Below are 56,138 nucleotides of genomic sequence, written 5' to 3'. Positions count from 1 at the left end.
CGAGCACGCCCGTAACGAGGGCGAGGGCCAGCCAGGAGAGAAAGCCGGGGATAGGGCGCGGCGCGTGCATCGTCCGCGGCAGAAGTGCCAACCCCACGGAGAAGACGAGGAGGGCGGCCGGGAACCACAGCGGGCCAAGGATGAAGGTGCCGTCCATGATCTCCGCAACCGTGCGCCCCCAGATTCTAACAAGCGGCTCCTGCGCGATAGCCACGGTCAGGGGCCCAAGCAAGAAGCCAAATAGGAGGACCGGCAGACCGAGACGCACGGCACGGTCCTTCAGGAACGCGGCGGGCCCCTTCCGGTCGAGAGACCGCGGCGCGAGATAGCCCGACACAAGGAAGAACAGCCCCATGAAGAAGGCCTGGTTCACGGCGGCGAGGAAGGTCAGAGGAACGCTTATTTCCTCCGTCGCCCTGAAGAACCAGCTGCCGCTCGCGCCATAGGTGATTGCCGCGTGATGAAAGATCACGAGACAGGTGAGTCCGACCCTCAGCCGGTCGATCCAGGCAGAACGGGACGCGGCAGCGGATGCCTGACGAACGGTATGACGCTGTAGATCGATGGAGACGTTTGCCACGATGCGGGTCCGATAATGAATGTTCTGGACGCACTACCATGCCATCGGGGCATCCGGCAGAGGCAGCCAGCGTCGGCCTGAAAAAGGCGCCCCCAAGTGTTTACTTGGCCGGGTTCAGCGTGTCGAATCGAGAAAACGGCCAAAGTTGTGGTGTAGCAAGGGCATCCTCCCCGTCGGAAAAATCGGAGCAAGTAGGGCTCTTGCGAGCCAAAGCGAAGCGAACCAACACGGTTTGTGGCAGCCCCAATAAATTCGTAGCCGCCCCGCCGCCCCGCCGCCGGATCGCGGCAGGGCATCTTCTGTCCGCGGTTCGATTTCAGTCGCCACTGATCACGTGGCCCTATTGCAACTTTGATACGCGTTATAATTCAACAGCTTAAAAGGTGGAGAACGTTGGATCCCAGTCCCGTCTCCTCCGCCACTGGCCCTTGAGAAAGCGTTCTCCCCGTCGTCCTCAGGCAAGAATTCTTCGTTTAGCTAAAGGGTTATGCGCGCGGGGCTCAACACTTCCTTGGTGCGAAGATGCCAAAGGGCGTTCTCTCCGGACCGATATTCTCTCGACCTGATGACTGCTCCGATTTGGTGTTCAGCTTGTAAGTCACTTATCAAATTTACTATTTCCAAGTTGGGCCGAACACTTCGATGTCAGTGCATCTTCACCTGTGAAGGCCGCGTCATCACCCAGAGCGAACGCAACTTGCAGACCTCTGACCGCCAGGGTCTCATCGACAGGGATACGGCCGGAACAGTCCGAACGGAGCAGCGGCGCTGAGGTGGGCCGGCAAGGGCGGTCGGGCGCTGCGAGAGACGGTGGCTCGGAACGCAGATGAGTTTGCCGCGGGACTGCGTCCGGTGGTCGAGGCCATCCAGGCGCAGGGCACGATGACCCTGCGAGAGATTGCAGGAGAGCTAAATTCCCGCGGGATGCTGGCGCGGCGGGCGGTGGCAGGAACGTGCAGAACCTGTTGGAACGGTTGGCAAGCTGACGAGAGGCCGTCAGAGCCATGGCGGTTTTGTGCCGTCCAATCTCGGCCGAAGGCAAGATACAGCCCGGTCCGTTCTTGAGTTCGGCGTCAAAGACCCAGAGTGGCTCGTAATACTCGCAACGTTCGGTTCAGCAGGCTTAGCAAGACACGCTAGCCTTTACCCTTCCCATCTTTGCCTTTACCGCCGTCGCCACCTTTGCCCTTGCCGTTGCCGCCACCCTTGCCTTTGCTGCCGCCCTTGCCTTTGTTTCCTTTCGAGCCTGAACCTCCAGCGTCCGTCGCAGGCGCTCCCCCTGATGGTTTGCTTATTGAAGGACTACCGATAGGTCCCCTGTCGCCGGAATTCGGGGCGGAGATGTCGCGCCCGCCGCCAATCACCGCACCGAGGAGCGCGCCAAGTCCGCCTCCTTCAGACTGCGTTCTGGTGGTGCGAAGGACCCGGACCTCCCTTTCCTTTGCGGCGACGCTAGCGGGTGCGACGACGTTGCGGGAAACCGAAGAACGTAACGGGGCAACCGGGGCCGCTCCGTCGCCCGCGAGCCAGAGTTCCACCACCCCTTCCGTGGCGGTCCCCGAACGGTCGGAAAAGTCACGGGGGCGTGCGCCCAGCGCCTCGGCCAGCGCCTCGGCCTGATCGCGGTAGGCCCGCTGATAGTAGCGGACCTGGGTTTGCGAGATCGAGTGGGGGACGTCGGACGCGTCGGTCACGACATAGCCGGACCTCACGATGCGATCCTGCACGTCTTGCATCGTGCCGGCCGGCGCGAGGTTCGGGACGAAGACGCGCAGGTCCATCGGTCTCGCGCGCTTGAAAGCTGGTACCGGCTCCTTTGCCTTCGGCGGTTCCGCCGAAAGGGCGGCGCTGATCAAGGTTGCGGGACCGCCCCTAGATGGCACGGTAGACATGCCCGGCAGCGCCAGGGGGGCGATCTGCGGCGCTTCGACCTCTGCTCGTTGGACGGGCGCCGAGAGGGCGGCGATCCGCGACGGCGCGACGGCCACCGTCCGAACGGCTGCCTCCGCCGAAGCGTCTTCCAGACCCGGGGGCGGCAGGCTCGACCACCGCAACTCGGCCGCCGGGAGTCCAGCCTCAGGCAGCGCTTGGCTTGAAAAAGACGCGGCGTCGGATGCCGTTGCGGACAGGCTGACAGACGGCTCCGAGATCGCGACCGGCGGCTCCGCGTGGACCTGTGGCGAGACCGAGGCCGAGAAGACATGCAGCTGCGGCATGACGTTCAGGCGTTCGGCGATAACGGCGAAGGCGGCAAAGACGCCGACGGCGGCGGAGAGACCCCCGATCACCGGACGCGTGCGGACGAGCGCCGACGGCTGCGCCGACTCCTCAACAAAAGTTGCGTCCGGCGCGGGCGTGTCGTCCATCGCCTGCTCGGACTTCAGAGACAATTCAGAGCGAGGGGCTCTTTTCTGGGCAAGAGCGATCTTGCGGCGCGCGCGCGCGTCCTCCAGCCGCTCTTCGAAGTTCATCCTTTCAAGCACTTTCCGCACATCGGCAGGAAGATCTTCGGGCAGCGATCCCTGCTGTAAGGAACTAGAATATCCCATGTGTCCACCGTGAGACTGCAAGGAAACTGTGCCGCTAGGCTCGGTTCGCCGGGCCGGGTCGGGCCGTGTGTGGCGACATTTACGATTTGAGAACACCGGCAAAGGGATAATGTTCCCCACTGGGCGGTTGTTTCGCTGGCGAAGGTGTCCGCGTCGACGCCTTGGTCACGCCCTCACCGACGAACGTCCCTGCAACCGCGAATGAGCAATCGGGAGAGCTGCGCCCTTTCGTGGCCGGACAATCGACCGCAGGACGAAACGATCCCTCTGCTTGAGTTGCATCCCATCAAGGGTCATGATCCGCTCAGGGCGCAGGTTCGGCCTTGCCGCTCCCGCACAACGGACACAGGAGCAGGAACATTCAATCCATCGTGATCGCTTCCGATCTTTCTGAGCGGTCAGATCGCGCTCTCCAAAGGCGTTTTCTTCTGGCCAGAGAGCCGGGTGCCTGCGCGACTCTGGTGTCTATCGTCGACCACAGCGCTCCGGAGAGCGTGGCGGGGGAACTGGTCGAAAAATGCCATGCCCATCTGGAGCCGTCTGCCGCCAACTTGGCCGGCGATGTTGGCGATCCCATCCCGCGCCAGGTCGATATCGTCATTTCTGTGGGATTCCATCGGGCGGTGGTTAGCAGGCACCGCAGCCGAGGGCTTTTCGATGGAGTGCGACAAACGACTTTGGAGAGTGTCGTGTCCCAGTCGAGAATAACGGTGTTGATGGCGGTATCGCCAGTGCATGCGGAGTATACTCGTGTTTTGGCACCGGTGCCCTTTTCATCGGCCTGTCAGCAGACGGATCTGTGTCCGAATGACCGCTGCTCCGCTACAGAACCGATCGTTCACACGCCAGCCAATGAACCGACCCGATGCCAATTTTCCGTGCATTATTGACCTGAAGACACCGCTGTGACCGAGCAGGAAGCAACTGTAGTCGTGAACGACTTATCGCTCATCATCATCGTGCTGCTCCCGTTCATCGGCGCGCTGTTTCCGGGGCCCATGATCCGCGCCGGGCGAAATTCGTGTGCGATCTTCACCGCACTTCCTACGGCACTTTCCTTGATCATGCTGCTGCTGCTCGCCCCCTCGGTGATGGACGGGCAAGTGATCGCTGTGGAGCTTGCCTGGCTGCCGCAACTCGGGCTCTCGGTCGCGTTCTTCCTCGACGGACTTGGCCTTCTGTTCGCGGTGATGATACTCGGCGTCGGGCTGCTGATCACGCTTTATGCGCGGTTTTACCTTTCGGGCGATGATCCGATGGGCCAGTTCTACACGTTCCTTCTGCTGTTCCAGGGGGCGATGCTCGGCATCGTGCTTTCCGACAACATCCTGCTCTTGCTGGTTTTCTGGGAACTCACGAGCCTCTCGTCATTTCTCCTGATCGGTTACTGGAAGCACCTGCCCGAGGGGCGACAAGGCGCGCGGATGGCGCTTGCTGTGACCGGTGGCGGTGGGCTGGCGATGATCGCCGGAATGCTGATCCTCGGCGAGATCGCCGGGAGCTACAAGCTGACCGACATCCTCTTGCAGGGCGAGGCGATCCGGACTTCGGAATGGTACATGCCGGCGCTGATCCTGATCCTGCTGGGCGCATTCACCAAGTCGGCGCAGTTCCCGTTCCACTTCTGGCTGCCGCACGCGATGGCCGCGCCGACGCCGGTCTCGGCCTATCTGCATTCGGCCACCATGGTAAAGGCGGGCGTGTTCCTGATGGCGCGGATGTGGCCGGTGCTGGCAGGTACCGACGCGTGGTTCTACATCGTCGCGACCACAGGGCTGGTCACCATGGTGCTGGGCGCACTGATCGCGCTGTTCAAGGACGATCTGAAGGCGCTCCTGGCCTTCTCGACGGTCAGTCATCTGGGCCTGATGACGATGCTGCTGGGATTCGGGACACCGATGGCGGCGGTTGTGGCTGTCTTTCACATCATCAACCACCTGACGTTCAAGGCCGCGCTCTTCATGACCGCAGGCATCATCGACCATGAAGCGCATACGCGCGACATCAAGCGACTTGGCGGGCTCAGAACACTCATGCCCGTGACCTTCGTCATCGGTGCGCTCGCGGCGCTGTCGATGGCGGGCATTCCGCTGCTGAACGGCTTTCTGTCCAAGGAACTGATGCTTGAGGAGGCCGCGCACACGACGTGGGCGGGCAGCCCCTACGCGCTGCCCGCGCTCGCCACGTTGGGCGCGCTTTTGTCGGTCGCATATTCTTTCCGTTTCATCGGGCATGTCTTCCTTGGTCCGGTGCGCGCGGACTATCCCCACAAACCGCACGACCCGCCATTCGGCCTGTGGGTCGCGCCCGCCCTGCTGGTCGGGCTAGTCGTCCTGATCGGCCTCCTTCCGCACATCGTCGAGCCGCTCGTGCGTGTTGCGGCGGGCGCGGTGACCGGGGGTGTATTGCCCGAGTTCCATCTCAAGATATGGCACGGGGTCACGCCCGCGCTCTTCATGTCGGCCATCGCGGTTCTGGGCGGGGCGGCCCTGCTGGCGATCCATCATCCGCTTGACCGGGCCTGGATCGCCGCGCGCCGGCCCGAGGCCAAGGCGATCTTCGACAGCGTGGTCGGCGGGGCAACCGGTCTGTCGCAGCGCTTCACGCAACTGACCCATGACGGCGCGATGTCCCGTTACCTGGCGATCTTCGTCGCCTCCACCACTGTACTCGGCTACCTCGCCTGGCGCGGTGGCGGATTGCCTGCGGCCACGCGCGACCTCTTGCCGGTCCCGCCGGTAGTTCTGGTGGGCTGGGTCCTTCTGCTGGTGGCGACGGGATCGGTCGTGCTGATGCATCGCGACCGGTTCCGGGCGCTCGTCGTGATCGGCGTCATCGGCCTGACGGTTTCGGTGGGCTTCGTCTACCTTTCGGCCCCGGACCTGGCCCTGACGCAGATATCGGTCGAGACAGTGACCATCATGCTACTACTGCTGGCGCTCCACTACATGCCCAAGGTGTCGCCGGTCGAAAGTTCTGTCGGGCGGAGGATCAGAGACGGCGTGATCGCTGTCGCGGCCGGGGCAGGAGTGGGTGCCCTTGCCTACATGTTCCTGCTGCGCGATACGCCGTCAATCTCCGAATATCATCTCGCGAATTCCTACGAGGGCGGCGGCGGAACCAACGTCGTGAACGTCATTCTCGTCGATTTCCGCGGTTACGATACCTATGGCGAGATTATCGTCCTGGGGATCGCGGGGCTCATCATCTATGCGGTGATGGAGGCGCTCCTGAACGGTCCGGCCGCGCGCAAATTGCGCAATACCGACTATTCGAGTGACCGCTCCCGGGATCGACATCCTCTGATGATGGTCATCGCGACCCGCGTGATGATGCCGATGGCCATCCTTGTGGGGATCTATATCTTTCTGCGCGGGCACAACCAGCCGGGCGGAGGTTTCGTCGCCGGTCTAGTCGTGTCGATCGCGCTGCTCATGCAATACATGGCGTCGGGCTTCGCCTGGACCCAGAGCCGCCAGCGGATCGAATATCACACGATGATTGGTTGGGGCGTGGTGATCGCCGGCCTGACCGGCGCCGGCGCATGGCTGGGCGGAAAGCCGTTCCTGACCAGCGGCTATGACTATTTCCACTTTCCGCCGATCGAGGAATTCGAACTCGCCACTGCAATGCTGTTCGATCTCGGTGTGTTCCTGGCGGTTCTGGGGGCGGTGATGCTGATGCTCTACAGCCTGTCGCGGATCGCGCACTACGCGGGCGAAACGGTCAATCCGGAACCCATGGACTACGACCCGTCGACGCGGTCACGTATCGTCAAAGAGGAGAAATAGCGTGGAATTCGTCGTGGCCAGTTCCGTCGGAGCACTGACCGCCGCAGGTATCTACCTGATCCTCCGCCTCAGAGCGTTTTCGACAATTCTCGGGCTCGCGCTCCTCTCCTACGCCGTGAACGTCTTTCTGTTCGCATCGGGGCGGCTTGCCATCGACCTGCCGCCGATCCTGTCACCCTATGGCGAGGCTAGCTACACCGACCCGCTGCCCCAGGCGCTTGTCTTGACGGCCATCGTCATCTCCTTCGGCATGACCGCCGTGCTGGTGATGGTCGCGCTCGCGTCATATCTGGAATCCGATGACGACCGAATCGACCTGCCGCAAGCCGAGAAAGACGAGGAAACCGGCCGAGGCGCGACGCAATGAACCACTGGATCATCGCGCCTGTGATCCTGCCGGCGCTGCTGGCACCGGTCCTCGGCTTCGTCATGCGCCATGACATGCCGCTGGCGCGCACAGCTTCGATTGCCGGAACCATCGCGCTGATGGCCATCGCCCTCGGGCTCTTTGTGACGGCTGCGGGCGATCCACAGGTCTATTATCTTGGCGACTGGCCAGCGCCGTTCGGCATCGTCCTCGTGCTCGATCGGCTTTCGGCCCTGATGGTGCTTGTGACCACCATACTGGCGTTGCTGGTCCTCATCCATGCCGTCACGACGGGGTGGGATGCACGGGGCCGGCATTTCCACGCGCTTTTTCAGTTCCAGTTGATGGGAATCACCGGCGCGTTCCTGACCGGCGACATCTTCAATCTTTTCGTGTTCTTCGAGATCCTGCTCATCGCCTCCTACGGGCTGATGGTCCATTCCGGCGGGCGCGACCGGATGCGCGCCGGGCTGCAATACGTGGTCATCAACCTGGCAGGATCGACGCTGTTCCTGTTTGCCCTCGGCGTGCTCTATTCGACCACCGGCACATTGAACATGGCCGATCTCGCGCTGCGCCTGCAGGACATACCCGTGGAGGAGGGCGCGTTGATCCGCGTGGCCGCCATGCTTTTGATGATCGTCTTCGCGTTGAAGGCCGCGCTGTTTCCCGTGCAGTTCTGGCTGCCGGCCACCTATGCCAACGCCCCGGCGCCCGTCGCTGCGCTTTTCGCGATCATGACCAAGGTGGGGGCCTATGCGATTTTGCGCATCCACACGCTCATATTCGGTCCCGGAATCGCGGCAACCGACGGAATGGCCGGAACATGGCTCTTTCCGGCCGCCATTGTCACGATCGCGGTCGGCGCGATTGGCGTGCTCGGTGCGCGGCATCTGATGGCGCTGATTGCCTTCTCGGTCCTGGGATCCATGGGCACACTGATGGTGGCCATCTCGGCCTTCTCGCCCGCCGCGACAACCGCCGCACTGTACTACCTCGTCCATTCCACATTCGCCGCAGCTGCCCTGTTTCTCCTGGCCGATCTGGTGACGGCGCGCCGCGCGGGCGATCGACTTGTCGCCGTGCCGGCAACCTCGCAGAACGGGCTGTTCGCGGCGCTCTTTTTCGCGGCGGCGATCGGCATGGCCGGGATGCCGCCGTTGAGCGGTTTCATCGGAAAGCTGATGGTTCTGGACGCGCTGCGCGAGCCGGGAACCATGGCCTGGGCCTGGAGCGCGGTGTTGATCGGCTCGCTCGTGACCATCGTCGGGTTCGCCCGGGCCGGGAGCACGTTGTTCTGGAAATCCACCGCGCTACTGCCCGCTGCGTCAGGAGGTCCCGTTGTGCAGGCGGAGCCAACCGCCGCCGCCCGACCTGCCGGTGTGGCGGGACTTGCCTCGGTCATGACGACCATTGCGCTGTTGGCCCTGCTGACCATTTTTGCCGGGCCGCTCGTCGGGTATCTCGACGGAACGACCGCGCAGATCTTCGACAGGGATGGGTACGTGACCTCGGTCCTTGGAACGGAGGGGGAGACCTGACATGATTGGCCGCCTCATCCCGCATCCGCTTCTGAGCGTCACCCTGGTCGTCGTCTGGCTGGGCCTAGTCAACACCGTGACACTGGGGAACCTGTTGCTCGGTGCTTTCCTCGGCCTCGTGGTGCCGATGATCACGGCGCCCTACTGGCCCAATCGTCCGAGGCTCCGCCGTCCCCTCGTGGCTGTCAGATACGTCTTGGTCGTGCTCTGGGACATCATCGTGGCCAATGTACAGGTTGCATGGATCATCCTGTTCAAGCGGAACGCGGACTTCCGGTCTCACTGGATTAACATCCCGCTCGACCTCCGATCGCCCGAGGCGATCACGGTGCTCGCCGGCACGATCACGATGACGCCCGGTACCGTTTCCGCCATGCTGGCCGCGGACGGACGTTCCATTCTCGTTCACTGCCTGCATACCGAAGATCCGGACCACGAACGGGATAGGATCAAGCAGCGCTATGAACGGCCGCTTATGGAGGTATTCGAATGATCGCCATTGCCCTGATGATCGCCTACGCCTGTTTCGGACTCGGGCTCCTGTTCTGTCTCTGGCGGATCGCTTTCGGGCCGACACTCTCCGACCGGATCCTCGCGCTCGACACTATGGTGATCAACCTGATCGCTCTGCTGGTCCTCTACGGGATCTGGAAAGGCACGGCGGTCTATTTCGAAGCCTCGATGCTGATCGCCATGGTGGGCTTCGTCTCAACCGTCGCCTATTGCCGCTTCGTTCTGCGCGGCGACATCATCGAATAAGGAGCGACATGTCCGGTATCGTGGAAATCCTGATCTCGGTCTTCATCGTCCTCGGCGGCGTGTTCGGCCTAGTCGGCTCATTCGGGCTGGTAAAGCTGGGCAACACGATACAGCGGCTGCATGGGCCGACCAAGGCGACGACGCTGGGGATCGGATGCGCGCTTATCGCCTCGATGCTCTATTTCTTCTCAAGCAAGGGGTCCGTGTCTTTCCACGAACTCCTGATCACCCTGTTTCTCTTCCTGACTGCACCGATCAGCGCGAATTTTATCGCCAAAGCCTACATCGTCCGCAACATCGAAAGGCATGAGCTTCCAGCATCGGGTGGCGAATACGGATGGTCGGTCTATGACGATCCGCCTGCACTGAACCAGGAGAAAGAGAACGAAGGAGCGCGTCCAGGATCCATTACCTGATGTCCCTAGTACTGCGGGCTTGGTCCTTCCCGGTTGCGTCAGCACCATGCGGGAAATGCGGGAACAGCCCCAGCGCCATTGAATATCGCGACCGGGAGTAGGTTCCAGTCTGGCCGCTAAGCCTCTCCTGCTGCGCGCAAGCTTCATGGCCCGAAGGCTGCCCGCTCGGCGAGATCGTGCCCATCTGACGCGGTCTCCGAAACCGTGCCGTCTGCTCCAGTGCCCGTCGAATAGGCCTGGAGAAGGCATCAGCCAGAAACCGAGCCGCTCGGTTCTAAGTCTGCCGGGGAACACCTCCGGCAGAATCTTAAACGGCCCGATTACGACTATCTCAGCGTTGCATCGAACTCGATGAGGCCCCGACCGTCACTTGTCGAGGGAGCGACGATGATCTTGGCGTTTGCAATTCCGGGCCCAGAGAATTCGATCGACCGCATTAGAAGGTCATCAGCGCCCTGTGTGACAGAATACCCGCTGCTGCCAAGGTTCTCCTCCCAAACCGCGAGCAGTTCGTCGACATCAGCTCGCGTTGAAATGGAGAACATGCGGACTGTCGATCCAATCGCACGATCTGTGACGACCTCCGCATCCTCGGGGAGTGTAAGTTCTTCCGGCATCCAGTCCTGCCCAAGCTCGTCGGCATAAACAACCGCCGTGGCGGCCAGCACGAGCCAGGCTGCGATGAGCACATCCCTGATCTGGAACAGCCGGAAGCCGGCACGCAGTCGTCCCGGGAGGGCCGTTGCAAGAGAAGGATGCGGTGCTTCACACGTCAGGACTGTCATGGCCTTCAAGCTATGGGTCATCGCGATGTGGTCAAGGTCATAGGGCTCTGCGATGGTTCAGACGCTCAGGCTTAGACGGATACCCCTCGTGCCGCCATATCCAGTTCCGTGACGACTTTTCCCCGATTTCATCGAGAGTCGCAGCGGGTTCACCGCGCTCGATCTTCGCTATTGCTTTCGCAGTGGCCCAATTTGGGGGGGCTTTGATCCGGCGGGTCTGCCCAAACTATGGGCTCAAGTCGTCACGATCCCAAGCCCCCAACGCAGAGGATGCTGTCATGGCGTCCATTCGGCCGAGGCGGCCGACACTTTGCTGATCAAGCTCGACCGGTCTGCGGTCGGCTGCCGTCTGCGCCGAGGCGGTCCGCAACTCCTGCAACTCCGCTCGAAGGCGGGGCAGAAACGCAGCCTTAAGCTCTTCCGCTATGGGGTCAGCCGTGCCGATCACCGCAAGAGCAGGACCGGAACCTTGCAGGATCGCATCATCTCGGTCGTCGTCGAACCGATGACGAGGCTGCGGATACGGCTGTGGCCGTAGGCGCCCATGACAAGCATTCCGAAGCCTTCCCCGTCGACCATCTTGCCGAGTTCAGCGTCCGGTTGGCCCGGCACGATACGTGTGTCCGCTTCTATTCCTGCCGCCTTCAACAACGCTTTAGCGTCCGTGAGGTTCTTTCTGGTCTCGGCCGTTTCCGTGCCCACGGTCACGAGGGTGACGGACAGACCGGCAAAGAAAGAGCTGCGCGAGATGTGGTCCACCGCCTTCATTGCGGATCGGCCGCCGTCATAGGCCACGAGCACCGTCTCGATGGGTTTGAAGGCGCGCGCGGCGACGAAGACCGGACGGTGCGCGGCGCGCACGATGCGCTCGAGGTTGGATCCGAGATGCCCTTTGGCGAAATCTGCCGCCTCACCCCGCTTGCCGATGACGATGACGCGGGCATTGTCCTCGACCTCGCCGATGGCCTCGACGATGTCGCCATGCCGCAGGCGCGTGGTGATCTCGGTCACGCCGTCCTGATCCACGATGGCGCGGGCATCCTCGAGGATCGCGCGTCCGCGATGACTGACCAGTTTCGCGCGCTGCGCATCGAGCGCCGCCAGTTCCTCCATCAGCGTCGTCCGCGCCCCGAGCCGGATCGCTCCTGACAGGTCCGTCTTGTCCGGAGCTTCGCGCCGGCCCAGCACATGAATCAGCTCGACGGGCGCTTGCGTCCGCTGCGCGATGCAGGAGGCGAGGTGGCAGACGCTTTCGGAATAGATGGAGCCATCCACCAGGGCGATGATCTTGTCGGTCATGCTGTCTCCTCCTTCAGTGCGCCATCAGCTTGTCCATGGCACCGGGCTTGTCGTGGATGGCCAGCCGGTCGACCAAAGTTTCGGTCGCGTCGTTCATGCCCACCACCTCGACCTCGGCGCCGTCGCGGCGGAACTTGAGGATTGCCATGTCGAGCGCCTGCACCGAACTGATGTCCCAGATGTGTGCCGCGCTCACGTCAATCACCACGCGCTCCGGCGCTTCGCGGAAGTCGAAGGCATCCATGAAGTCCTCGACCGAGCCATAGAAGAGCTGTCCCGCGATGTGGTAGGTCCGCACCCGGCCGTCGTCGCTGATCTCGGAGGTAACGTGGAATAGCTGCGCAATCTTGCCCGCGAAGAAGATGCCCGACAAGAGGACGCCCACCAGCACGCCGATGGCGAGGTTGTGTGTGTAGACCACGGTCACGACCGTCGCGATCATCACGATGGACGACGAGCGCGGGTGGACCGTCAGGTTCTTGATCGACGACCACGAGAAGGTGCCGATCGAGACCATGATCATGATCGCCACGAGGGCGGGCATGGGGATGATGCTGACCAGATCGCCGAGGCCGACGACAAGGATCAGCAGCACGACACCGGCCGTGAAGGATGACAGGCGCCCGCGGCCGCCGGACTTCACATTGATGATCGACTGGCCGATCATGGCACAGCCCGCCATGCCCCCGATGAAGCCGGTCGCTGTGTTGGCAAGACCTTGACCGATGCACTCCTGGTTTCGGTTCGACTTCGTATCGGTCAGGTCGTCGATGATGTTCTGGGTCATGAGGCTTTCGAGAAGCCCCACGACGGCCACGGCGACCGCGTAGGGGACTATGATCACCAGCGTCTCGAGAGTCAGCGGGATATCGGGGAGCAGGAAGATCGGCAATGTATCGGGCAGCGCCCCCATGTCACCCACGTTGCGCACGTCCAGCCCCAGTGCAACCGTCAGGGCCGTCAGAACGACGATGGTCACGAGCGGCGAAGGCACGGCTGTCGTCAGGAAAGGGAACAGGTAGATGATGGCGAGCCCCGCCGCGACCAGCGCATAGGTCAGCCAGGTCACCGCGCGCGGGTCGAGTTCCGGGAGTTGAGCCATGAAGATCAGGATCGCAAGCGCGTTGACGAACCCAGTCATCACCGACTTCGAGACATAGCGCATGACGAAACCGAGCTGCAAAAGCCCTGCGCCGATCTGCAGAAGCCCTGCCAGCACGGTCGCGGCCAGCAGATATTGCAGGCCGTGATCCCGCACCAGCGTGACCATCAGGACGGCGGTTGCGGCCGTGGCGGCCGAGATCATGCCGGGCCGCCCGCCCGTGATCGCAGTGATGACCGCGATGGAAAAGCTCGCGTAGAGGCCAACCTTGGGATCGACCCCGGCGATGATGGAAAAGGCTATGGCTTCGGGGATAAGTGCCAGGGCCACGACAAGCCCGGCCAGCAGGTCGCCGCGAATGTTGCCAAGCCACTGGGCGCGGTAGGCGTCGAGTGAGATCATTGGAATGGTTTCCGATACCGGTCCGGCGCAGGTTGCGCCAGGTCAGTGTGCAAAGGCACCGTGTCCTTGGTTGTCCGGCGGATCGGCGGCCGGAAGAGCCACCCGGAATTGCATCCAGGTCCAGGTTTGTTGCTGTGCGGCCTAAGGACTGTAACCAAGAATGGCAACACGAAAGACCACTCCAGTAGTTCAACTCATGATCTGTGGCTGGATCCTTACCATCGGACGGTCCCGCTGCCTTTGTAAAATTCGGGCTGGGCTCGGGCTCGCCGCGTCGAGAGATTGTAAGTTGCGAACGTGAAGAATCTATTGGCGCGGATTAGTTGCCAGGGCCTACCTGCGCTGCCCGAACCAGGGTTCTTGTCAGCCGAAACAGCTCGGTGAAGGAGACAGACGATTACGAACCGCAAGGACGACAAGGACGACAACAAGTCGGGTTCTGGAACGAAGGACTCCGGCAAGAAGTGGGCAAACTCGCACGGCGGCCGGATCGGCGGCGGGTCATCTTTCGTCCGTGGTCCGATTTCAGTTGCCCTTGAACCAAATGGTCCGATGCATCATTGCCATTGCCTTACAAATCAATAGCTTACCAAGCGGGGAACGTTGGATCTCGATCCCGTCTCCCCCGCCACTGGCCCTCGCGAAATCGATCTCTCGATCCGGCTGCGGCCGAATTTTTTCGTTGGCTTCGAGGGTTATGCGGGTTGGGCTGAGCACTGGCTCCAGCGCCAGGTGGCGCTGAAGCGGTCACTCTGGGCCGATATTCTCCGGACCTCATGACTGCGCGGATTTAGTGAAGAGGCTGCAAGGTACTCGAAAGACGAGAATAGAGGAGGGTCGCCGCCATGCACTTCGATGTCAGGGGCGTTCACCAAGAGCTCCTGAGATGGCTCTGTCAGAGCAATTTAGCAAATCAAGTTCCTCTGAAAAGGCCCATCGAAGAGCTCTCGATGACACATTGACGTGACGCCCCGCATGAAAATAGGGTCCCGTTAATTCCGTTCTAGCCGAAACGTCGATAGTAATTCTCAATCCAGGGGACAGGTCCTAGGTGGAGGTGGGGGAAGGTGCCCCAAAGTGTCATTTCTCTTGTGTCTGAAGGACGCGGCCTGCCGTGAAATGCGACAATTGATGCGCTTGGCAGTGGCAAGGCGGGTTTGGCAAACAGCCCCATCCCGTTTCTGTGACACAGATGGCGTTTGAAACTGACAACCATTCCCTCAGGCCAATAAGATGCATGCGAAACATGAGCGCCAACGAACTCTTGCTCATTGTTCCAAGAATTCATGTTGGCTTCCTTTCTAGCCAAGAACGCATCTAGAACCGAACTCTCACCACTCGTATCGAAGGAAAATATACACGTTCCGGTGATCTTTTCATCACTTCGTGGTTCGGGGCGCCAACTCTCACCCATATTCTGAAAGACAGCGCCCTCAGAGACCTCAAAGAAACGAGAGAGATCGCCGACAACAAGCATGTCCAGGTCGAGGAATAGAACCCGACCAAGATCAGCAATGTCCGGAGAGAACAGGCTCAGCTTGCGCCAGACACCGGGCCGTTTAGCCTCTTCAGGCGTCAAGGCGATGTCGGGTATCGGACGTGCGTCGATCCGCGGGTCCAAACCGCTCGCGTCGTCCGTCAAGCACACAAATTTCAAGTCATTGGGCGTATGAGCAAGACAAGCTCGGAAGAGCATGTTCACATCGAACGCGCCGAAGGCCGTTCCCCATTTGATCGAAAGAACTGTATTTGGCACTCCCATGTCCCCCAGGTATTCTGACGCGAGAAAGCTGTGAATATCAGAACTCTCATGAACTAAGGAGACCCTCTTTGATGGATCTTGTCAAAACATATCGACTTCAGGCGGGCAGGGCGGTTTCACGTAGTCCGCGGGTCTTGGCCCTAGACTTGAGCAGGATTTCGTTGTGCCATGGCTCAGGTCTTCACCAGGCCACACGCGGGCTACTAATCACTCAACGCTGAATGAAAAGTCGGTTGATCAAAGTCGAAGTCAAGTGTCGACGAGGTCGCGCAATTGTCTTGACAGATAGGAATGCGATTCCGCAAATAGAAAGATACAGAGGCTTGATGTCCATTGCAACTCTCCAGGCCAACCTGTATTCGTGCGCCTCGATGGCTCGACGGAGGAACCGCGAAAGCAAGAACCAGCGAGCCTTGTGCATCGGTGGGAAGGTTGCATGGTTTTTCGATAGTGTCCGGAGATAATTTCTTGCGACCACATCCTTAGGTGTAGTCTTAGTCAGCTGGCCTCCCTTATTCGCTGTTAAATGAGAATACTGTCGTACGCCAGGGTCGGGATCATACCACAGCCCGATGTTCTCCGAGCACATCCTGATAGTGAAGTCGGTATCCTCATCGGTGGTAAGAAGTGGATCGAGACAGCCAAGTTCCTGAAATACGTCTTTTCGTATCCAAAAACCCATCTGAAGTCCTGCAATCTTCTTCCGCATCGAGGCGCTATCGGGAATTAGACCACGATCAAGGCCTCTCCTAGAGATGGTCTGGGTCGATCCATCCAACTCAACATGCTCTATTGCACAATAGCCGGCCAAGGACCCATGAAAGCCAGATTTCATGACTCTCAGGCAATAGTTGGGAAGCATTTCATCATCGTCGTCCAGAAAAAAGATGGCATCACCGAAAGCTGAAAAGACACCAAAATTTCTCGCTCCAGATGCGCCCTTTTCATAGCCGTTAGTTATGACTCTAAGGCGAGTATCCGAAATATCTTTCAGCACAGAAATTGCAGGTATGACGGAATGATCGTCCACAACAACGACTTGACCATCCTCCGGACAGGCTAGCAAGGCTGACCGGACCGCTCGCGGAAGCAGCTTTGGTCGGTTGAAAGTGGGGACAACGATACTTACGGACGCCATTGATACAGGTGCGGATAAGGTTTCAGGGGAGTGCCAGTAAGAAGACGCCAAAAATTGGACACCCTTAAGTGCGACGGACGAGACGGAGACACGAAGTCCAACGGCTCCCTATCTCCTATCTCATCAAGAAACCTCGATCGCCACTCTTCTGAAACGGAATCTCGCTGTACTTGAAGAGCTGATGAGGTACCTTGATATTCTGATACTTCAGCGTGGTTCGCCAGTGCCTGAACAAAATCATTTCCGTCAGGTAAAAGATCCTCATAGATGAATGTCTTGGTTGGCATTCCATTCAATGCGGTATAGCTCCTCCAAAAGGAATAGGATCTTTCGATTAAGAAATAAAACCGGCAAATACTTTCAAAACTGTACTCCAAGGGACCTCGCCTGCCTTCACTTGAAGTCCACGCCTTTGCCTGAGAGGCCTTCGTATACGAGATGGCTTGAGCCAAACGATCTCGACGTTCCAATCGGATAAACTGAACGTCATTATATGATGCAATGCGCCGTAGCGGATCCACTTTGTAGAATTGAAAGAAGTCAAGTAGTTGATAAGGGAACACTTTTAGAAGGAAAATATCATTGGGTGTGGACGCCATAGAGATTATTTTGGATATCAAGGTATCCACGTTTGTATTCTGATAGTCCATGTTATTGACTACAGGCGCCAGCCATTCATCGCAATTTCCTAGCGCATTTGTGCTATTTGCCAGATCTCCAAGCCAGTTTGTTCCTGAGCGACCCTCGCTTAGAACAATTGTGCCTCGCATAGGTGCATTCCTTTTCGTTTGCGTTGCGAAAGCAAGTGGATGGAATAGTTGTCCAGGACAAAGCTGCGCGCAGCGTGGCCGAATTACTTCTTGTTGGCTTCTCACCTGATAGGGTTCATGGTCGCTTCTAAAGACATATGGCGAGAATTGCCACCTTTGCGTCCCGGTGCGACGTTCAATTCTTGTTTCCGCCGGTTGTGTGGAGGCCCCTCCAGCATCCGTGCCAACGTCACGTCCGGCCCCTGTGTCCCGTCCAGGATCGCCTCGACAATGTCGGGTGCGAGCAGGGTCAGGCGCAGAGCGCGGGTCATGCAGGATGACGCGATCCCCTCGGCCGCTTCGCGAGCGAGGATGGTGCCGGATCCCACCTCGATGAAGCGCCGGAAGATCCGGAGCGCCTGCCTGACGTGTTCGCCATCTACGATGAGCTTGCGCCTCTCGACCCGCTAGCCGAAGGGCGGGACGCCTCCCATCCAGATGCCCTTGCGGCGGCTGGCGCCCTACTGCGCGTACCAGGCCTGCACGGGCGGATGACTTGCAACGCCACGCGCCACTCCGCCAATACGAGCAAAGGGGTCGAGAACCGTGGTCGGAATGTCGTCGAAAGCGCCGCCTCGCAGAGCCTTGTCCATCATGTAGATCTTCACGTCGGCAACCGCCGGTTGCGTTCCTCCGACGAAAGGGTTCTCGCCAATCAAGTCTTCGATGCCCCTCGCCCAGTGGGGAATGAAGCCGTCTGCAAGGTTCTTGCGTGCGACCTGCCGTTCCGTTGCCTCGGTGATCCGGGAGGTCGCCGAGATGCGGTGTCGCAAATCCTCGCATGCCTCCAGCACAGCGTCGTGCCGTGCCGCATCCCACGGATCGTCGGGATGAAGATGGTGCAACCGCCCAATCAACCTTAGAATAGCGTTGGTTTGGGAAAAAATTCCACGTTCGGGAAATTCCAGCACAGGCAAGGATCCAAACGGCAGATCAGCCTTAATGCGGGCCAAGTCGTCACGAGTTAGACGCTCATCGTCAAACGGCACCCCCGCAATCACCAGCGCAAGCCTCACTTCCTCGCCGCGGCTCCCGGCAAAATCGAAATAGCGGACGATCGGATCGGGCATAGTGTTACTCTCTCGTTGGCGCTCGCGACGGTTGGCGTCGTCGCGTAGATGCGATGCGGATCGCGATGACCTATACTGGTCATGCGACTTCGTCGATGACTCTCGATGTGCAGAGAGCGGCAGCTCGTCCGCAGAGCGGAGTTAGAGGGCATCCGGCGCGTGTCGACCGCCCGGCAAGGCCAGTCGGGGCTTGGGCTTGAAACGCAACGGAAGGCCATCGGCGGGCGGTGGCAGGTGTCGCATGTGCGCGACCTCATGGCCCGACTGGCAAGTTGACGACCTGCTGCCAGAACAGCCCTTCATGCCTGTCGCAGCGCCAGCAGGGGGAATGTAGGCAAATCCGGAGCCAGGTGCCCGGCCGTCGGCGTTATGGGGCTCGTGCCGCTACGAGCTGTTGAATGTTCGCGAGTTCTCTATTATGGCGGACGCGCGCGCTAGGCGGCCCCAATCCTATCTGACGGAAGACATCATGAGAAAGCCCAAGGACGACGATCTTACCGACCGCCGTGGCGCCGCTGCCGATGCCAAAGCTGCTCTCCTTGACGCCCACCGTGCAGCAAAGGCAGCCGCAGAACCGACACGACTTGCTCGGGAAGAAGAGCGTTTGAAGGTGGCCGCAGCCCGAGACGAACGGCGTGCCGAGCGCCATCAGGCCAAGCTCGATGAACAGGCGCGTGTTGAAGCCGATGCAGCGAGGGACCAGGCGGCCGCCGATGCTGCAGCCGAAGCCGAGGTCGCAGCTAGGGAAAAGGCTCTGGATGACCGCGTCTCTCGCGTCGTCAAGGATGAAGCCGCCCGAAAGGCTGAACGCGACCGGCGCTACGCCGATCGAAAAGCGAGACAGAAGTGACAATCAGGTCGCGGTAGTTCGCTGTCGCCCGGCAAGTGCGAGAAGCGATTGCCTGGCGCACGAAGGAGGCGCTGCGGTCGCCAAGACGCGAGGCGTGAAGCTCGGCAATCCGAACGGTGCGGCGCTGCTCAGGGGGTCTGGCACGGGAGGTTACGCGCTCCGGGAGGCTGTCAGCGCAAATGCCAATGCCTTCGCCCAGGCGCTGGCTCCTGTGCTGGCGGTCCTGCAAGCGGACCGCGACATGACACTGCGCGAGGTCGCGGCCGATCTGAACGGTCGGGCTATCCGAACGCGGCGCAACGGCAGGTGGCACGTGTCGAAGGTCCGAAAGCTGCTGGCGCGGCTCCGCGGAGGTGGGCGATTTAATCGTGCAGGAAAGAAGTGACTGCCCGCGAGCTGTTACATCAACCTTGCTTCGCTCCCGCCAAAAGCCACTTGGAACGCCGGTCGCGCCGCGCAGCGCCCGAGGTAGGCCGCCAACGCCGGGTGATCGGCCAACGGTCTCGCCTGAGACGCAACCCAAACGGAATACCCGACCTGGCAATCAGCGCCAGAGAACTTGCTCAGCAACCATTCGGAATCCCCGATCCATGAGCCCAGAAGTTGGAGAGCATCCGTCAAACGCGCCGGTGCTCCCGCTTCCTCTCTTCGCGCCACGTGCTGGACCATGGTCTCTGCGAAATGCAGCCAATCGAGCCAACCCGCGCGACCCGGAGCGCCCGGCTCCCGCCAGAGATGGGTAGCGCGGGTTTCGCAGAGCCACTCGGCCATCGCGCCTGTCTCGTGCATCATTACTTCGCCATCGGACAGCGCCGGCGGACTTCCCGGAAGCAGCGCCGTGTCCAGGGTGCGCGACGACGGCAGCGTCTCCAGACGATAGGCACAGCCGATCTCCTCAAGCAGCCAGAGAATTCGGGTCGAGCGGGACAAGGGCGCGTGCCAGAGTGTGAGGTCGGTCATCGCTCCAGCTATACGGCCTCGGCGGCCGCACGCCAGCATGTTCGATGTCGATCCCGATGCGTCCGACGGCGTCGGCCTGTCGGGGGATAGCGTGCAGCAGCTCGCTGTGAATGCCAATACCCTCGGGGCGTCCCGCGACCGGTCTTCTGCTTATAGGCGGTCTTGCAGGCCCGGGATGGACTAAGCACCGGCAGGCGGCCTGATCGACCACCGCGTCGGCCTCGTCAGGGTTCCTACCATGTGCTGAGGCCAGCCTCTCCAGGCGCCGACGGAATTCAACGGTTCGCGAGGCGGGCCACCTGCTCGCTGATTTCCTTGAACTGTGTCCCTAGTAATGCGGCAGTCTCGGGATCGTCTGAGGAGGACCAGTCGGTCATCGCGTCGTCGTAGATGTCCATGACGGCCTTCTCGCCACGCAGAACTGCGTCCAGGGAACTTTCGTCCAGGCCCGTGATCCAGTCGCGGAGCGTCACCACGGCGGCGTTCATTGTTCCCTGCAGCGATCCGTCGTCTTCCCCGGATTCGCCCAAAGCGGCGAGCCGCTGCTCCAGCGCGTTCGCGTGACGACGATGCATCGTCGTGAGTTCGGCGATCACACCTGCGATCTCCGCGTCGGCGCGCGGCAGCATGGTGTCATATCCCTGTAAGACGTCGTTCGTCGCGGTTAGGGTCTGGTGCAGGCCAGATTTGGGTGTGTTGGTCATGTTGAAGAGCTCCATTGCGACGATGAGGGGCCGTTACCGGTTCGCTTCGTATGAAACCTGAGACCCGTCACGCGGTTCCATGCGACAGAAGCAACGTATGGCTGCTATTCCAGCGCGATTGTTCCGGCCCCTGCCAAAGGCCTGCACGGAAGTTGAGATGATGCGATGAGTCTACAGATCGAAGGGAGAAGCTCATGTCCCGATCACTGAGAACGCTCGTCGAACGGCAGATCAGCAAGGCCATCGCAGAGGGGCAGTTCATAGGCTTGACGGGCGAAGGCAAGCCTCTGCCAGATCATTCCGGTGAGGCCTTCACCGACATGGCAACCCAGGTTGCGGTTCGGATAATGGCCGAGGCAGGGGCCTTGCCCGAGGAGTTCAGGATCAAGAAACTGCTGGAACCAGCCAGACAGGCATTTCGAGAAGCCAAGAGCGAAGAAGAGAGGCGTCTGGCGATGGCTCTCATCGCGGAGCTCGAACAGCGGTACAATACTGCTGTCGAGGCGCGCCGGAGGTTCATGTCTCGCTGAGGGGAGTGAGCCGCAGCTGCGTTGACAGGCTGATCACGAAGTCGCCTCGTGCCGCGTCACAGTTCCGCGGAACCGCAGATTGGCCTGTCCGTTGATCTTTCACCAAAAGGGAGATCAATCATGCCTACCTCTGGTACATCCAACATGGTTTCGTCTGCGGACGTTAACGGCACTGAAGTCTACGGGCGCGACGGCGTACACATCGGGTCAATCGATCATCTGATGATCGACAAGCAGTCGGGCAACGTCGCCTATGCCGTCATGGGCTTTGGCGGATTCCTGGGTCTTGGTGAAGAACACTATCCGATTCCCTGGAACAAGCTCCATTACGACACTGCAAAACAGGGTTTCGTTACGGACATCACTGCTGACCAAGTCGAAGGAGCGCCGGCGAGAACCGACGATTGGCACAGGGACCGCGACTGGGAACGCCGCACCTATGACTATTACGGAGTGGCGCCTTACTGGATCTGAACGGCAAGTGGGGCGGCCCGTCATCGCCGCGTCAGGTAACACTGTGCATTGTTCGGTTCTTCGCGAGTTGCAACTGGAAGACCGCCTGGCGCCCATGTCGGAACGCCATTTCCGCTGCGGCTAGGTAGAACTGCCAGATCCGGAAGAAGCGCTCGACATAGATGTCCAGCACCCGAGGCACGCTTCTGCACCCGGGATGCTCCTAGGTAACGTTAGCTTTTCGAGGAGTGTCGGATTTCGGCAGCACGAGCCAAGGAAAGAGCACGGTCGCCATTACGGCAAATGCGAGCGTCCACAGGACCACGGCAAGTGTTGCCCCATCTACGCCGTGCGCAGAGATACTGGGGTCGGCAACTCTTGCAGCTCCAGCACCAACGACGAGCAGGAAGGCCGACGTCAACATCGGCCCGGCATTTAGCTGGCGACCGGTGTGACCCATGGTTGCACGCATCATGACAGCGCACGTCATTCCGCCAATCGCGCTAATGCCCCACAGGTGGGGGCCGACGGCCGGATGTGCGACGCCGCACGTCGCCAAAGCGGTGCCGAAGAAGCCAAGAGGTATGAAAAGATACGCCAGATGAAGCATCAGCAGGAGCGGAGACTTCGCGGTTGCGGTACCTTGCCATCTCCCCAATCGGACAAGATGCAAACCGGCAGCGAGAAATGCCAGCGCGGCGTACGTCCACGTATCGGCTGCCACGACCCAGGCGACGAGTGCCACTGCACCTGTTGCCAGGCACAACACATCGAAGCTGTTGAACGGAACGGGCAACCGCTCATGACCTCTGGCCGCAAGCCAGTTCCGTGTGAAGCTTGGCAGGATTCGACCCCCGATCAGCATGATCATAAAGATCAGCACCCCCATTCCTGCTCTTCGTCCGAAGTCCGCCGTGCCGGACGCGATCGCCTCGGCGTGGAAGAGGACATTCAGAAGCCAAAGCAGCGCGACCGGCATGAGAACCTTCAGATTGCGCCAATTCCGGCCTGCCACGATCTCGCGTGCAATCATGAGGGTGACGGCCAGGAGAAAGGACTGGTCCACGGCGGCGGTAACGGACGCAGGCAGAGCGATCAGGCCGGCGACACTGATCCGGCCGGCAAACCAGAGGGACAAGAGGGACATTAGAGGCCAGCCCCTCGTCGGCAGCCGGCCGGTCCAGTTGGGCACCGCAGTGAACAGAAACCCCGCCAGCACCGCTGCACCGTAGCCGTAGACCATTTCATGGACGTGCCAGTCCGCTGGCGTGAACGGACCGGCAAGTGACGTCCGGCCTGTCCAGACAAACCACCAGACCGGAATGACGATTGCTGCGAAGAGGATGGAAACCAGAAAAAAGGGACGGAAGCCAGACGACAAGAGCGCTGGTCCGTCATACCTGCCTCGCTTGGACATTCCTCTGCTCCGACAAGGGACAGTAGGGGCGGCAGCCAGTTCCGCCGCACCTACAGACAGATGATCAAGGACGATGCGTCATTGGACCTGTGCGATCAGGTCGGCCATCCGGGTCTTGGCCTTCCCTTTCTGCTTGACGGCTTGGGCTTCGTCGAGGTTCACGGCCTCTCCCACCTGCACGAGAGCAACCATGCCCATCGCGTAGTGCGGTGTGCACTTGATGCCATAGAGGCCCTCTGCATTGACCGTCAACTCGAACTCTTCGTTGATACCCGACTTGAACTCCGCGACGCCCTCGGGAAGCATCCCCTCGATGTTCTCGGCGTTGTGGCCCTTGTCGGTGGGGATGAACTTCACGATGTCTCCCGGCGCGGCCTTCACGTAGCCGGGTTCGAAGACCATCGCGCCGGCCTCTCCCTTGTTCAGCATCCTGACCTCGTGTGTCTCGGCGGCGGCGGTGCCGGCTATGGTTGCGAGGGCGGCGGTCATCATCAGAGCTTTCAGCATCGGACAGTCCTTTCAGGCGTTCATGTCGTTTCTCTTGCCGCTGTTTTGACCTATCACAGGGTCGCAGACGTTGTTCTTGGACAAACTCTGGAGTGGTCGTGCCTAAACTCGACGAGAGCCTTTTGAAGGGTCTTCCTCCCTTCTCGCTGCTGGAACGGCCGCAGATCAGGGAAATCCTCGATCAGGCCGTCTCGCGCCGCTACGAGGAAGGTACGGACATCTTCCGCGAAGGCCATGACGCAGACCGGTTCTATCTGCTGCTCGACGGCTATCTCCGCGTGGTGCGCAGCACGCCGGGTGGCGACCAGATCATCGTCCTGCACATCTCGCCCGGCCAGCTCTTCGGGATTGCGCCCGCCCTGCACCGCGACACCTATCCTGCCACCTCCATCGCCGCGGCCGAATCCATCGCCCTGTCCTGGCCCGTGAGCCTGTGGTCTGAGTTCATGTCGAAGTATCAAGGGTTTGCGACCCAGACCTATACGACCCTCGGTCAGCGGATCGGCCAGATCCAGGAAACGCTGACCGAGATGGCGACGCAGGCCGTCGAGAAGCGCGTGGCCTGCGCCCTGTTGCGGATGGTGAACCAAAGCGGACGAAAGACGACGGAAGGAATAGAAATCGCCTTTCCGGTCACCCGCCAGAACATCTCCGAGATGACCGGCACGACGCTCCACACGGTAAGCCGTCTTTTGTCGGCGTGGGAGAAGGACGGCCTCGTCCGCTCGACACGCAAGCACATCGTCGTCACGGCGCCCCACCGCCTCGTGGTCCTTAGCGGCATTCAGGAGTGACGCGTCTCGAGAGGTCGGCCTGAGCCTTCCGAGACGACGACGCGGCGCAGTTCGGCACGAAATTCGCTCTCGTCCAGCCCGTATTCGAGGCAGGCGTCGACAACGGTATGGAACGGTGCAATCGGGCAACCCGGGCACAGCATGCGGCGGTCGAGGAACACCGTCGCGACCTCCGGGCATTCGGCGAAGAGCACCGAAAGCGGCAGATCGGGGTCGTCGAAGTCCGGGCGAGCCATGCGAGTCCTTTCGAGGGCATTCTGAGCCTGGCTTCCCCCAGCCTCTTTGCGCTTCCGCAACAAGCGGCGCGGCGGTCCGACATGGACATCGCTCATGAGCAAAATCGGCGGTCGGCAGGCGCCACGTCTCGCCAGTTCGTTCGGACAGCCAAGCCGCATGGGTCGTCGCGTCGTCTCTAGGCCGGCAAGGCCCGCCAAAGCGGCGAGTGTCTTCATGTTCAGGCTCCTCGAAGAAATCGGGGCGGCCGGACTGTTCCGGCCGCCCCTGTGACGACTGCGCTTCGAGACGGTCCCGGCCTAAGGCAGCGCGGTCTTGCCCTCGTAGTTGGCGTTGTACTCGGCGGGCGCCTGCACCTGTTCCATCAGGTCGTTGTTCCAGTCGCCGTCGACCACCACGTGCGCCGTAGCACCGAGGTTCACGGCCTCGATCAGGTTGTGGTTGACGTAGGCATAGACACCCGGCTGGAGGAACTCGTAGAGCGCCGCGCCGGCGGAACCGCCCGCGATGAACCAGGTTTCGAGGTCGCGCTGCGGCGGGTTGTTGAACTTGCCGCGCTCCCACACGAGGTCGCCGTGACCGCCGATCAGGTGAGGACGCGTGTCTCGGTTGGCCTGGCTGTGGACGAACAGCACCTTCTCGCCTTGCGAGGCGTGAAGCGCGTTGTCGCCGGTCAGCGATCCGACCTTGCCGTTGAAGACGACGTGGCTGGGGATGAGGCCGTTCATCACCTCGAGCGTGTCGGGATAGCTTTCGCCGACATCTTCGAAGCGCTTGTAGTCTCCGTTCTCGTCCTTCGGGATATAGAAGTCGTTCTCGCCGATGTAGAAGACGCGGTCATAGCGCACAGAGTTGCCCTCGTGGTCCTTCAGGCCGTCTCTCGGCAGGACCATGATGGCGCCGGACATGCCGCTCACGACGTGCCAGGGGATCATCGGACCTCCGGGCGCACAGTGATAAACGAAGGTGCCGGGACGTGTCGCCTTGAAGCGGAGGACCGTCTTCTCTCCGGGGTTCACCAGCGTCAGCGACCCGCCTCCGAGAGCACCTGTCGCGGCGTGGAAGTCGATGTTGTGCTGCAACATGTTCTCAGGCGAATTGTAGAGCGTCAGTTCGACGTAGTCACCTTCGTGCACCACCATGAGGGGGCCGGGAATCGACCCGTGGAACGTCATCGCCTGGAGGTAGACGCCGTCGTCGACCTCGATCTCCTTTTCTACGATCTGCATCTCGAACTCGACGATACGGGGCTCGCCCGGCGCGACCTCGTCGTGCGCGTGAACCATCGGCGGTCGCACCAGCTTGTGCTTGATGCGCTGGAGGTTCGACACGTCGGCGGGCGGCGCCATCGACGTGTCCATGATTTCCTCGGCGCTTGCGGCCTTAGCGAGGAAGGGAAGTGAGGTAATGCCTGCGGCTCCCAACAGTGCGGCTCTTCGGGTCAACATCTCGTGCGTCCTTTCAGATCGAAGTAAGTTGACCTTCAATTAGAGGTGATGGAGCGGGAGAACGTTGTCCAAACGCAAGCTTGGCGTGTCCAGTCATGGAGAACCCCGCCCGAGATGACGACTACATCGTGATTTTGGGTTGCCCCGTAAGGAGATGGTTTATCTGTCGGACAGGCCTTAGCATTCGGCACCTGGCGTCGATCGAGCGGCCACCGGCGGACCCATGACTCGACAGAAGTCCATTGACCGGCTTTTCCGAATAGTCTTCTTACTTCTTTTCGAGCGTCTGACACACGATAGGCGGCTTTTCGGCTGACGAGACCGGACCAGACTTCAACAGTGAGGCGAACTGCGTGGCGAAGCTCAGACGTGGGGGACTGGACGGCGCGTTCACGGTCTACTTGCTGTTGGGGCTTGCGCTGCTGCTTCCTGCACTGGCCGTCGCTTTCGTGCTGCTCTATTATCGGCTGAGCGATGAGGCTGACTACGCGCGTCAGCGCGCCGTGACCGCTGCTGACATGCTCACTCTCCTGTCTGACGCACGTGTCGCCAGCGACCTCGTCACGCTGCGCATCCTTGCTCAGGCAAGTCCATTCAGGAGTGGTGACCTGGATGCAGGGGCACGTCGCGCGCAGGAAGCCGTGGGACTTATGCCGGGGTGGCAGGCGCTTCTTCTCACAGATAGCTCGAGTGGCGAGAGCCTCTTCTCAGTGACCCAGGATTCTATCGATTACGCGCCTGAATTGTCCTGGGTCGCGGACATCAACGCGGACGGCTGGGACATTGGAGGCGTTGAACGTGATGGCCTCTATTGTCCATGCGTCACCGTTACTACCGAAATCCCTGGGAACAATCGCCACATTCTTACAGCATTCACCTATCCGCAAACCTACCAGGAAATGCTGATGCAACGGGTGCCGAGGACTCAGTTGCGGCACTCGTAGATCGGGAGGGCGAGTTCATCGCTCGCTCCATCGACTACGCAGTGCGCGTTGGAACGCCCGGGACCTCCTACGTCCTTGATGCAGTCGCGAAGGGTGGCAATGGCATTTATGCGGGAACCACCTACGAGGCGCTCACCAACTACACCGCTTACGCAACCTCTGAGCTGACCGGATGGTCGAGCCATGTGGCGATCAGCAGCGCGGTGCTGGACCGTCCGCTGCAGAGGGCCGCTGCGGTCATCACCTTTGGCCTGTTGGCAGCAATCCTGGCAGGCCTTGGGCTTTTCGTCCTGGCCGCACGCGAAGTTGTCAGAAGGCGGAAGAACGAAGAGCATCTTCTGAACCTCCAGCGTTCGCAGGCAGTCGCCCAGTTCACAGCGACCATCGTCCACGACTTCCGCAACGTGATTTCCTCGCTTCAGTCGGGACTGAACCTCATCAAGCGCAAGACGAGGAACGACGAAATCAAGTCGTATGTCGCGCTGATCGAGGACTCGGTGTCGAAGGGAACGCGTCTTGCCAATCAGCTTCTGAGCCTGTCTCACGGAAAGGACACGGAACTTGAAACGGTCGACGTCAGCGAAATGCTCAATGGTCTTCGGTACCTTCTCGAGCAGGCTGCTGGTGACGGCGTCGCCCTGTCGATCGACGAGATGGAAAGTCATCTGGCTGTGGTCGCGAACAGGGATCAGCTTGAACTTGCCCTTCTCAACCTCGTGGTTAACGCTCGTGATGCGTTGGAAGGTCAGGGGCGCATTACCATAGAAGTTTCGTCGGTCGGCGAACGTGCCGAGATTGTCGTGTGCGACAACGGTCCTGGCGTCTCGGCAAAGCTGCAGCGAACTCTTTTCCAGCCCTTCATTACGGACAAGCCGCAAGGCACGGGTTTGGGATTGGCGCAGGTGGCGGGCATGGCGCGCAATGCCGGCGGCGAGGTTGCCCTGGAGAACGTCTCCGAGGGTGGGGCTCGCTTCGTGATAAGACTCAATCAGGCAAGGACCGTCGAGCAAGCACGTGGCTCTGATGTCCCGGCGGAATAGTCGACGAAACCAAAAGCGAACCTATCTTCTTCTCTGCGGACGACATCGTCTCTGCTGCAGAGGTGTCACGGTCATGCTGGCGAAGGCTTCTCTTCTCGCGTTCGCGGCTGCGCTGTCCGCCGCGCCTGCAGCTGCAATCGAGCACTGCGAACCGCGTCGAAATGTGACCTGCGTCGTCGACGGAGCCACCGTCTGGCTCCAGGGTGAGCTTTTCCGGTTCCAGGGCTACGACGTTCCCCGTTTGAAAGGTGACCTCTGTGGCGGTGACGAAGAAGCGGCGCTTGGGAAGAAGGCTGCCGACCGATTGCTGAAGATACTGAAGAGCGGCGACCTCTTCATGACGAGACTCGGTGAGGATTCCAATGGAAAGAAGTTTGCGAGGCTGTTCGTGAGCGGCAGGGACGTTGGCGAGATCCTCGTTGCGGAGGGGCTAGCTCGCAAGGCGCCGGACGGTCGGAAGTTCTGGTGCGACTGACTGACAACCAAGCCGCCATCTCGCTTTCGATGATCTGGTGACCAACGCTCTTCCTGGGCCCTGCAGGAATGCAAGCAACTCAGACAGCTGAGGCCCAACGAACCCGGTTTCGGTGAAGAACTCCAGTTCATCTTGCAGCGCGTCAAGAGAGGCGTCGGACAGCTTCCCCACAGCGAAGGCGAGTGTGGCGCAAGTGGTCGCATCACCGAACTGAGCCAGCCGCCATGCAGCAGCCGAACGAAAGTAGTCAGGTTCAGGAAACATACTTCACCAACTTCTCGACCTAACTGAGCGGGCCAGAGGTGACGCCCCCGGCTCCGCCAGTCTCACTCGTTACACACACATCGGACTCGGTCCAATGAGGCCAAGATGAAGGACCCGGAGGTTCCGGGCAACTCGACAAGTTTTTGTCCTTACGGTGTTAAGGTTAATGGGGCGTTGCGTGATGTTTCATACATCGTTGCTCACACGTCTGGGGACTACATGTTCTCCGCGGGCAGCTCCGTCTGACACCTTGATGGGTCCTGTGTCAGTTCTAGTGTCTTGATCGGCCTTCACGGGCCTTGGACGACGAACTTCGGCATCGGGAGTGGGTGAGGCAAACTGCTGACGCCATTTGATCGCTTTAGCAGGATCTCACGGGCTATGAGCCTGTCCCGAGCGAATTACCGCACTGGACCTCAGGAGGTGGGATGACCATGTCATCAACGCGCCACGCAGAGCCAGCCTTTTCGGCGAAGGCCGACAATGTGGCCGTTCCGAGGGAGCGAGATGCGCCCATACCGAGTGAGGACATCCCGACCATCTTGGACACGCGTCGCGACTGTATCGTGATCGGCGGCGGACCCGCAGGCATGACAGCGGCAATCTACCTTGCGCGATTCCGGCGCAGCGTGGGCCTTCTGGACGCAGGCGACAGCCGCGCGAAATGGATTCCCCGAAGTCACAACCATCCGGCCTTCCCAGACGGGATCGCGGGCACGGAACTCCTTGACCGGATGCGGGCACAGATGGCGCAGTTCGGAGTGGAGACCGTGAACGCGAGCGCAACGCGGCTCGAACGGGCAGGCGACGCCTTTTGGGTAGACGCGGAGCGGGGACGTTGGGTTGCACCAGCGGTCATCTTGGCAACGGGGGCGCTGGACATTCTCCCTGCCATGGAGGGCGCTTGGGAACACGTGCGCCGGGGCACCATCCGTCAGTGCCCGATCTGCGACGCATACGAGGCGACTGACGGGCGGATAGCGGTTCTGGGCTCTGGACGACATGCAGTCGAGGAGGCGTTGTTTCTCAGTCGGTACTCGAACGACGTCACACTTGCCGCACTCGGAGGCGACCCCGCGCCGGATCCCCAAGAGCGGGCGGCACTAGCGGAGGCGGGCGTCGCAGTGCTTGACCGCGCTGTGCGCGAGGTCCGCTGCGAGAACGGCCAAGTCCGACTTCTCCTCGCACAAGGTGGCTTCCGGCAGTTTGACGTGGCCTATTCAGGCATGGGTATCGAACCCCAGACAGAGCTCGTGAAGGCTTTGCGGCCGCGCCTTGCGGCGGACGGCAGGATCGAGACTGACGCGCACCAGGCGACGTCGGTGCCGGGCCTCTACGCGGCGGGCGATGTGGTCACCGGGCTCAACCAGATCGCGGTCGCCATGGCGCAGGGCGAGATCGCGGCGACTGCTGTCCACAATGCGGCACGTAGGGCGGAGGGGAGGTCGCTGCGCGGGACGAGCGGCGATTGACGGAGCGACGCTGCCATCGCCGATCCGGACGCTGGTTCTGTCGAATAACAGGGCGGGGTAGGGGAGGCGGGTGCCTTCTACCCGCCCAGAACCTAGTCCAGCGCTTCCAAGCCAAGGTTGAGTGCTTTGCGGACCGTCTCTGCCACGATCTCTCTCGGCTGGCCGCTGAAGTGACACTCCGTCACTTGCGGCGTGCCGGAACGGTGGAGGGTCGCGATATAGACCAGGCCGACCGGCTTGCCCTCGTCTGGCTCCGGTCCCGCGACTCCGGTGATCGCGATGGCCAGCCCCGCACCCTTTGCACGCTGAAGCGCTCCCTCCGCCATCGCGCGGGCAACCTCGGGATCATAGACCGTCCGCTCCTGAATGAGCGCGTCCGGTACCCCCAGGGCGTCGATCTTCATCGAGGGAGAGTAGGCAACGAAGCTCCCCTCGAGAACCGACGAGCTTCGGGGCGTGGCGGCGATGCAGGCGCCGAGCAGGCCGGCGGTGCAGGACTCCGCCGTGACGACGCGGATTTTCTTGTCAGCGAGTTCGTTTGCCAGCCGCTGGCCAAGTGCGACGATCTCCCCGGAAAACGAGGTGAGCGCACGATCGTCGCGGAGCACTGCCGGGCGGAACAACCGGTCGTCGATCATGTCGAGCATACTCAAGCGATCCGACTTCGGATGGTCGAGCGCGATAGGATTCATGCGTTTGAACCAGGTCGTGCGCAGGCGACGCAGAACGGCGGCGATGGCCCGGACCGCAACGGGATCGTCACCCGCACAGAGCACGTCCGGTATCTGTTCCGCACTCAGCGACGGGTTTCGCCGCAGCACGTCCAGTACAGCGAAGACCGTGACGTCCCACTCGAGATAGGTCGCGCCGATCTGGGCTTCATCCCCTTCACCGATCCCCAAACCGTCAGTCGGCTTTGCGCGCCATGTGCTCTCGGGTACGCCGTAGGCGTGCGCCATCCACGGGACCTCCCACGACTTCAACAACGACTGCACAGGCGTGAGGTCACCGACGTCGCCATGCAGCGTCCAGAAACCTGCCCCCAGTTCCGAGAAATTGTCGGTGCTTGCCACGAGGCCGCCCCAACGATGCGCCTGATCGTAGAGGGTGATCATGCGCAGGCGCGCGCGCATGTTGCCACGCCGCGTCCGGAGCGCGTCGGTGTCGCCGCTCCGCAACTTCTCGTCCAAGCTTCCCAACCCTGCCACCATGCAGTGGTACTGCTCGGACAGATCAAGTTGGAGATGTTCGATTCCCAGAGCGTGACAGGCCTCGACACCGCGCTCGGTTTCGACCGGATCCTGCTCGATGGGCAGCGTGTAGCCGACGACACGCCACCCCGCTTCCTTGAGCAACGCCGCCGTCACCGCGCTGTCGACCCCGCCGGACATCCCGAGTACCGCCGTCGATACGCCCGCCTGCTCGCGGTATTCTGCCAGTTGCTGAACCAGCCTCTTACCCACGGCCTGCAGCTCTGACGGTGGCAGAAACAGACCCGCGCCAACTTGCTCACGCAATCGGGTCTCGAACCAGGGCGATAATGGTCCGCGGGGTCTCTGGCGAGAAAGTTCGAGAACTTCGTCCAGGTGCTGCATCGGGTTGCCTCTCAGATCCGCCGCTCCTTCAACCATCGTCGAAAGCTCAGGGTTCCTTCCCACAGCCGCGCCATCCGCCCACGACCTCACTGCTCGGCAAAGTCGTGCGGGGAGCGGCTTCTGCGGCAAGCGTCTGGAATACTGACGCAATCGGGCTCGCGTGCGGAATGGCGGAGGTCCGGCTCGCCGCAGCAACGGCTGCGATCACGCTCTTCTTGATGTAGTCGGGGGACCCATGAGCAAGAGATGGCAGCGGCTTATTTCACCGCGTCTGAAGGACTCATGAAGCCGACGTCGCCGAGCGGCGTGTTCAAGCCCCAGTCGCGGTGTATGAGCACGCCGTTCACGATGTACAGCTTCCGCACGGGATATTCGGTCGCGCCACCCGAGCCGTCTCCGATCACAACGACGGCGCTCTTCTGTCGCTGAGTCCCGTCGTCGACGCGGAAGTAAGCCGGATCGGCGGAATCCGCGATCGCCTGCATCACCTGCAGAACGTCGCCATAGTCGCTGATCCGTTCGTCGCGGAAATAGCAGAGTCCCTCCATCGCACCAAGGCCGACCGCAGCGACGGCCGCTCCGGATGCAGACACTGCGCCCGCGGCGGTGCTGCCAACAGCTCCGCCAATCTCTCCAAGAGTGCTGGCGGTCGACCCCAACATTGAAGCACCCGTGGCCGCGTTGGTGAGCGTGAATGCACCTGCGGCCCGGTTGGCAAAGGCACCGGCTGCGTCCCGCGCACTGCTCACGCCGCTTCTCAGAAGCTCGCTCGGGCGATAGTCGCAGACGCGTGCTTCGGCGGAGGAGACGGTGACGCCCGCCAAGGCCGGAAGTGCCAGAATGAAGACGACTGCACGATTCATGACTGCCTCTCTACGGGGGAATTGGTGTGTGCTTGTAGCGTAGGCACACCTGCCCGGGCGCGGATGCCCGTCTCCAAGGCACAGTGCCCAACCCTCGGCCGACGTCAAGCGGCGGCCGCGGACTTCTGCTCATTCGCGGCAGTAGAGCACGGTTGTCGGCCGTCTGGCCTCTGACTATTGGTCGATTCCTTACTTCGACGACAGAACAACACAGGAAGCGTCGGCGCCTGCGTGCGCCTGTCGCTCGTCCCGAACAGGTCTATGTGGCGGTCTGAGCAAATAGGCTGTTTCTGTCCCAGGTGCAGACCGGCGCAACGGAGCCTGATGCAGGCAGCGGAACTGCGAGTCGCAGTTCGAACCGAGAAGGAGTCCGAACGTGATCCGATGCTTTCGAAACGAGGGGGGCCGACTAACGGGGCCACATGAGGAGATGTCGGGAGCCTTGTGGCTCGATCTCGTGAGTCCCACGCGAGAAGAGGAGGTCGCGGTGGAGCGGGTGCTCGGGCTCGATATCCCGACTCGCGAGGAAATGAACGAGATCGAGATATCGTCGCGGCTATATCTGGAAGGCGGCGGGACGTTCATGACGGCGATCCTCCCGGCCCATACCGATGGCGATGATCCGGAAATGGCGCCCGTGACTTTCGTTCTCACTGCGGATCATCTCGTGACCGTTCGCTACCACGAACCCCGAGCGTTTACCTCCTTTCCTCCCCGTGCCGAACGCACGGGTCTTGATGTCCCAAACCCCGAAAGCATCCTCGTGGCACTCCTCGAAGCGGTCGTGGACCGGCTCGCCGATATTCTGGAGCGAGCCGCTCGAGACATCGACGCGGTTTCTCGTCAGATATTCCGGCCCGCCAAGGATGCCGCGCCGGACAACCAGAAGACCCTGGAGGAGATCGGACGAAAGGGCGATCTCACCTCGAATATCCGCGACAGCCTTCTCACGCTGGAACGGCTGGCAGGGTTTTTAGGCCACGCGACCGTTCAGCGGGAAAGCCCGAAAGAGATCCGCGAGCGCACGAAGACCCTCTCCCGCGACATCCGATCCCTGCTGGACCATGCGGGATTCCTGTCGCAGAAAATGACCTTCCTGCTCGACGCTACCCTCGGAATGATCAACATCGAGCAGAACGCCATCATCAAGATCTTCTCCGTGGCAGCCGTGATCTTCCTGCCGCCCACGCTGATAGCGTCGATCTACGGAATGAACTTTCAGCACATGCCGGAACTCGACTGGCTGTTGGGGTATCCATTTGCTATCGCTTTGATGGTCGTCTCGGCGATATTGCCCTACGCATATTTCAAGCAAAGGGGCTGGCTGTGAGACGATGTTGCTGTGTAGAGCAGAAAGCAAGGCAGCACTGAACACTTCGACGCCCGTGGCACTCTGTGGGATGGGCCTGATATCGGACGTTTGCCCGCAGACTCGTTCCCTCTCGGCAATTGACATGAGCGTGGTGTGGGTCACTCCCCCTATGCTGGATGTACCTCACGCGTCGGCTCAACTTGTACGCGAAGACATTGCGGCGCCGCGGGCAGAGGCGATTGCTTGCAGCGCAAAGCGTGGGGATTGGCATGTGCATAAGCCACCAATTCCGCTTACGGGACGTTGGCAGAATCCATTGGCTCAATGGTGACATGCCAAGTCGTTCGGCAAGGGGGTAAAGCATCTATAAGCCGATTGGCGCCTCCGAGATCGGCGTGAAAAGCACGCATTCGGTGAGCCGGCCTTCTTTCTGCTAGGTAGTAAAGAGCGCCGAGCTTCCCACCGCCTCGAACGACGAACAGCCTAGTTGACCGAGCGAGCGAACCAATTCGAGCTTTAGAATCTTCATTGCGCATTCAGCCCCGTCGCTGGCGCCCGCTCCGACCCCGTATGCCAACGCGCGCCCCGCCAGCGCAAAGTCGGCACCATGTGCTTTGGCACGCAACAGGTCCGCGCCGCGCCGAATGCCGCTGTCGATAATTATTTCCAGCCGTCCTCGCACGGCTTCGGCAATCGGTGGCAAGGCTTGGATCGTCGGCGGCCCGAACGCGACCTGACGGCCGCCATGATTGGAAACCACGATGCCGTCGCAACCGATCTCGGCACATTTCAGCGCGTCCTGTGGATGCAGGATGCCCTTGACCAGAAGCTTGCCCTTCCAACGGTCACGCAGCCTTCGAAGGCTGTCCCAGGTGAACCCGGGCGTGATCAGGGTCTTCTGGACGTCGGCGTAGGATGTCGCCGCCTGCAATAGGTCCGCGTAGTTCGCGATATTGGGCTTGCCGTGACGAAAAGTCTCGACCGACCAGCGCGGATGGGTGGCAATCTGAAACAGCACGTCCGGCGTCAACCGGAACGGAACCGAAAGCTGGTTGCGTATGTCGCGGTCGCGTTTCCCTGCGGCGGGAACGTCGGCGGTTACCATCATCACCGGATAGCCAGCCGCCTCGGCCCGCGCGATCAGGCCTTCGGTTACCGCGGCGTCGCTGGAGACGTAGAGTTGGAACCAGCCGACGCCATCGGCCGCCTCGGCCAGCCTTTCCATTGTGGTCGAGGCTGCTGAACTTGCCACGTAGGGAATGTTTGTCTGCCTGCAGAGGCGCGCGAGCGTAAGATCTGCCTCCGGCCAGAAGGCGTTGAGCATCCCGATGGGCGCCATTCCGAACGGCAGGTCGAAGGTCTGGCCGAGTATGGTGGCGCGCGTGTCGATGTTCGAGACGTCCATCATGTAGCGCGGCGTAAGCTCCACCTCTTCGAAAGCTTCGACATTGCGACGCAGGTTGCGCTCGTTCTCCGCGCCGCCATCGACGAGATCGAAGGCGAACCGGGGGATGCGACGCTTCGCCATCGTCCTCAGGTCGTCGATCGAAGCCGCCCGAGAGAGCCGCATCAGATCGACCACCCGCCATCGACGGCGAACGACTGGCCAGTGGTGAAGGCCGAGAGATCGCCGGCGAGGTAGCAAACCATCGCGGCGATCTCCTCGGGCCGGCCAAGGCGTCCCATCGGCTGGCGCGCCTTGAACGCTTCGAGCGCCGCGTCGAAATCTCCTGTCGAGGCAAGCCGGTCGTTCAGCGACGGGCTTTGGACCGTCCCAGGGCAGATCGCGTTGCAGCGGATGCCGTCCTTCACGAAGTCGGCGGCGATGGACTTGGTCATGCCGATGATCGCTGCCTTGGACGCCCCATAGGCGAAGCGGCGCGGGGCACCTCTTTCGCTGGACACGATGGACGCGATGTTGATGATGGATCCTCCCCCCTGCCGCAGCATCCCGGGAAGAACGGCACGCGTCAGGCGGTACGTGGCCTTGGCATTCAACGCGAAGGACCGGTCCCAGGCGTCTTCCTCGCAATCGAGGATCGTGCCGTCATGCACCCAGCCGGCGCAGTTCACGAGGATGTCGATTTTCGGATGCGACTCCACCAGTGCCGCGATGGCTTCGGCGTCCAGGACGTCCAGGCGCCGCGGGGTGACGCCCGAGGTGTCGTCGGCCAAGCTTTCGACCGCCGCGGCGTCGATGTCGGTCGCGATGACGCTCGCATCCAACCTAGCCAAAGCCTCGACCGAGGCGCGCCCGATCCCGTTTCCGGCAGCGGTCACGAGCGCCGTCTTTCCGTTCAGTGTCTCTGTCATCGGGTCACTCTCAACGGGCCAGCCACCCGCCATCCACGGTCACGACGCTGCCGTGGCAATAGGCGGCGGCGTCGGAGGCCAGGAATACGGCTGCACCGGCGATTTCGTGCGGTTCGGCGAACCTGCCCGCGGGAATGCGCTCCAGCAACACGCGGGATCTTTTGGGATCATCGCGCAGCGCCTGCGTGTTGTCCGTGGCGGTGTAGCCGGGCGCGACGGCGTTCACGTTCACTCCTTGCCCTGCCCATTCGTTGCAGAGTGCACGTGTCAGGCCAATCACGGCGTGCTTGCTGGAGGCATATGCCGGCACGCGCAGCCCGCCTTGCGACCCCAGCACGGATGACACGATCACGATCTTGCCCGACCCTTGGGCCAGCATCCGCCTGCCCGCCGCCTGCGACAGCAACCAGACGCTGTCGAGGTTGACCGACAGGACGCGTCGCCAGTCGTCGAAGGGCATCTCGACCGAGTCCTGACGGTGAATGATGCCAGCGTTGTTCACGAGGATATCGAGACCGCCCAAAGCGTCGGCGGCGAAGCCGATCACCTCTTCGGCGGCGGCCTGATCCATTCCGGTGAAATCGGCCTTCACCGCCACTGCCCGTCGCCCAAGCGCCTTGATCTTTGCGATGACCGCCTCTGGCGCATGGCTGCGATAGGTCAACGCCACATCGGCCCCGGCATCGGCGAGGGCCAAGGCAATGCCCTCGCCGATGCCGGTCGCGCCGCCGGTGACAAGCGCCTTGCGGCCGGTCAGGTCGAACGGATTGCCCATGCCTCAGTACCGGTTCGCGATGGGCAGGTCCTCGGCCGGGAAAAGGCTGATGACCTCGCACCCCTTCTCGGTCACGACGACCTCTTCCTCGATCCGGGCAGCCGAGTATCCGTCGGCGGCCGGGCAGTAGGTTTCCAGCGCGAAGACCATGCCGGTCTGGATCTCCATCGGGTGATCCAGCGACACGGCTCGGGAAATGATGGGGCGTTCGTGCAGTGCAAGCCCGAGACCGTGGCCGAACTGGAGGCCGAAGGCCGAATCCTCGTCCGGGAAGCCGAACTCCTCGGCCTTGGGCCAGAGCTTGGCGACGGTGTCGGTCGTCACGCCGGGCTTGATCGCCTCGATCGAGGCGTCGATCCACTCGCGCGCCTTCACGTAGGCGTCGTTCTGCGCCGGCGTTGCCCGCCCGATGTTGAAGGTCCGGTAGTAGCAGGTGCGATAGCCCTGGTAGGACTGGAGAATGTCGAAGAACGCCTGATCGCCGGGCCGGAAGTAGCGGTCGGTGAAGTTGTGCGGATGCGGGTTGCAGCGTTCGCCAGAAATAGCGTTGATCGCCTCGACGTCGTCCGAGCCCATCTCGTAGAGCATCTTGTTCGAGAGCGCGACGATATCGTTCTCGCGCACGCCCGGTTTCAGCTCCTCGTAGATCATGTGGTAGACGCCATCGACCATGCTGGCCGCCTGCGTCAGAAGCTGGATCTCGTCCCAATTCTTGATCTCGCGCGCCGCCAGCATGATCTGCTGGCCGTCGACGATGTTCAGGCCTTCTTCCTTCAGGGCATGGAACATCGCGGTTTCGGCATAGTCGACGCCGACAGGCATGTCCGCCATGCCGGCGTCCCGGATCAGGCCCGCGATCTGCTTGGCGTATTTCTTCATCAGGCCGAATTCGGGCGGGATCGTCCCCCGCATCCCGACGACACCGGCAAGGCAGTGCTCGGGCTCCAGCCAGTCGGAATAACGCTTGTGATGCATCGCCGCCGAGCCGAAGTCCCAGACATAGGGGCTGTCGTCGCCCGTCAGCAGGCAGAACCGGCACATCTTGTCCCGTTCCCATTCGCCGATCTTGGTCGCGCTGACGTAGCGGATGTTGTTGACGTCGAAGAGCAGAAGCGTGCCCGCGTCCGACGCCTGCAACGCCTGCCGCGTCCGCGCGAGGCGATAACGCCGCAAGCGGTCGTGGTCGATCCGGCGCTCAAAATCGACGGAGGTGTGCCCCCAGGCGGGCAGGCGGTCGCGCCATTCCCAGTTGGGTTCCAGGTCCTGCGGGGTAAGCATGTTCGGCATCAGGGCGCGTGACATGAAGATCTCCTCCGGGCTGCGCTGGCGCTGCCCTTGCTTGTGAAAGTGGCTGAAAACTCAGGGCGCTACTGGATGCACCAGCCGCCGTCGATATGGACCATCTGGCCGGTCATGTAGTCGCTGTCGTCCGAGGCGAGGAATGACGCGGTGCCGACGATGTCCTTCGGGTAGGAGACGCGCTTGATCTGCAGCGCATCGCGAACGATGTCCTCGTAGGCCTGGCCTTCCTTTTCCTTGAAGCCGATATCGACGAGATCCTTGTCGAGCTGCTTCCAGAGCGGTGTCACGACGACACCGGGCGCATAGCCGTTGACGGTGATGTTGTGCTCGGCCAGCCCGACGGCGCCGCAATGGGTCAACGCAAGGCAGCCGTACTTCGAGGTGCAGTAGACCGTCACGTCGACCAGCGGCTTACGGGACGCGATGGAGCCGACGTTGATCAGCTTGTAGGGATGATCCTCCATCGGTCCCTGGGCGATCATCTGGCGCGCGGTTTCCTGCATCCCGAGCCACATCGCCTTGGTGTTGACGTTCATGATCAGGTCCCAGTTGTCTTCGTCGATATCCATGAAGAAGCGGGGCTTGTTCAGGCCGGCGTTGAAGACGCCCACGTTGATCGAACCGAACGCATCGACCGTGGCGGCGACGGCCCCCGCATTGTCCTCGCGCTTGGTCACGTCCATTCTGACGGCGATAGCCTTGCCGTTGCCGGCGGCGTTGATGCTGTCGGCCATCTTCTGTGCTTCGGCCAGTTCCAGGTCCCCAAGGCACACGTTGGCACCCTGCGCCGCAAAGGCCTCGGCATTGGCCGCGCCCATTCCGCGGGCGGCGCCGGTAATGAGGATGTTTTTCCCTTTCAGGCGATTGGGGTCCATGGTGTCTCCTCCTCGTGTCACGGTGACCCGTCGGGTCGTATCAGGGCATCCGCCCGGGTCTGGGCAGTGCGCAGGGCAACGCGGGGCGATTTGATCCCGCGCAGCATGTCGTGGAATTCCTCGCCGCAGATCTTGATGATGCCACCGATCTCGGGGACAGGCGGACGCGGCCAGAATTGCAGTTCGTCGCGCCAGGACATCGCGTCGATGGCTTCGAAGATGGGCGAAGTGCGGCGTACTTCCGGGTCCGAACCGACCGAGTAGCGCGGGTTGGTCCGGCTGCCGTTCTGGACGTAGAGTTTCTGGGCTTCGGGCGAGGTGAACACGGTCAGCGCCTCGACCGCCGCCGGCACGCGTTCGGGCGCGAGGTTGGCCGGAATGCCCATGACATAGCCCCCGACGGGCGCGACGGGTCTTGCGCCCGGTCCGGCCGGATGCGGCAGGTATCCGGTCTGGCCGTAGGCGGGCGACGTTTCGTCCAGCTCGAAGTAGGGGGCGAGCAGGGTGTAGCCATAGGCCATCGCGATGCTGCCCGCGGCGTAGGGGCGGACACGTTCGTACCACGACATCGACAGGATGTCGGGCGGCGAGTACTTCAGAAGCTCCAACAGGTACTCGGCGGCCAACAGCCCCGCGTCCGTGTCGATGGTCGCCTGGTAGCCGCCCGAGGCGAGGTGGTCGGTTCCGAAGCCGCCCGCAATCGCCGGCAGATCGAGGATGGGCTGGCCGAAATCGGCGATCGTCATCAGAACGGTATGGCCGAGCGCCGTCCCACGCGCGGCATTCCACGCAATGCCGTACCGACCGTGGCGGGGGTCATGCAGCTTGCGCGCGGCCTTCAGCACGGCGTCGGTGGTCGCGGGCGGCTCAAGCCCCGCATCGGCGAAGAGGTCGCGACGATAGAACAGGAGTTCCGGCGTGGTCTGCGCCGGCACACCATAGGCGCGTCCGCCCCAATGGGCGGCCTTCCAGCCCGCGGTATGGAAATCCGCCGGGTCGAGGCGCGCCAGATCCATGACCTGGTCCAGTGGCATCAGGACGCCTTTCTCGGCGAACTCCCCGATCCACGGCAGGTCGACCGCGATGATGTCATACCGGCTGGTCGGTCTGGCGGCGTTGCGCAGCCCTTCTTCGCGGAGCCGGTCGATGGAAAAGGCGCGCTGGCTGATCTCTATGCCGATGACCTGCTCGAATTGACGTTTCAGATTGTCCATCACCATGAAGGTTGGATCGCCATGAACCAGGACGCGAATGCCGCCCGGCACCTTCAAGGGTTCGGTGCGCACGCTGAGTGGCGGGACGGATTGCGCCGCCGTGTAGCTGGCACTGAAGTAATAGTCCTCGGTGTCCCGCGCCTTGCGCTGGCCACCGAAGTGCCCATCGGCAAGCCGGCGAAGCCGACCCGAAAGCTGCACCCACTGGGCCAGGAGCTTCTCGCTGGGATGCATGGAGAAGCTCTTGCCCGACTTCGTGCGGGGCCGCTGCTCGATAAGCCCGTCCTCGATCATTTCCTTCATGCGCCGGTTCGCGGTGGCATAGGGCACCCGGCTGGCGCTTACGAGCGAGGTGGGGGTGATCGTGCGCGCGTTGTAATGGCCCTGAAGGAGATGCAGCGCCATGCGCAAATGCGCGTTCGGCGTGATGATGTCCAAGGCGTCTTCCAACTCGTCGCTGAAATCCTCGAGGAAGGCCAGGAGCTCAAGCGGCTCGGATTTCGCCTGGGGCGAGACAGGGTTGCTTTGGCGATGCCCTCCCAGAGCGTTCATTGCGCGGCTTTGCCTCTTTTCGGACTTGCGTTTACGTGGGTGTTTTCCGCTATCCGCTTCGGATGATCCGGAGTCGCTCACGACGATTGCTCCCATAGATGTCCAGTGTGATGTCCAACACGTATCGTTAAAATATTCATTGTGGATAAAAAATTATCCGTTTTGGATACTTTTGATGAACTTAGGAGGTTTGAAGCCCGGCACTCTATCGGGCAATCGTTCGGCATGCCGAGTGATGGACCTGGTGCCCGGTAAGGGCACCTCGGAGTTCGAGAAGACCGTTATCATCCGGGAGGAAACCAAAATGAAACTTCGCACCACTCTTGTCGCTTCGACAGCGATGCTGGCCGTGGCTGGCGTCGCATCGGCCGATACGATGAAGATCGGCATCACCCAGAACAACGTCGGGGTCGACAGCTATCAGACCACGTACGAAAAGGCGTTCATCGCGGCCGCCGAAGAGAACGCGGATGTCGAAACGGTCGTACTCGACGCGGGCGGCGACGTGGCGCGCCAGATCGCGCAGATGGAGGACCTGATCCAGCAGGAGGTGGATGCCATCATAATCTGGCCGACGAATGGCGAAGCCGTGATCCCCGCCGTCCGCAAGGCGCACCAGGCGGGCATCCCCGTGATCGTCACCAACTCGAACATTGCGGAGGCCGGCTTCGATTTCGTCAAGTCGTTCTCGGGCCCGGACAACATTACCCAGGGCGCGCGGTCGGCCGAGATCATGTGCGACAAGTTCAAGGAGATGGGCATCGAGGACGAGGCCAGCGTCGTGCACATCACGGGCCAGCCGGGCTACACCACCGCCATCGAACGCGCCAAGGGCTTCGAGGACCGTCTGCCCGAAGTCTGCCCGAACGTGAGCGTGTTGGACACCCAGCCGGGCGACTGGAACCGCGAGAAGTCGCAACAGGTCATGGAAGCCTTCCTCGTCAAGTACGACGACATCGACGGGGTCTACGCGGGCGACGACAACATGGGCGTGGGCGCGCTCAACGCTGCCAAGGCCGCAGGCCGCGACGGCATCGTCTTCGTCGGCGCGACCAACTTCGCCGTCGGCTACGACGCGATGGGCGCAGGCGACTACTGGGGATCGATCTATCAGTCGCCGGTCGATGACGCCGAAGCCGCACTCCAGACCGCAATCGACGTGCTCGGAGGGAAGGACGTGCCGTTCCTGAACTACTTCGACACGCCGAAGATCACTCAGGACAACATGGGCGACTTCACCAAGCCGGTGTTCTGAGCCCAATCGTTTCGCGGGGCGCGGCGAGACCGCGCCCCGGCAACAGCTTCTCGCACAGGTTTTGGGGGGACGCGGCATGGGACGTGTTTCGGATCGCGTCTGCATCGTGACAGGCGCTGCCCAGGGCATAGGTCGCGCCATCGGAGAGGCGCTTCTGGACGAGGGCGCCATGGTCTGTTTCGCGGACCTGAACGGCGGCAAGGCGGCGGAGGTGGCCGACGCGAACCGCAGCCGCATCAACGGACGGTCGGGCGCCGTCACATCGGCGCAGGTCGACGTGACCGAGCGCGAGCAGGTCCGGGCGATGATCGCGCATACCGTCGAGGTCTTCGGCCGGCTCGACGTGAAGTTCAACAATGCTGGCGTCAACAAGCCGATGAACTTCATGGACGTTACGGAAGACAACTGGAATTTCATCATGGGCGTCAATGGGCTCGGCTGCATGATCGGCATGCAGGAGGCCGCGCGCCAGATGATCGCGCAGGGACACGGGGGCAAGATCGTCAACACCGCCTCGATCGCCAGCCGGCAGGGGTTCGACAACGTCGCGCCCTATTGCGCGTCGAAATTCGCCGTGGTGGCCCTGACGCAGTCGGGTGCGCGGGATCTGGCGAAGCACGATATTACTGTGACCGGCTTCGCTCCCGGTGTGGTGGCGACCGAGATGTGGGAGCAGGTCGACCAGGATCTGCTGGCCATCGGCGCGTCCGAGCGGCCGGGGCAGGCGATGGAAGAGTTCTCGGCCGACATCCTGAGGGGCCGCGTGGCGACCCCGCAGGATATCACCGGTACAACGACCTTTCTGGCGTCGCGAGACAGCGACTACATGACCGGTCAGATCGTCATGATCGACGGAGGCATGACACTGGTCTGACCGCACGGCATTGGGAGGAATGAATGTCAGTGACACAAGAGAATGCCGGCGACCTTCGGGAGGGGATCATGGCGACACCGACCAAGCAGCAGATCGGCACAGTTCTGGCCAGGCAGGGCATCCTGATTGCCTTCGCGGTGTTCATGATCGCGTTCACGCTCGCAAACCCGAAGTTCTTGTCCGTGGACAACGTGTTCAGCGTCGTCCGGTCGTCGGCGATCCTGGGGGTGATGGCGCTGGGGGTGACCTTCGTGGTCATCAGCGGCAACCTCGATCTGTCGGTGGGCTCGATGATGTCGTTCTCGACCATCGTCGTGCTGGACCTGCACGACAAGATAGGACCCGCGCTGGCCATTCCCGCGATGTTCGCGATGACGCTCTGCCTCGGGGCCTTTATCGGCTTTCTCGTGGGATACCTGAGGCTAAATTCGTTGATCGTCACGCTTGGCATGCTGTCCGCGATCCACGGGCTGACGCTGACCTATTCGGGCGGACAGAACATGGATATCGCCGACAAGGAAGGGACGTGGTTCAGCGTGTTCGGTCAGGGAACAGCGCTGGGAATCCCGGTGCCGATCCTGATTTTTGCCGTACTCGCTGCCCTCCTCGGCGTCGTGCTGGCCAAGACCGCCTTCGGGCGAAAGGTATACGCGGTCGGTGGCAACGGCACCGCCGCGACCTTCTCCGGCATCCGACGCGCGCGGACCGTGTTCAATTGCTACATGATCTCGGCCGCTTGCGTCGCGACGGCTGGCCTCATCCAGGCCAGTCGTTCACTTGGCTCTCAGAACACCGTGGGGCAGGGGCTGGAACTCGAGGTCCTGGCCGCCGTCATCCTCGGCGGCGCCTCGCTTCTCGGCGGGTCGGGGACCATCTTCAAGACCGTCATCGGCGTGCTGATCCTGGGCTTTATCCAGAACGGTCTCCTGCTTTTGGGTCTGCAATTCTACGTCCAGTTCGTGGTGACGTGGGTCATCATCATCCTTGCCGTCTGGCTCGATATCGCGGCCAAGCGCGGCAAGCTCTGGTCGCCGATCGCGTGAGGGAGGGCTAGCCATGCAACCGGGTGCACTGTCAAAGGCGCTGAAAAGCGGCGCGATCTGGGGGTTCATCGTTCTCGAGCTGATCTTTTTCAGCGTGGCGGGCGAGTTCCTGTCGCTGTCGGACAAGGCCTTCATGGATTTCGAGAATATGCTGCTGCTTCTCAAGCAGTCGGCGCCCATCGGGATCATCGCGATGGGCATGACTCTCGTGATGGTGAACGGGAACATCGACCTCTCCGTCGGCGCGACCTTCGCCATCGCCGCGATCATTCTCCTGGACAGCATGACATGGCCGATCTTCGCAGGGCTTGGCGACTGGGTCATCCCCGTGGCCTGGTTGCTGGCGCTGATGGCGGGCACATTGCTAGGCGCACTCAACGGACTGATCGTCTGGAAGACCGGCGTGGATGCCTTCATCGTCACGCTGGGCTCGATGCTGGGCTTCCGCGGCATCGTCTTCATGTTCAATGGCGAGAATCCGACGAGCCATCTCAACTGGACGCTGGTCGATTTCGCCGAGGCCGAATTCCTGGGCCTCGCCACGGCGTCGTGGTTCCTGTTGGCGGTTACGCTGGCGGTCTGGTTCCTGATGGCCAGGACCGTGCACGGGCGGAACGCCTATGCCATCGGCGACAATCGCGAGGCTGCGGTCAACGCCGGTATCCGGGTAGGGCCGCACATGATGATCAACTTCGCGATCATTGGCTTTCTGGCCGCGCTGTCGGCGGTGATCTTCTACTCCGAGAGCGGCTCGGTGAACCCCAACGACGGTCAGCTCTACGAGCTTTGGGTCATCACGGCAGTGGTGCTTGGCGGGACCAAGATAACCGGAGGCGCAGGCAACGTGATCGGGACGTTTGGCGGTGTTATCGCGATCCAGCTTCTGCGCAAGGGGCTGGGCCACATCGGCGCAGATACTTCGACCGTGAACCTCGTCATCGGCCTGATCCTGATCGCAGTTCTGTTCCTCGATCGGCAGCTGAACGTCAAAGGCAAAGAGGAGTTGAAGGTATGACCGATCCGGTTCTCCGCCTCCAGGACATCGTCAAGACCTTTCCCGGCGTTCGGGCGCTGGACGGCGTGTCCTTCTCGGTCATGCCGGGTGAAGTCCACGCGCTGATGGGCGAAAACGGTGCGGGAAAGTCGACCCTGATGAAGGTTCTGGGCGGCATCTACCAGCCCGACGGCGGCGACATCTACATGGGCGACTGGAAGGTGGTGATGTCAGGTCCGCTGGAAGCCAAGGCCAAGGGTATCGTCTTCATCCATCAGGAACTCAGCCTCGCCGAGGAACTGTCGGTGGCCGAGAACATCTACCTCGGCGAACTGCCCCGCAAGAGCTTCGGCCGGGTCGACTGGGGCAAGCTCGCGGACAAGACGAACGCGATCCTCGAGAAACTGAATGTGGGCTTCGATGCGCGGACGCGCGTGGGCGACCTTTCCATCGCCAACCAGCAGATGGTCGAAATCGCCCGAGCGCTCACCGTCGACGCGAAGGCGGTGATCTTCGACGAACCGACGGCGTCGCTCACGGATGCCGAGAAATCGGTCCTGTTCGACGTCATCGCGGACCTGAAGAAGGACGGGGTCGGGATCGTCTACATCTCCCACCGGATGGAGGAGATCTTCAAGATCACCGACCGCATCTCGATCCTGCGTGACGGACAGTACCAGGGCACCCTCGCCACCGTGGAGACGAACGAGGAGGCGGTCACCCAGCTGATGATCGGGCGCAAGCTCGACCTCAGCCGCAACGCCTCGCACCACAAGTTGGGCGATGTAGCCCTGGAAGTCCGCGGCCTGAGTTGCGGAAAGCTCTATCGCGACGTGAGCTTCGAAGTCCGCCGGGGCGAGGTCGTCGGTTTCTACGGGCTGGTGGGCGCCGGCCGGACCGAGATCGCGGAGACGCTGTTCGGCCTGCGCGGTCCGTCTGCCGGGCAGATACTGCTCGATGGCGAGGAGGTGAGCATCGCCTCCCCCGCCGAGGCGATCGCGCGCGGTATCTCGCTGGTGCCCGAGGATCGAAAGGGGCAGGGCCTGATCCTCGGCATGAACTGTCGCGACAACATGACCCTGCCGCAGGTCGACGATCTGAAGGCCGGGCCGTTCGTGGCGGAAGGCGCCGAGGTGGCCATCTTCGACAAGTACCGCGACCAGCTGGATATCCGTACACCGAACTGGAAAAGCCGGGTCGGCAATCTTTCAGGCGGCAACCAGCAGAAGATCGTCATCGGAAAGTGGCTGTCCATGCACCCCAAGGTGCTGATCGTCGACGAACCGACGCGTGGCATCGACGTGGGCTCGAAATCCGAGATCCACAAGCTTCTGCGGGAATTGGCGTCCCAAGGCTACGCGGTCATGGTCATCTCCTCGGAAATGCCTGAAGTGCTGCACGTCTCGGACCGGATCGTCGCCATGTATTCGGGTTGCATCATGCGCACCTTCACTTCCGAAGAGGTGACAGAAGACAATCTCATCCAGGCGATCTCGGGGCTTGGTGGCGATCGAGCCGCCTAGAAAGCGGCGCCATTTAGACCAGTCGGGAGCAACCGATGGAACTATTTCGCTAAATCCCGCCGGATGACGAGAAACGAGGAATGCTCGGCCGAGCCGGAAGTCGTCCTGCGGTGTGCCCTCCACCAGCGACAAGGACCTCAGGTACGTGTTCCCACCTCATGCGAAAGCGGCAGCGCCAATGCGATGACGCGACGCGCTTCAGAGGAGAGTGGCGCACGGAACGCCGTGGTCTTGCCCGGCGCAGCGGCGGATCATGTCTGACAGCCTGCCCGCAGGCAGTCTTGGGGTCGGTTTCGGCCCCCTTCCTTGAAGGGAAAATCCCGGAACACATGATCGCGGGTCCCGGGAACACTCTGCGGCAACGGCTGTTTGAGGTCTCATCGAAAACACCCCGTTCTCGGCACAATGATCCCCACCAGGAGAGACAGCATGTTCCATCATTCCTCGAAGCTTCAGTACGAAGTGCGCGTCGAGCGGCCGGACCCGGCTTTCGCGAAGCATCTGCAACAGGCGATCGGCGGCATCGAAGGAGAAATCCGCGTTGCGATGCAGTATTTCTTCCAGGCCATGGGAGCGCGGGGGGACTCGAAGTACCGCGACATGCTCATGATGACGGCGACCGAGGAGCTGAGCCATATCGAGTTTCTCGGCCATGCCGTCGCCCTGAATCTCGAGGGCGCGCCGGTGGATGTCCAGGACGAGGCGGCCAAAGACCCTGTGGTCCACGCGATCCTCGGCGGAATGAACCCGAGGCACATCCTGTCCTCCGGTCTCTCTGCGATGCCCGTCAACTCGAACGGGGTTCCCTTCGACATGAGCCACGTCTACGCGACGGGAAACATCGGGGCCGACATGCTGGCGAATGCCACGGCCGAGGCCGGCGGGCGCGTTCTCGCGAGCCGGCTTTACAACATGACGGACGATCCCGGCATGAAGGACATGCTTTCGTTCCTCATCGCGCGGGATACGATGCACCAGCAGCAATGGCTCGCCGTTCTGGAGGAGTTGGGCGGCTGGGAGAAGCAGCTCCCGATCCCGAACGCGACGCCTCAGGATCACGAGGCGACCGAGCACAGCTACTATTTCCTGAACACTTCGCTCGACGAGCCGACGCCTGAAGGACGTTGGACGTCCGGACCGTCTCTCGATGGCCGGTCCGAATTTTCTGTGATGAAGGAGCCGAAGCCGCTTGGCCAGAAGCCGAGCCTTGGCAAGGCCAAGCCGAAATCGGGCGCACAGAGCGAGCAGACATGACGCAGAGAGGTGCGAAGGCGGCACGGGTCCGGCAAGCAGAGAGCGCTCTGCTGCCGGATCGACGGACCTGCGATCCGGCGTCCTGACCCTCGCACCGGCAACTGAAAGGGCCGGAGGATTGGAACAGCGTGGCGAGCGAGACGAGTATGGCCGGATGCCAGGGACGGGCGGGTGCATGACGCTCGCCCCGTCGCGGTCGTCGGGGCTGGAAGGCGGGTGTCTTTGCGGACGCTGCCGGTTTACCATCTACCGGATCGACGAGATCGTGGAATGTCATTGCCTCAGGTGCCGTCGACTGAGTGGCGGCGCACCCGTCACCTGGGTCTGTATGTCTCGGGACGGCATCTCGTGGACGCGCGCGCCCAGCATATGGTTGTCATCGACAATTGCTGACCGGGGGTTTTGCCCTACCTGTGGATGCATGCTGTGGATGGCGTACCGGTTTAATTCCGAGGTTGCGGTTCCTCTCGGCTCCCTCGACGAACGTGGGGACCTCGCATCCGAACGACGGATCCATGCACAAGAGGCAGAATAATGATGAAACGGGAAGATCGGACGGACGAGCGGCGGGTGGACCTGGACGTCAAGGCGGCCCTGGAAGCCATACGTCAGGAAGACGTCCCCGAGAGGCTAAGGAAGCTGGCAATACGGCTTCAGGAGAAGCTGGACGGCGAGCGCTGACATGAGCGCAGCGGGCGGACCAGCTATGGCAATGACGGAAAGGAAAGAAAGTTCATGACCGACGCCTTGAGAGTTCTCGTCGCCGAGGATGACTTCATCCTCGCGACGGAGCTTCAGTACCAGCTCGCCAGGCTGAACGCCGAGGTCGTCGGACCCTTTTCCGAGGCGCATGACGCTGTCGATCATCTCGAGAATGTCGATGCGGCCATCCTCGACATCCGGCTGCGGGACGATACGTCGTTTCCGCTGGCCGACTGCCTGTTGACGCGGGAAACGCCTTTTGTGTTCTACACCGCCTACACGCTCAAATTGCCGGAGCGGTATCACGGCGTCCCCGTCATCAGCAAACCGACCCCGACCGAAGCCCTGGTCGAGCTGTTGCGGTCGCATGGTGCGCGCCGCAAGCCGCCTGCGATCAATGCCGTTGCCGCCTTGCCCCTCATGATCCTTCACGCCCGCGACCTGATGCCGGACTCGAGCTCGGCCGACAGGCTGGTGGAGCTCACCCTGAAATCGGTCATCGCCGTGGGAACGACGACCTGGTCCAGCCAGGCCGATTTCGAGCAGTACATGATCTCGCAGATGCGGGACCTTCATGTGCAACGCGGCAAACGGCTTCTGAGCTAGCCGAACACGATCCTGCCTATGCTGACAGGCCGCGGGAACATTGCCCGGCGGCACCTGTTCTTCTGCCCATCTGAGCAGCATTTGCAGGAATTTGACGATGAACCGATTGACACCAAACCGTCGCCAGCTCGCCCGCGGCATCGCCGACAACAGGACGTACCTTCTCGTCTCCCTGGCAGCGCTTACAGGGGCGGGAGCGCTGGCGCTCGCCCTCAATCAGTCACGGCAGGCCAACGACCAGCATCCACCTGATGACGCACCGGGACGCACCGGCCGGCGGTCGCGCTTCGGGCGCTTCGCCGTGTCGGGTCGGACGGTGACGATCAATCGTCCGCGCCAGGACGTGTACGACGCCTGGCGAGACATGTCGCGACTGCCGCATTTCATGGAAAACGTGGAAAGCGTGACAGTCCAAGGCGATCTGACCCGTTGGACCATACGCGGACCCGCGGACTTCGACGTGGAGCTGGAAACGCGCATCGTGTCGGATCGGCCGGGAGAGGAGATCGCCTGGCGATCGACGGAAAACTCCGCTGTCGAGACCTCGGGAAAGGTCATGTTCCGCGACGCGCCCGCCGGGCGGGGGACCGAGGTGGAGGCTGTCATCGCCTATGTGCCGCCGGCAGGACGGATCGGCCAGATGATTGCCAAGCTCTTCCAGGCGGAGCCGTCCATCCAAGGTCGTCGCGACCTGAAGCGGCTCAAGATGCTGCTCGAAACCGGCGAGATCGCCACGTCCCGAAACCGCAAGACGACCGCCTGAGGAGATTTCAAATGCGCGCACTTACCTGGCACGGCAAGCATGACGTTCGCGTCGATACGGTCCCGGATCCCGAGATCGTCAACCCGAGGGACGCGATCATCGAGATCACCTCGACAGCGATCTGCGGTTCGGACCTGCACCTCTATGACGGCGTCATACCGGGGCTCATGGGCGGCGACATCCTGGGTCACGAGTTCATGGGCAGGGTGGTCGAGACCGGACCCGACAGCAGCCTCGAGAAAGGGCAGCGCGTCGTCGTCCCCTTCACCATTTCCTGCGGGTCCTGCTTCTTCTGCAAGAACCACCAGTTTTCCGCCTGCGACAACTCCAATCCTGTCGAGAAGCAGGACATTACCGAAAACCTCTACGGCCATGCGATGAGCGGTCTCTTCGGCTATTCGCATCTGACCGGCGGATATCCCGGAGGCCAGGCCGAATACGTGCGGGTTCCCTTCTCGGACGTCGGGCCCATCGTGGTGCCGGAGGGAATGGAAGACGACGACGTGCTCTTCCTGTCGGACATCCTGCCCACGGGCTGGATGGCGGCCGAGAACTGCGACATCAAGGAAGGCGACATCGTCGCCGTCTGGGGCTGCGGTCCGGTCGGTCTGTTCGCGATCCAGTCGGCTCTCCTCCAGGGCGCGGGCCGCGTCATCGCCATCGATCATTACCCCCACCGGCTCGAGCTTGCCCGCAACCTCGGCGCCGACGTCATCGACTTCACCCGGACCCACGTCCTCGAAGCGCTGATGGAAATGTCGGGAGGCCACGGCCCCGACGCCGTCATCGATGCCGTGGGGATGGAGGCGCATGGCTTCGCGCCCGACCGCTGGCTCGACGTCGCCAAGCAGACGGTTGGCGTCGGAGCCGATGGAGGCCACGCGCTGCGCCAGGCTCTGATGGCCGTCAGGAAGGGCGGGCGGGTCTCGATCCCCGGCGTCTATGGCGGGTTCCTCGACAAGTTCCCGCTCGGGGCCCTCATGGAAAAGGGCGTGCAGGTGCGGTCCGGGCAGACCCATGTCCAGCACTACATCAACGATCTGCTGAAGCGGATCGAGGAGGGTGAGATCGATACCACCTTCCTGATCTCGCACCGCTTGTCGCTGGAGGACGCCCCGCTCGGCTATCGCAATTTCCACGACAACCAGAACGATTGGACCAAGGTGGTCCTGAAGCCGGGCCTGACAGCCCCGCAACCTTCGGAGGTCGAGGCATGACGGCGCGACCCTTCGCCGTCATAACCGGCGCCTCGTCCGGCATCGGCCGCGAACTTGCGCGTTGTGCGGTCGAGGACGGATGCGATGTCCTGATCGCTGCCGACGAGGCGTCGATAGAGAGCGCGGCGGAGGAGTTGCGCGGTAGCGGAACGAAAGTCGAATTCGTCGTCGCGGACTTGGGCACGTCGGAGGGTGTCGCCACGCTGTGGCAGGCCGTGGGAGACCGCAAGATCGACTACATGATGGCGAACGCGGGCAGGGGGCTGGGACATGCCTTCCTGGAGCAGGACTGGACCGAGATCGAGTCCGTCCTGCGCGTGAACGTCGCGGGGACGACCGAGCTTCTCCATCGAACGGCGCAGCATATGGCGTCGCGCCGGTCCGGCCGTATCCTCATCACCGGGTCGGTGGCGGGCTACATGCCGGGGTCGTTTCAGGCCGTCTACAACGCCACGAAGGCCTACCTCGACTCGCTGAGCTGGGCGATCCGGAACGAGCTGTCCGACTGCGACGTCAGCGTAACCTGCCTGATGCCCGGCCCGACGGATACGAAGTTCTTCGAGCGGGCGCACATGGAGGATACGCCGGTCGGCGAATCCGACAAAGCAGACGCCGCCAGCGTCGCCCAGGCGGGGTATGGCGCGATGAAGGACGGCAAGGCCGGGATCACGCCCGGCATGATGAACAAGGTGCAGTCCTCGCTGGCCAGGGCGATGCCTCCTGGGGCGACGGCCTGGCTGCATCGGCAAATGGCGCAGCCGGAGGAAAAGACATGAACGCGAGAACCCATGCCGTCGTCACCGGCGCATCCTCTGGATTGGGGTTCGAGCTGGCGCGTCTCGCGGCCCAGGACGGGCACGACCTGACGATCTGCGCGGACGAGGAAGAGATCGAGCAGGCCGCCGAGACGCTTCGTCGGCTTGGCGTGACCGTGGACGTCGTTCGCGCCGACCTGACCACGAGGGCCGGGGCCGAAACCCTGTGGACGGCCATCGATGCCAAGCCGGTCGACCTGTTCTTCGCCAACGTGGGCCGTGCGCTGGGCCACGCGTTTCACGAACAGGACTGGAGCCAAATCCGGAGGCGGATCGAACTCAACGTCTTCCAGACGACATTTCTGCTGCACCGGGTCGGAGCGAAGATGCGCGACAGGGGCCGCGGTCGGATCCTTGTCACGGGGTCATTGGGAGGCTTCGTGCCTGGTCCCTACGACGCGGTCTACAACAGCACCAAGGCCTATCTGAACAGCCTCTGTTATGCGCTTCAGGACGAGTGGAAAGACACCCCGGTCAGCCTCACCTGCCTTACGCCCGGCCCGGTCGAAACGCCGATCTTCACGCGCAGACGCAACGACCTGTCCGACGCGCCGATCACGGGACAGAGCAAGGCCGATGCCGGGCAGGTGGCGCGCGCAGGATATGACGGCATGATGGCGGGGAAGCGGAACGTCTATCCCAAGCTGACGACGCGTCTCACGGCCATTCTCTCCGGCATCGTTCCGCTGTCGCTCATGTCGAAGATACATCGACGTGGAGCCGAGCCTCGCTGACATCGGGTGGCGCTCGGTGAGCCGGCGTCACACCACCTGAGCTGTAGCCCGAAGCGCGCCCGACGCTCGCCTTGCATCTCCCTACCTCTCCTCCTGTGAAGAAGACGTCACTGGCCTCGCGCAGCGCTCCAGGAGAATAATTTCGTTCGGGGTGTAATGTCCGCTGGAAACGAATTGCTTTACCCGCGGGACATGAAGAGGTCCCGCCAGTTGGGCGGGACCTCCGATTGCTTGCGATGACAATTAGCCACCGACCTGAATGCGCTGATCTTCAGGCAGGCGCACGTTCTCGTCGTACTGGAAGTTGCTCGCAGCTTCGATATCATCCTCGGTCATGTTCTCGAGAACGATCTGACCGTCGCGGATCGTCACGCGCGACAGACGCACCGGAACCGCGTTGGCACCAAGTCCAAGAAAGCCACCATCCTCGACGACGAGGCTCGTCTCGCCGTTCACGTCGATCAGGGCCTCGGGCGCACCGAGTTCCTCTCCGTCCGCGGTGACGACTTCCATGTCCATGATTTCACCCACGGTCATGACAGCGCCGCTTCCGGTCGACATCTGGCCCTGAGCACCGGCCTGGTCGTTCTGTGCAACCTGCTGACCGGGATCCTGCTGGCTGGCATTCGCTTGCTGCTGTTGACGGCGCTGTTCGCGCTCTTCGGGCGTCTCCAGGATGACGGTTGCTTCGCCGGACTGCTGCACTTCGATCTGGGGCTGTTCAGCCATCAGCACCGAAATACGGGGCTCTGCGCTTTCGTACGACAGGGCGGGCTCGCCCGTTTCATACGTCATCTGCGGCTGACCCTCGGCCTGGACGATCTCGACCTGGGGCTCTGTCCCGGCAACGCTGACATCGCCTCCGACCGCTTCCTGGCCTTCGTTCTGCTCTCCGGCGTCGGCGACCGACGTCTGTTCGGTCGGAGCTTCGCCGGCATCCACGCCGAGATCGATGTCAAGCTCGGGGTCGGCCTGTCGGACGCTGATCCTCGGCTCGCCTTGCGAGACTTCGACCTGCGGGTCGGCCGACGTCACGCGAACCTGGGGATCCTGCCGCAGGACATAGACTTGCGGAGCCGGGATATCGACGCGAACGATGATTTCAGGGATCTCGACGGTGATCTGCGGCTCGGCCTGAGTAAGCTCGATCTGGGCCGGATCCTGGGTGATGCTGATCTGGGGTTGCTGCTCGGTCACGCGTACGTTGGGCGCCGGCACCTGTACGTCGACTTCCGGCTCGGGAACCGAAACGACGGCCTCTCCCTCGATGGTCGCTTCTTCCGAGAGGTTGACCTCTTCCGAAAGACGCTCGGTCTCTTCGGTCGTCTCACCGGCTTGCGTGGCCATCACGATTTCCTCGCCGAGCGTCACGCAGACCTCGGCCCGGTCTTCGTTGATCGCATCCACGATCTCCTGCGTCTGGACGGCTTCGATCGGCTCCTGCCTGTCCTGAACAAGCTCGGCGAGTTCCAGGCAGGCGTCGCTCTTGCCGACGAGCGCCTCTTCGTTGATCTGGATGCCCTGTGCGTGCGCGGTCATCACGAATGGGGCGGTGAGGACGGTACTCAGCAGCAGGGAGCGGATTCCAGTGGCTGTTGTTGACATGTGTTCTTTCCTTTCACGGGTTGATGAGCGGCGGACGGGCGCCCTTGGAGGGACGCCGCGCCGCGCCTTACGAGTTCGTTTCGTTGCGGTCTCTGTCGTGGCCGTCGGTGCCCTCGGGACGGCCGCTCGTCGTGTGAACGGCGGGGGAGGGCTGCGACACATCCGGTCGTTCGGACTGGAACGAGGGAGGTGTCCCCGGCGCGTCGCGCCGATCATCGCCATCCGAGACGTCCGACTCGGTGCCGACGGTATCAGACGGCGTGTCGGAGGGCCGGCGCGTCGGCACGGCGGTGTAGGACGACGTCGTGTGGTCGCCGGTTTGGTCGAAGCGGCGGTCGAGCGAAGCGCCCGTTGCCGTCTCATACGCCGAGGACGGAGATCTGCGCGCAGCCCGGTCGGACGCTGACATCGCATCAGCTGTCATCGTATCGTCGGGATCAGCATCAACCGACCTCGGCTGCCAGCGCCGTTCGGGGACGGCATGGGCCGACGACTTGGTCGCAGGGCCGAAGATCAGCCAGGTGAGGCCGATGGTCGTCAGGGCAAGCGCGAGCGGCTTCTCTCTGACCATGTTGCCGAAGGTCTGACCGTAGTCGGAGCCGTTCTCGCGCAGGTGTCTGCCGGCACGTCTCCAGGCCCCTTCGAAGCTCAGTCGGTCACGCAGTTCTTCCAGCGTACCGGCAAGCTCGTCACGCTCCCGAGCGATGGCGCGCTCGATTTCGGCGGGCTGTCGTGTTTCATGCGGCATCGGTCGACTCCGTTATTGTTTGAGCGTCGCGCTTCACGTTCGCGAACGTCCGGGTTGGTGCGAGGCTCTGGAGCTTCAGATCGCTCCGCCCTTTCATGGCGAGGATGAGAGCGACGACGAGGAGAACCCCGCCCACAATCAGCGCGGCCCAGCCAGCACCAAGCCCGGTTTCGGCGAGGGCGGCCGTCAATGCGGCGGCAAGCACGTTCAGGGCGACGAGTGCGATGACGACCGCGCCCACGAGAAGGCCTGCCGCAGTCATGGTCTTGCTCAGGCTTTCATTGAGTTCGGCCCTCGCGAGGTCGACCTCGCCACGAACCAGGTTCGACAGGTGTTCAAGAGTGCTTCCGACAAGAGTGCCGGCACCCTCACGTTCGGTCCGTGCACCTGTCGCAGTTTCATCTGGTGCCACGACACCTTGCTTGACTGACGCCATTGCCACCTCCTTGCGGTTGAGTTGAATTTGTTTGCTGATACCAAAACAGCAAAGGGCGGATCATGTTCCTGAAAACATTTGATCGACTCGATTAACTGCAGATCTGCGGTTGCGATTGCAGATCCGACAATTGTGCCAGGCGCAATCGATTTCGGTTTAGTGCTGTAGAGCCGCTCCCGCGCAGCATTCCCGCTGCCGGGAATCTGTCCCGGGCCCGGCGCGTCAGAGGCGGGTGAATTCCTCTTCGCCCAGGTCCTCGAGGATCATTCGGCGGGCGCGGCTGACGCGGCTCTTGACGGTGCCGAT

General features: G+C 62.0%; 57 protein-coding genes and 1 other annotated feature (1 of these 58 running past the window's edge). Of the genes, 29 read left to right on the top strand and 28 right to left on the bottom strand.

What is annotated here, in order from left to right:
* Positions 1–580 carry the 5' portion of an acyltransferase family protein gene (locus tag C8D95_RS21155; RefSeq protein WP_164721659.1) on the bottom strand. Its footprint begins 542 nt before the window's first position, so only the first 580 of its 1,122 coding nucleotides appear in the window; the start codon lies at positions 578–580; the stop codon falls past the left edge of the window.
* Positions 581–1,716: 1,136 nt separating this feature from the next.
* Positions 1,717–3,051: a LytR C-terminal domain-containing protein gene (locus tag C8D95_RS21150; RefSeq protein WP_164721658.1), complete on the bottom strand. Its 1,335-nt coding sequence runs from the start codon at positions 3,049–3,051 to the stop codon at positions 1,717–1,719.
* 983 nt (positions 3,052–4,034) lie between these two features.
* Between C8D95_RS21150 and C8D95_RS21140 the strand changes: the two genes are divergently transcribed.
* The 6 genes from C8D95_RS21140 to C8D95_RS21115 are packed head-to-tail and all read left to right on the top strand — an operon-like array spanning position 4,035 to position 10,003.
* Positions 4,035–6,920 carry a monovalent cation/H+ antiporter subunit A gene (locus C8D95_RS21140; protein ID WP_282957645.1) on the top strand — a complete coding sequence of 962 codons (2,886 nt, stop codon included), beginning with the start codon at positions 4,035–4,037 and terminating at the stop codon, positions 6,918–6,920.
* Position 6,921: 1 nt separating this feature from the next.
* The gene (locus C8D95_RS21135; protein WP_109761185.1) at positions 6,922–7,287 is read left to right on the top strand and encodes a Na+/H+ antiporter subunit C; all 366 of its coding nucleotides are present in this window, start codon (positions 6,922–6,924) and stop codon (positions 7,285–7,287) included.
* Complete coding sequence (locus tag C8D95_RS21130) at positions 7,284–8,828, top strand: monovalent cation/H+ antiporter subunit D (RefSeq protein WP_109761184.1); 1,545 nt, start codon at positions 7,284–7,286, stop codon at positions 8,826–8,828. Before C8D95_RS21135 ends, C8D95_RS21130 begins: the two co-directional genes overlap by 4 nt.
* A gap of 1 nt (position 8,829) precedes the next feature.
* Positions 8,830–9,321, top strand: coding sequence for a Na+/H+ antiporter subunit E (locus C8D95_RS21125; protein ID WP_109761183.1), 492 nt, complete (start codon positions 8,830–8,832; stop codon positions 9,319–9,321).
* A complete protein-coding gene (locus C8D95_RS21120; RefSeq protein ID WP_109761182.1) occupies positions 9,318–9,587 on the top strand; it encodes a K+/H+ antiporter subunit F in 270 nt (89 codons plus the stop codon). Before C8D95_RS21125 ends, C8D95_RS21120 begins: the two co-directional genes overlap by 4 nt.
* 8 nt (positions 9,588–9,595) lie before the next feature.
* Complete coding sequence (locus C8D95_RS21115) at positions 9,596–10,003, top strand: Na+/H+ antiporter subunit G (RefSeq protein ID WP_109761181.1); 408 nt, start codon at positions 9,596–9,598, stop codon at positions 10,001–10,003.
* Positions 10,004–10,329: 326 nt separating this feature from the next.
* Here C8D95_RS21115 and C8D95_RS21110 read toward each other — a convergent pair whose 3' ends face one another.
* From C8D95_RS21110 to C8D95_RS21075, 8 genes are all read right to left on the bottom strand, one after another.
* Positions 10,330–10,788, bottom strand: a complete 459-nt coding sequence (locus C8D95_RS21110; protein WP_126918556.1) for a hypothetical protein — start codon at positions 10,786–10,788, stop codon at positions 10,330–10,332.
* 444 nt (positions 10,789–11,232) lie between these two features.
* Entirely contained in the window at positions 11,233–12,087 is an 855-nt protein-coding gene (locus tag C8D95_RS21100) for a universal stress protein (protein WP_109761179.1), read from the bottom strand.
* A gap of 13 nt (positions 12,088–12,100) precedes the next feature.
* The gene (locus tag C8D95_RS21095; RefSeq protein WP_109761178.1) at positions 12,101–13,591 is read right to left on the bottom strand and encodes a SulP family inorganic anion transporter; all 1,491 of its coding nucleotides are present in this window, start codon (positions 13,589–13,591) and stop codon (positions 12,101–12,103) included.
* A gap of 68 nt (positions 13,592–13,659) precedes the next feature.
* Positions 13,660–13,716 (bottom strand) — a sequence feature (sul1 is cis-regulatory element that is thought to sense ions involved in sulfur or methionine metabolism; They are found in Alphaproteobacteria).
* Between the two features lie 878 nt (positions 13,717–14,594).
* On the bottom strand, positions 14,595–15,353 hold the full coding sequence (locus tag C8D95_RS21850) for a glycosyltransferase family protein (RefSeq protein ID WP_164721657.1): 759 nt from the start codon (positions 15,351–15,353) through the stop codon (positions 14,595–14,597).
* A gap of 211 nt (positions 15,354–15,564) precedes the next feature.
* Positions 15,565–16,491 (bottom strand): glycosyltransferase family 2 protein, encoded by a 927-nt coding sequence (locus C8D95_RS21090; RefSeq protein ID WP_109761177.1) that lies wholly within the window; start codon positions 16,489–16,491, stop codon positions 15,565–15,567.
* Positions 16,479–17,141: a Stf0 family sulfotransferase gene (locus tag C8D95_RS21085; protein ID WP_164721656.1), complete on the bottom strand. Its 663-nt coding sequence runs from the start codon at positions 17,139–17,141 to the stop codon at positions 16,479–16,481. The genes C8D95_RS21090 and C8D95_RS21085 overlap by 13 nt, the downstream gene beginning before the upstream one ends.
* A gap of 221 nt (positions 17,142–17,362) precedes the next feature.
* The gene (locus C8D95_RS22670; protein WP_164721521.1) at positions 17,363–17,572 is read right to left on the bottom strand and encodes a hypothetical protein; all 210 of its coding nucleotides are present in this window, start codon (positions 17,570–17,572) and stop codon (positions 17,363–17,365) included.
* Between the two features lie 189 nt (positions 17,573–17,761).
* Positions 17,762–18,370, bottom strand: coding sequence for a glutathione S-transferase family protein (locus C8D95_RS21075; protein WP_109761174.1), 609 nt, complete (start codon positions 18,368–18,370; stop codon positions 17,762–17,764).
* Positions 18,371–18,839: 469 nt separating this feature from the next.
* On the opposite strand from C8D95_RS21075, the gene C8D95_RS21070 reads away from it, so the two are divergent.
* Together C8D95_RS21070 and C8D95_RS21065 are read left to right on the top strand one after the other, a co-directional pair.
* Complete coding sequence (locus tag C8D95_RS21070) at positions 18,840–19,220, top strand: DUF6481 family protein (protein ID WP_109761173.1); 381 nt, start codon at positions 18,840–18,842, stop codon at positions 19,218–19,220.
* Between the two features lie 94 nt (positions 19,221–19,314).
* Positions 19,315–19,605 carry a recombinase family protein gene (locus tag C8D95_RS21065; protein WP_109761172.1) on the top strand — a complete coding sequence of 97 codons (291 nt, stop codon included), beginning with the start codon at positions 19,315–19,317 and terminating at the stop codon, positions 19,603–19,605.
* Between the two features lie 14 nt (positions 19,606–19,619).
* On the opposite strand, the gene C8D95_RS21060 is transcribed toward C8D95_RS21065, so the two are convergent.
* Together C8D95_RS21060 and C8D95_RS21055 are read right to left on the bottom strand one after the other, a co-directional pair.
* A complete protein-coding gene (locus C8D95_RS21060; RefSeq protein WP_109761171.1) occupies positions 19,620–20,180 on the bottom strand; it encodes a glutathione S-transferase family protein in 561 nt (186 codons plus the stop codon).
* A 275-nt stretch (positions 20,181–20,455) separates the two neighbouring features.
* On the bottom strand, positions 20,456–20,884 hold the full coding sequence (locus C8D95_RS21055; RefSeq protein WP_164721655.1) for a DUF2383 domain-containing protein: 429 nt from the start codon (positions 20,882–20,884) through the stop codon (positions 20,456–20,458).
* Positions 20,885–21,078: 194 nt separating this feature from the next.
* Here C8D95_RS21055 and C8D95_RS21050 point away from each other — a divergent pair, with 194 nt between their 5' ends.
* Positions 21,079–21,414: a DnaJ family domain-containing protein gene (locus C8D95_RS21050; RefSeq protein WP_109761169.1), complete on the top strand. Its 336-nt coding sequence runs from the start codon at positions 21,079–21,081 to the stop codon at positions 21,412–21,414.
* Positions 21,415–21,534: 120 nt separating this feature from the next.
* Positions 21,535–21,888 carry a PRC-barrel domain-containing protein gene (locus tag C8D95_RS21045; protein WP_164721654.1) on the top strand — a complete coding sequence of 118 codons (354 nt, stop codon included), beginning with the start codon at positions 21,535–21,537 and terminating at the stop codon, positions 21,886–21,888.
* Positions 21,889–21,919: 31 nt separating this feature from the next.
* Here the strand turns inward: C8D95_RS21045 and C8D95_RS22360 are convergent, their stop codons facing one another.
* From C8D95_RS22360 to C8D95_RS21035, 3 genes are all read right to left on the bottom strand, one after another.
* Entirely contained in the window at positions 21,920–22,060 is a 141-nt protein-coding gene (locus tag C8D95_RS22360) for a hypothetical protein (RefSeq protein WP_164721520.1), read from the bottom strand.
* Positions 22,061–22,090: 30 nt separating this feature from the next.
* On the bottom strand, positions 22,091–23,284 hold the full coding sequence (locus tag C8D95_RS21040) for an NnrS family protein (RefSeq protein ID WP_109761167.1): 1,194 nt from the start codon (positions 23,282–23,284) through the stop codon (positions 22,091–22,093).
* Positions 23,285–23,362: 78 nt separating this feature from the next.
* Complete coding sequence (locus C8D95_RS21035; protein ID WP_109761166.1) at positions 23,363–23,791, bottom strand: pseudoazurin; 429 nt, start codon at positions 23,789–23,791, stop codon at positions 23,363–23,365.
* Positions 23,792–23,889: 98 nt separating this feature from the next.
* Between C8D95_RS21035 and C8D95_RS21030 the strand changes: the two genes are divergently transcribed.
* Entirely contained in the window at positions 23,890–24,585 is a 696-nt protein-coding gene (locus C8D95_RS21030; protein ID WP_109761197.1) for a Crp/Fnr family transcriptional regulator, read from the top strand.
* Here the strand turns inward: C8D95_RS21030 and C8D95_RS21025 are convergent.
* Together C8D95_RS21025 and nirK are read right to left on the bottom strand one after the other, a co-directional pair.
* Positions 24,576–24,821 carry a DUF1858 domain-containing protein gene (locus C8D95_RS21025; RefSeq protein WP_109761165.1) on the bottom strand — a complete coding sequence of 82 codons (246 nt, stop codon included), beginning with the start codon at positions 24,819–24,821 and terminating at the stop codon, positions 24,576–24,578. The genes C8D95_RS21030 and C8D95_RS21025 overlap by 10 nt on opposite strands.
* A 297-nt stretch (positions 24,822–25,118) precedes the next feature.
* A complete protein-coding gene (nirK, locus tag C8D95_RS21020; RefSeq protein WP_109761164.1) occupies positions 25,119–26,267 on the bottom strand; it encodes a copper-containing nitrite reductase in 1,149 nt (382 codons plus the stop codon).
* Positions 26,268–26,620: 353 nt separating this feature from the next.
* On the opposite strand from nirK, the gene C8D95_RS22205 reads away from it, so the two are divergent.
* The 4 genes from C8D95_RS22205 to C8D95_RS21005 all read left to right on the top strand — a co-directional run bounded on the left by C8D95_RS22205 (position 26,621) and on the right by C8D95_RS21005 (position 30,462).
* A complete protein-coding gene (locus C8D95_RS22205; RefSeq protein WP_164721653.1) occupies positions 26,621–27,211 on the top strand; it encodes a hypothetical protein in 591 nt (196 codons plus the stop codon).
* A gap of 41 nt (positions 27,212–27,252) precedes the next feature.
* Complete coding sequence (locus C8D95_RS21015; protein WP_164721652.1) at positions 27,253–28,251, top strand: two-component system sensor histidine kinase NtrB; 999 nt, start codon at positions 27,253–27,255, stop codon at positions 28,249–28,251.
* 73 nt (positions 28,252–28,324) lie between these two features.
* Positions 28,325–28,726 (top strand): thermonuclease family protein, encoded by a 402-nt coding sequence (locus C8D95_RS21010; protein ID WP_164721651.1) that lies wholly within the window; start codon positions 28,325–28,327, stop codon positions 28,724–28,726.
* A gap of 692 nt (positions 28,727–29,418) precedes the next feature.
* Positions 29,419–30,462, top strand: coding sequence for an NAD(P)/FAD-dependent oxidoreductase (locus tag C8D95_RS21005; RefSeq protein ID WP_346243142.1), 1,044 nt, complete (start codon positions 29,419–29,421; stop codon positions 30,460–30,462).
* A gap of 92 nt (positions 30,463–30,554) precedes the next feature.
* Here C8D95_RS21005 and nadE read toward each other — a convergent pair whose 3' ends face one another.
* The gene (nadE, locus tag C8D95_RS21000) at positions 30,555–32,057 is read right to left on the bottom strand and encodes an NAD(+) synthase (protein ID WP_109761161.1); all 1,503 of its coding nucleotides are present in this window, start codon (positions 32,055–32,057) and stop codon (positions 30,555–30,557) included.
* 257 nt (positions 32,058–32,314) lie between these two features.
* On the bottom strand, positions 32,315–32,920 hold the full coding sequence (locus tag C8D95_RS20995) for a hypothetical protein (protein WP_109761160.1): 606 nt from the start codon (positions 32,918–32,920) through the stop codon (positions 32,315–32,317).
* A gap of 442 nt (positions 32,921–33,362) precedes the next feature.
* Here C8D95_RS20995 and C8D95_RS20990 point away from each other — a divergent pair, with 442 nt between their 5' ends.
* Entirely contained in the window at positions 33,363–34,250 is an 888-nt protein-coding gene (locus tag C8D95_RS20990; protein WP_206508293.1) for a magnesium transporter CorA family protein, read from the top strand.
* Positions 34,251–34,665: 415 nt separating this feature from the next.
* Here the strand turns inward: C8D95_RS20990 and C8D95_RS20985 are convergent, their stop codons facing one another.
* From C8D95_RS20985 to C8D95_RS20960, 6 genes are all read right to left on the bottom strand, one after another.
* Complete coding sequence (locus C8D95_RS20985) at positions 34,666–35,760, bottom strand: alpha-hydroxy acid oxidase (protein WP_249033340.1); 1,095 nt, start codon at positions 35,758–35,760, stop codon at positions 34,666–34,668.
* Positions 35,761–35,801: 41 nt separating this feature from the next.
* The gene (locus tag C8D95_RS20980; protein ID WP_109761157.1) at positions 35,802–36,545 is read right to left on the bottom strand and encodes an SDR family oxidoreductase; all 744 of its coding nucleotides are present in this window, start codon (positions 36,543–36,545) and stop codon (positions 35,802–35,804) included.
* A gap of 10 nt (positions 36,546–36,555) precedes the next feature.
* Complete coding sequence (locus C8D95_RS20975; protein WP_109761156.1) at positions 36,556–37,320, bottom strand: SDR family oxidoreductase; 765 nt, start codon at positions 37,318–37,320, stop codon at positions 36,556–36,558.
* 3 nt (positions 37,321–37,323) lie between these two features.
* The gene (locus C8D95_RS20970; protein WP_109761155.1) at positions 37,324–38,622 is read right to left on the bottom strand and encodes a M24 family metallopeptidase; all 1,299 of its coding nucleotides are present in this window, start codon (positions 38,620–38,622) and stop codon (positions 37,324–37,326) included.
* 65 nt (positions 38,623–38,687) lie between these two features.
* The gene (locus tag C8D95_RS20965; protein WP_109761154.1) at positions 38,688–39,497 is read right to left on the bottom strand and encodes an SDR family NAD(P)-dependent oxidoreductase; all 810 of its coding nucleotides are present in this window, start codon (positions 39,495–39,497) and stop codon (positions 38,688–38,690) included.
* A 17-nt stretch (positions 39,498–39,514) separates the two neighbouring features.
* Positions 39,515–41,263, bottom strand: a complete 1,749-nt coding sequence (locus tag C8D95_RS20960) for an extracellular solute-binding protein (RefSeq protein ID WP_109761153.1) — start codon at positions 41,261–41,263, stop codon at positions 39,515–39,517.
* Between the two features lie 304 nt (positions 41,264–41,567).
* On the opposite strand from C8D95_RS20960, the gene C8D95_RS20955 reads away from it, so the two are divergent.
* The 13 genes from C8D95_RS20955 to C8D95_RS20900 all read left to right on the top strand — a co-directional run bounded on the left by C8D95_RS20955 (position 41,568) and on the right by C8D95_RS20900 (position 53,043).
* A complete protein-coding gene (locus C8D95_RS20955) occupies positions 41,568–42,518 on the top strand; it encodes a sugar ABC transporter substrate-binding protein (protein ID WP_109761195.1) in 951 nt (316 codons plus the stop codon).
* Between the two features lie 76 nt (positions 42,519–42,594).
* Positions 42,595–43,392, top strand: a complete 798-nt coding sequence (locus C8D95_RS20950) for an SDR family NAD(P)-dependent oxidoreductase (RefSeq protein ID WP_109761152.1) — start codon at positions 42,595–42,597, stop codon at positions 43,390–43,392.
* A gap of 68 nt (positions 43,393–43,460) precedes the next feature.
* A complete protein-coding gene (locus C8D95_RS20945; protein ID WP_109761194.1) occupies positions 43,461–44,435 on the top strand; it encodes an ABC transporter permease in 975 nt (324 codons plus the stop codon).
* A gap of 13 nt (positions 44,436–44,448) precedes the next feature.
* Complete coding sequence (locus tag C8D95_RS20940) at positions 44,449–45,450, top strand: ABC transporter permease (RefSeq protein WP_109761151.1); 1,002 nt, start codon at positions 44,449–44,451, stop codon at positions 45,448–45,450.
* The gene (locus C8D95_RS20935; RefSeq protein WP_109761150.1) at positions 45,447–46,952 is read left to right on the top strand and encodes a sugar ABC transporter ATP-binding protein; all 1,506 of its coding nucleotides are present in this window, start codon (positions 45,447–45,449) and stop codon (positions 46,950–46,952) included. The genes C8D95_RS20940 and C8D95_RS20935 overlap by 4 nt, the downstream gene beginning before the upstream one ends.
* Before the next feature lie 429 nt (positions 46,953–47,381).
* Positions 47,382–48,206: a manganese catalase family protein gene (locus tag C8D95_RS20930; protein WP_109761149.1), complete on the top strand. Its 825-nt coding sequence runs from the start codon at positions 47,382–47,384 to the stop codon at positions 48,204–48,206.
* 154 nt (positions 48,207–48,360) lie between these two features.
* Complete coding sequence (locus tag C8D95_RS23010) at positions 48,361–48,741, top strand: GFA family protein (protein WP_420902670.1); 381 nt, start codon at positions 48,361–48,363, stop codon at positions 48,739–48,741.
* A complete protein-coding gene (locus C8D95_RS22200; protein ID WP_164721649.1) occupies positions 48,741–48,887 on the top strand; it encodes a hypothetical protein in 147 nt (48 codons plus the stop codon). Before C8D95_RS23010 ends, C8D95_RS22200 begins: the two co-directional genes overlap by 1 nt.
* A gap of 54 nt (positions 48,888–48,941) precedes the next feature.
* Positions 48,942–49,514: a response regulator gene (locus C8D95_RS20920; RefSeq protein ID WP_109761147.1), complete on the top strand. Its 573-nt coding sequence runs from the start codon at positions 48,942–48,944 to the stop codon at positions 49,512–49,514.
* Positions 49,515–49,554: 40 nt separating this feature from the next.
* Positions 49,555–50,277 carry an SRPBCC family protein gene (locus tag C8D95_RS20915; protein ID WP_241239870.1) on the top strand — a complete coding sequence of 241 codons (723 nt, stop codon included), beginning with the start codon at positions 49,555–49,557 and terminating at the stop codon, positions 50,275–50,277.
* Between the two features lie 11 nt (positions 50,278–50,288).
* Positions 50,289–51,494 carry a zinc-dependent alcohol dehydrogenase gene (locus tag C8D95_RS20910; RefSeq protein ID WP_109761145.1) on the top strand — a complete coding sequence of 402 codons (1,206 nt, stop codon included), beginning with the start codon at positions 50,289–50,291 and terminating at the stop codon, positions 51,492–51,494.
* A complete protein-coding gene (locus C8D95_RS20905) occupies positions 51,491–52,270 on the top strand; it encodes an SDR family NAD(P)-dependent oxidoreductase (RefSeq protein ID WP_109761144.1) in 780 nt (259 codons plus the stop codon). Before C8D95_RS20910 ends, C8D95_RS20905 begins: the two co-directional genes overlap by 4 nt.
* Positions 52,267–53,043, top strand: coding sequence for an SDR family NAD(P)-dependent oxidoreductase (locus C8D95_RS20900; protein ID WP_109761143.1), 777 nt, complete (start codon positions 52,267–52,269; stop codon positions 53,041–53,043). The genes C8D95_RS20905 and C8D95_RS20900 overlap by 4 nt, the downstream gene beginning before the upstream one ends.
* A 243-nt stretch (positions 53,044–53,286) precedes the next feature.
* On the opposite strand, the gene C8D95_RS20895 is transcribed toward C8D95_RS20900, so the two are convergent.
* From C8D95_RS20895 to C8D95_RS20885, 3 genes are all read right to left on the bottom strand, one after another.
* The gene (locus C8D95_RS20895) at positions 53,287–54,582 is read right to left on the bottom strand and encodes a PRC-barrel domain-containing protein (protein WP_146203021.1); all 1,296 of its coding nucleotides are present in this window, start codon (positions 54,580–54,582) and stop codon (positions 53,287–53,289) included.
* Positions 54,583–54,715: 133 nt separating this feature from the next.
* Positions 54,716–55,396 carry a DUF3618 domain-containing protein gene (locus tag C8D95_RS20890; protein WP_109761141.1) on the bottom strand — a complete coding sequence of 227 codons (681 nt, stop codon included), beginning with the start codon at positions 55,394–55,396 and terminating at the stop codon, positions 54,716–54,718.
* The gene (locus tag C8D95_RS20885) at positions 55,386–55,832 is read right to left on the bottom strand and encodes a phage holin family protein (RefSeq protein WP_109761140.1); all 447 of its coding nucleotides are present in this window, start codon (positions 55,830–55,832) and stop codon (positions 55,386–55,388) included. The genes C8D95_RS20890 and C8D95_RS20885 overlap by 11 nt, the downstream gene beginning before the upstream one ends.
* Positions 55,833–56,138: the final 306 nt, after the last annotated feature.

The organism is Silicimonas algicola (genome assembly GCF_003148765.1).
GTDB classification, from domain to species: Bacteria; Pseudomonadota; Alphaproteobacteria; order Rhodobacterales; family Rhodobacteraceae; genus Silicimonas; species Silicimonas algicola.
The sequence above is the reverse complement of the archived record's forward strand: the minus strand, read 5'-3'. Positions and strand labels throughout refer to the sequence as shown.

Bases quoted from the DNA above. Each gene is read 5' to 3' on its own strand.
- C8D95_RS20980 (WP_109761157.1), bottom strand. From the start codon at position 36,545: ATGACAGAGACACTGAACGGAAAGACGGCGCTCGTGACCGCTGCCGGA.
- C8D95_RS20905 (WP_109761144.1), top strand. From the start codon at position 51,491: ATGACGGCGCGACCCTTCGCCGTCATAACCGGCGCCTCGTCCGGCATC.
- C8D95_RS21850 (WP_164721657.1), bottom strand. From the start codon at position 15,353: ATGGGAGTGCCAAATACAGTTCTTTCGATCAAATGGGGAACGGCCTTC.
- C8D95_RS20940 (WP_109761151.1), top strand. From the start codon at position 44,449: ATGCAACCGGGTGCACTGTCAAAGGCGCTGAAAAGCGGCGCGATCTGG.
- C8D95_RS21050 (WP_109761169.1), top strand. From the start codon at position 21,079: ATGTCCCGATCACTGAGAACGCTCGTCGAACGGCAGATCAGCAAGGCC.
- C8D95_RS21125 (WP_109761183.1), top strand. From the start codon at position 8,830: ATGATTGGCCGCCTCATCCCGCATCCGCTTCTGAGCGTCACCCTGGTC.
- C8D95_RS21090 (WP_109761177.1), bottom strand. From the start codon at position 16,491: ATGGCGTCCGTAAGTATCGTTGTCCCCACTTTCAACCGACCAAAGCTG.
- C8D95_RS21070 (WP_109761173.1), top strand. From the start codon at position 18,840: ATGAGAAAGCCCAAGGACGACGATCTTACCGACCGCCGTGGCGCCGCT.
- nadE (WP_109761161.1), bottom strand. From the start codon at position 32,057: ATGCAGCACCTGGACGAAGTTCTCGAACTTTCTCGCCAGAGACCCCGC.
- C8D95_RS20930 (WP_109761149.1), top strand. From the start codon at position 47,382: ATGTTCCATCATTCCTCGAAGCTTCAGTACGAAGTGCGCGTCGAGCGG.
- C8D95_RS22200 (WP_164721649.1), top strand. From the start codon at position 48,741: ATGATGAAACGGGAAGATCGGACGGACGAGCGGCGGGTGGACCTGGAC.
- C8D95_RS21095 (WP_109761178.1), bottom strand. From the start codon at position 13,591: ATGATCTCACTCGACGCCTACCGCGCCCAGTGGCTTGGCAACATTCGC.
- C8D95_RS21045 (WP_164721654.1), top strand. From the start codon at position 21,535: ATGCCTACCTCTGGTACATCCAACATGGTTTCGTCTGCGGACGTTAAC.
- nirK (WP_109761164.1), bottom strand. From the start codon at position 26,267: ATGTTGACCCGAAGAGCCGCACTGTTGGGAGCCGCAGGCATTACCTCA.
- C8D95_RS20975 (WP_109761156.1), bottom strand. From the start codon at position 37,320: ATGGGCAATCCGTTCGACCTGACCGGCCGCAAGGCGCTTGTCACCGGC.
- C8D95_RS21025 (WP_109761165.1), bottom strand. From the start codon at position 24,821: ATGGCTCGCCCGGACTTCGACGACCCCGATCTGCCGCTTTCGGTGCTC.
- C8D95_RS21100 (WP_109761179.1), bottom strand. From the start codon at position 12,087: ATGACCGACAAGATCATCGCCCTGGTGGATGGCTCCATCTATTCCGAA.
- C8D95_RS20970 (WP_109761155.1), bottom strand. From the start codon at position 38,622: ATGTCACGCGCCCTGATGCCGAACATGCTTACCCCGCAGGACCTGGAA.
- C8D95_RS22670 (WP_164721521.1), bottom strand. From the start codon at position 17,572: ATGACCCGCGCTCTGCGCCTGACCCTGCTCGCACCCGACATTGTCGAG.
- C8D95_RS20945 (WP_109761194.1), top strand. From the start codon at position 43,461: ATGGCGACACCGACCAAGCAGCAGATCGGCACAGTTCTGGCCAGGCAG.
- C8D95_RS21085 (WP_164721656.1), bottom strand. From the start codon at position 17,141: ATGGACTATCAGAATACAAACGTGGATACCTTGATATCCAAAATAATC.
- C8D95_RS20965 (WP_109761154.1), bottom strand. From the start codon at position 39,497: ATGGACCCCAATCGCCTGAAAGGGAAAAACATCCTCATTACCGGCGCC.
- C8D95_RS20890 (WP_109761141.1), bottom strand. From the start codon at position 55,396: ATGCCGCATGAAACACGACAGCCCGCCGAAATCGAGCGCGCCATCGCT.
- C8D95_RS21115 (WP_109761181.1), top strand. From the start codon at position 9,596: ATGTCCGGTATCGTGGAAATCCTGATCTCGGTCTTCATCGTCCTCGGC.
- C8D95_RS21055 (WP_164721655.1), bottom strand. From the start codon at position 20,884: ATGACCAACACACCCAAATCTGGCCTGCACCAGACCCTAACCGCGACG.
- C8D95_RS21060 (WP_109761171.1), bottom strand. From the start codon at position 20,180: ATGACCGACCTCACACTCTGGCACGCGCCCTTGTCCCGCTCGACCCGA.
- C8D95_RS20950 (WP_109761152.1), top strand. From the start codon at position 42,595: ATGGGACGTGTTTCGGATCGCGTCTGCATCGTGACAGGCGCTGCCCAG.
- C8D95_RS21010 (WP_164721651.1), top strand. From the start codon at position 28,325: ATGCTGGCGAAGGCTTCTCTTCTCGCGTTCGCGGCTGCGCTGTCCGCC.
- C8D95_RS20920 (WP_109761147.1), top strand. From the start codon at position 48,942: ATGACCGACGCCTTGAGAGTTCTCGTCGCCGAGGATGACTTCATCCTC.
- C8D95_RS23010 (WP_420902670.1), top strand. From the start codon at position 48,361: ATGCCAGGGACGGGCGGGTGCATGACGCTCGCCCCGTCGCGGTCGTCG.
- C8D95_RS20955 (WP_109761195.1), top strand. From the start codon at position 41,568: ATGAAACTTCGCACCACTCTTGTCGCTTCGACAGCGATGCTGGCCGTG.
- C8D95_RS20960 (WP_109761153.1), bottom strand. From the start codon at position 41,263: ATGAACGCTCTGGGAGGGCATCGCCAAAGCAACCCTGTCTCGCCCCAG.
- C8D95_RS20995 (WP_109761160.1), bottom strand. From the start codon at position 32,920: ATGAATCGTGCAGTCGTCTTCATTCTGGCACTTCCGGCCTTGGCGGGC.
- C8D95_RS21150 (WP_164721658.1), bottom strand. From the start codon at position 3,051: ATGAACTTCGAAGAGCGGCTGGAGGACGCGCGCGCGCGCCGCAAGATC.
- C8D95_RS21040 (WP_109761167.1), bottom strand. From the start codon at position 23,284: ATGTCCAAGCGAGGCAGGTATGACGGACCAGCGCTCTTGTCGTCTGGC.
- C8D95_RS21005 (WP_346243142.1), top strand. From the start codon at position 29,419: ATGACCATGTCATCAACGCGCCACGCAGAGCCAGCCTTTTCGGCGAAG.
- C8D95_RS20895 (WP_146203021.1), bottom strand. From the start codon at position 54,582: ATGACCGCGCACGCACAGGGCATCCAGATCAACGAAGAGGCGCTCGTC.
- C8D95_RS20935 (WP_109761150.1), top strand. From the start codon at position 45,447: ATGACCGATCCGGTTCTCCGCCTCCAGGACATCGTCAAGACCTTTCCC.
- C8D95_RS21110 (WP_126918556.1), bottom strand. From the start codon at position 10,788: ATGACAGTCCTGACGTGTGAAGCACCGCATCCTTCTCTTGCAACGGCC.
- C8D95_RS20910 (WP_109761145.1), top strand. From the start codon at position 50,289: ATGCGCGCACTTACCTGGCACGGCAAGCATGACGTTCGCGTCGATACG.
- C8D95_RS21075 (WP_109761174.1), bottom strand. From the start codon at position 18,370: ATGCCCGATCCGATCGTCCGCTATTTCGATTTTGCCGGGAGCCGCGGC.
- C8D95_RS20885 (WP_109761140.1), bottom strand. From the start codon at position 55,832: ATGGCGTCAGTCAAGCAAGGTGTCGTGGCACCAGATGAAACTGCGACA.
- C8D95_RS20985 (WP_249033340.1), bottom strand. From the start codon at position 35,760: ATGGCGAAGCGTCGCATCCCCCGGTTCGCCTTCGATCTCGTCGATGGC.
- C8D95_RS20900 (WP_109761143.1), top strand. From the start codon at position 52,267: ATGAACGCGAGAACCCATGCCGTCGTCACCGGCGCATCCTCTGGATTG.
- C8D95_RS21120 (WP_109761182.1), top strand. From the start codon at position 9,318: ATGATCGCCATTGCCCTGATGATCGCCTACGCCTGTTTCGGACTCGGG.
- C8D95_RS21130 (WP_109761184.1), top strand. From the start codon at position 7,284: ATGAACCACTGGATCATCGCGCCTGTGATCCTGCCGGCGCTGCTGGCA.
- C8D95_RS21035 (WP_109761166.1), bottom strand. From the start codon at position 23,791: ATGCTGAAAGCTCTGATGATGACCGCCGCCCTCGCAACCATAGCCGGC.